34 protein-coding genes and 1 pseudogene are annotated in these 41,713 nt (G+C 34.5%); 14 read left to right on the top strand and 21 right to left on the bottom strand.

Going from position 1 to position 41,713, the window contains the following annotated elements:
• From AB8B65_RS18830 to AB8B65_RS18840, 3 genes and pseudogenes are all read left to right on the top strand, one after another.
• Window positions 1-131, top strand: a pseudogene (locus AB8B65_RS18830) (IS1595 family transposase); the annotation flags it as partial.
• An 89-nt stretch (window positions 132-220) separates the two neighbouring features.
• On the top strand, window positions 221-1,063 hold the full coding sequence (locus AB8B65_RS18835) for a DNA/RNA non-specific endonuclease (protein ID WP_405302862.1): 843 nt from the start codon (window positions 221-223) through the stop codon (window positions 1,061-1,063).
• Between the two features lie 37 nt (window positions 1,064-1,100).
• Window positions 1,101-1,628: an SPFH domain-containing protein gene (locus tag AB8B65_RS18840; protein ID WP_405302829.1), complete on the top strand. Its 528-nt coding sequence runs from the start codon at window positions 1,101-1,103 to the stop codon at window positions 1,626-1,628.
• 38 nt (window positions 1,629-1,666) lie between these two features.
• Here the strand turns inward: AB8B65_RS18840 and AB8B65_RS18845 are convergent, their stop codons facing one another.
• The 9 genes from AB8B65_RS18845 to AB8B65_RS18885 form a co-directional block, all read right to left on the bottom strand.
• On the bottom strand, window positions 1,667-3,226 hold the full coding sequence (locus tag AB8B65_RS18845; RefSeq protein WP_405302830.1) for a vitamin K epoxide reductase family protein: 1,560 nt from the start codon (window positions 3,224-3,226) through the stop codon (window positions 1,667-1,669).
• Window positions 3,227-3,430: 204 nt separating this feature from the next.
• The gene (rodA, locus tag AB8B65_RS18850; protein ID WP_405302831.1) at window positions 3,431-4,723 is read right to left on the bottom strand and encodes a rod shape-determining protein RodA; all 1,293 of its coding nucleotides are present in this window, start codon (window positions 4,721-4,723) and stop codon (window positions 3,431-3,433) included.
• Window positions 4,716-6,599, bottom strand: coding sequence for a penicillin-binding protein 2 (mrdA, locus tag AB8B65_RS18855; RefSeq protein WP_405302832.1), 1,884 nt, complete (start codon window positions 6,597-6,599; stop codon window positions 4,716-4,718). The genes rodA and mrdA overlap by 8 nt, the downstream gene beginning before the upstream one ends.
• A complete protein-coding gene (locus tag AB8B65_RS18860) occupies window positions 6,596-7,102 on the bottom strand; it encodes a rod shape-determining protein MreD (RefSeq protein WP_405302833.1) in 507 nt (168 codons plus the stop codon). The genes mrdA and AB8B65_RS18860 overlap by 4 nt, the downstream gene beginning before the upstream one ends.
• Window positions 7,103-7,924 (bottom strand): rod shape-determining protein MreC, encoded by an 822-nt coding sequence (mreC, locus tag AB8B65_RS18865; protein ID WP_405302834.1) that lies wholly within the window; start codon window positions 7,922-7,924, stop codon window positions 7,103-7,105.
• 7 nt (window positions 7,925-7,931) lie between these two features.
• A complete protein-coding gene (locus AB8B65_RS18870; protein ID WP_405302835.1) occupies window positions 7,932-8,969 on the bottom strand; it encodes a rod shape-determining protein in 1,038 nt (345 codons plus the stop codon).
• A gap of 67 nt (window positions 8,970-9,036) precedes the next feature.
• Window positions 9,037-10,569, bottom strand: a complete 1,533-nt coding sequence (gene purH / locus AB8B65_RS18875) for a bifunctional phosphoribosylaminoimidazolecarboxamide formyltransferase/IMP cyclohydrolase (protein WP_405302836.1) — start codon at window positions 10,567-10,569, stop codon at window positions 9,037-9,039.
• 103 nt (window positions 10,570-10,672) lie between these two features.
• Window positions 10,673-11,407 (bottom strand): hypothetical protein, encoded by a 735-nt coding sequence (locus AB8B65_RS18880; protein WP_405302837.1) that lies wholly within the window; start codon window positions 11,405-11,407, stop codon window positions 10,673-10,675.
• 263 nt (window positions 11,408-11,670) lie between these two features.
• Complete coding sequence (locus AB8B65_RS18885; RefSeq protein WP_405302838.1) at window positions 11,671-12,126, bottom strand: GAF domain-containing protein; 456 nt, start codon at window positions 12,124-12,126, stop codon at window positions 11,671-11,673.
• 170 nt (window positions 12,127-12,296) lie between these two features.
• On the opposite strand from AB8B65_RS18885, the gene xrtF reads away from it, so the two are divergent.
• Window positions 12,297-12,824, top strand: coding sequence for an exosortase family protein XrtF (xrtF, locus tag AB8B65_RS18890; protein WP_405302839.1), 528 nt, complete (start codon window positions 12,297-12,299; stop codon window positions 12,822-12,824).
• Complete coding sequence (locus AB8B65_RS18895) at window positions 12,825-13,265, top strand: exosortase F system-associated membrane protein (protein ID WP_405302840.1); 441 nt, start codon at window positions 12,825-12,827, stop codon at window positions 13,263-13,265.
• 61 nt (window positions 13,266-13,326) lie between these two features.
• On the opposite strand, the gene AB8B65_RS18900 is transcribed toward AB8B65_RS18895, so the two are convergent.
• The 12 genes from AB8B65_RS18900 to miaB all read right to left on the bottom strand — a co-directional run bounded on the left by AB8B65_RS18900 (window position 13,327) and on the right by miaB (window position 30,127).
• Complete coding sequence (locus AB8B65_RS18900; protein ID WP_405302841.1) at window positions 13,327-15,720, bottom strand: hypothetical protein; 2,394 nt, start codon at window positions 15,718-15,720, stop codon at window positions 13,327-13,329.
• 251 nt (window positions 15,721-15,971) lie between these two features.
• Window positions 15,972-18,311, bottom strand: a complete 2,340-nt coding sequence (locus tag AB8B65_RS18905; protein ID WP_405302842.1) for a hypothetical protein — start codon at window positions 18,309-18,311, stop codon at window positions 15,972-15,974.
• Window positions 18,312-18,749: 438 nt separating this feature from the next.
• On the bottom strand, window positions 18,750-21,092 hold the full coding sequence (locus AB8B65_RS18910; protein WP_405302843.1) for a hypothetical protein: 2,343 nt from the start codon (window positions 21,090-21,092) through the stop codon (window positions 18,750-18,752).
• 126 nt (window positions 21,093-21,218) lie between these two features.
• Window positions 21,219-22,856: a chaperonin GroEL gene (gene groL, locus AB8B65_RS18915; protein ID WP_405302844.1), complete on the bottom strand. Its 1,638-nt coding sequence runs from the start codon at window positions 22,854-22,856 to the stop codon at window positions 21,219-21,221.
• A gap of 58 nt (window positions 22,857-22,914) precedes the next feature.
• Complete coding sequence (gene groES / locus AB8B65_RS18920; RefSeq protein ID WP_405302845.1) at window positions 22,915-23,193, bottom strand: co-chaperone GroES; 279 nt, start codon at window positions 23,191-23,193, stop codon at window positions 22,915-22,917.
• Between the two features lie 152 nt (window positions 23,194-23,345).
• Window positions 23,346-23,720, bottom strand: a complete 375-nt coding sequence (gene secG / locus AB8B65_RS18925) for a preprotein translocase subunit SecG (protein WP_405302846.1) — start codon at window positions 23,718-23,720, stop codon at window positions 23,346-23,348.
• 6 nt (window positions 23,721-23,726) lie between these two features.
• Window positions 23,727-24,773, bottom strand: a complete 1,047-nt coding sequence (locus AB8B65_RS18930) for a hypothetical protein (RefSeq protein ID WP_405302847.1) — start codon at window positions 24,771-24,773, stop codon at window positions 23,727-23,729.
• A gap of 1 nt (window position 24,774) precedes the next feature.
• Window positions 24,775-25,275 (bottom strand): LptE family protein, encoded by a 501-nt coding sequence (locus tag AB8B65_RS18935; RefSeq protein WP_405302848.1) that lies wholly within the window; start codon window positions 25,273-25,275, stop codon window positions 24,775-24,777.
• Between the two features lie 18 nt (window positions 25,276-25,293).
• Window positions 25,294-26,553, bottom strand: a complete 1,260-nt coding sequence (locus AB8B65_RS18940; protein WP_405302849.1) for a sigma-54 interaction domain-containing protein — start codon at window positions 26,551-26,553, stop codon at window positions 25,294-25,296.
• 19 nt (window positions 26,554-26,572) lie between these two features.
• On the bottom strand, window positions 26,573-27,550 hold the full coding sequence (locus AB8B65_RS18945; protein ID WP_405302850.1) for a hypothetical protein: 978 nt from the start codon (window positions 27,548-27,550) through the stop codon (window positions 26,573-26,575).
• A gap of 40 nt (window positions 27,551-27,590) precedes the next feature.
• A complete protein-coding gene (locus AB8B65_RS18950; protein ID WP_405302851.1) occupies window positions 27,591-28,550 on the bottom strand; it encodes a hypothetical protein in 960 nt (319 codons plus the stop codon).
• Window positions 28,551-28,681: 131 nt separating this feature from the next.
• A complete protein-coding gene (miaB, locus tag AB8B65_RS18955; protein WP_405302852.1) occupies window positions 28,682-30,127 on the bottom strand; it encodes a tRNA (N6-isopentenyl adenosine(37)-C2)-methylthiotransferase MiaB in 1,446 nt (481 codons plus the stop codon).
• A gap of 162 nt (window positions 30,128-30,289) precedes the next feature.
• On the opposite strand from miaB, the gene AB8B65_RS18960 reads away from it, so the two are divergent.
• From AB8B65_RS18960 to gldM, 9 genes are all read left to right on the top strand, one after another.
• Window positions 30,290-31,522 carry an LVIVD repeat-containing protein gene (locus AB8B65_RS18960; protein WP_405302853.1) on the top strand — a complete coding sequence of 411 codons (1,233 nt, stop codon included), beginning with the start codon at window positions 30,290-30,292 and terminating at the stop codon, window positions 31,520-31,522.
• A gap of 137 nt (window positions 31,523-31,659) precedes the next feature.
• A complete protein-coding gene (locus tag AB8B65_RS18965) occupies window positions 31,660-32,721 on the top strand; it encodes a hypothetical protein (RefSeq protein WP_405302854.1) in 1,062 nt (353 codons plus the stop codon).
• A complete protein-coding gene (locus AB8B65_RS18970; RefSeq protein ID WP_405302855.1) occupies window positions 32,715-33,311 on the top strand; it encodes an RNA polymerase sigma factor in 597 nt (198 codons plus the stop codon). Before AB8B65_RS18965 ends, AB8B65_RS18970 begins: the two co-directional genes overlap by 7 nt.
• Window positions 33,298-34,515, top strand: coding sequence for a hypothetical protein (locus AB8B65_RS18975; protein WP_405302856.1), 1,218 nt, complete (start codon window positions 33,298-33,300; stop codon window positions 34,513-34,515). Before AB8B65_RS18970 ends, AB8B65_RS18975 begins: the two co-directional genes overlap by 14 nt.
• Before the next feature lie 105 nt (window positions 34,516-34,620).
• Complete coding sequence (gene topA, locus AB8B65_RS18980; RefSeq protein ID WP_405302857.1) at window positions 34,621-37,116, top strand: type I DNA topoisomerase; 2,496 nt, start codon at window positions 34,621-34,623, stop codon at window positions 37,114-37,116.
• Entirely contained in the window at window positions 37,116-38,285 is a 1,170-nt protein-coding gene (locus AB8B65_RS18985) for a formimidoylglutamase (protein ID WP_405302858.1), read from the top strand. Before topA ends, AB8B65_RS18985 begins: the two co-directional genes overlap by 1 nt.
• A 151-nt stretch (window positions 38,286-38,436) precedes the next feature.
• Window positions 38,437-39,801, top strand: coding sequence for a gliding motility lipoprotein GldK (gldK, locus tag AB8B65_RS18990; RefSeq protein ID WP_405302859.1), 1,365 nt, complete (start codon window positions 38,437-38,439; stop codon window positions 39,799-39,801).
• A gap of 94 nt (window positions 39,802-39,895) precedes the next feature.
• Complete coding sequence (gldL, locus tag AB8B65_RS18995) at window positions 39,896-40,528, top strand: gliding motility protein GldL (RefSeq protein ID WP_405302860.1); 633 nt, start codon at window positions 39,896-39,898, stop codon at window positions 40,526-40,528.
• Between the two features lie 52 nt (window positions 40,529-40,580).
• On the top strand, window positions 40,581-41,713 hold a 1,133-nt coding region (gene gldM / locus AB8B65_RS19000; protein WP_405302861.1), incomplete at its 3' end, for a gliding motility protein GldM.

Raw genomic sequence — 41,713 nt, forward strand, 5'->3', positions numbered from 1 at the left:
ACTTTGATGAGTTTTGTTTTAGAATAAATCGTTCTCAATTTAAAGATACTATTTTTCATAAAACTATTGAAAGAATGGTTTTTGCGAAACCAATTTATCATAAGAATATTAAACAGACACTAAGTGTGTAACTCAATAAAATTAAAAAGCATTTTTCAAATCAATAACTTAAATATACTAGAAATAAAACCCAAAAATCGCCACATTGAGCGAAGTCGAAATGAAAAGAAACAAAATATATCCGTTACTAGCGTTGCTAATTGGAGCTATATTTATTGTGTATGAAAAATACAATGAAGCTCCAAAAGTCACGACTACGAATCCGAAAATAAAAGTACACGGAACCAAGAAGCAAACAACAGATAGTAAACCAAAACCCTTAACAAACAACTATTATTTGCCGAGTTCAACAACGGGACAAATTGTACATCATGAAGGATATTCGTTGTCGTACCATGAAGCTTTTGAGCAAGCAGAATGGGTTGCATATGAGTTGAAAAAAAATCAAGTTGTATATACAGATTTCAAACGTCCATATTTTGAACAAGATAATGCTGTAAAAACAGAATCGGCACATTGGAGAAACTATAAAAAGTCTGGATACGATCGCGGGCATTTGTGTCCTGCCGCCGATCGAAAATATACCAAAGCTGCGTTTACGGAGACTTTCTTAACGAGTAATATATCGCCGCAAGAACACGAATTTAATGCAGGTGTTTGGAACCGATTGGAGCAAAAAGTACGCTATTGGGCAAAAAAATATAATGGTGTATATGTGGTGACAGGCGGAATTTTAGAAAACAATCTCAAAACCATTGGAAGTGAAGCTGTGGCAGTTCCGAAGTATTTCTATAAAATTTTGTTAGATAATTCTGGCGGAAACACAAAAATCATTGCCTTTCTTGTGCCGCATAAAGCTTCTAAGAAACCTTTATACGAATATGTAGTTTCGGTGGACGAACTAGAAAAACGCACAGGAATTGATTTCTTTCCAGGTTTAGATGATGTAAAAGAAAACAAACTAGAAGCCATGACTACTTATAAGCAATGGAGTTTTCGATAGTATTTTATGTAAAATATAATTTATAATAATTTGACGAATGAATAAAAAGAAAATAGTTCCAATACTGTCAGCATTTCTAATGTTATTATGTATTTCATGTGATTTGAAATCAAAAAAAGAAGTCTTTATAAAACCATCTGAAATTGGAGTTTATTATGACAAATCGGAAGCTAAGATTTCTGTTTTAAATTCTGGAAAACAGCAAATTCCAAACAATGTTATCCTATATCTATATTCGCTTGAAGCCGAAAATATAAAAGATGTTATTTCGCTAGTGACCAAAGATGGAGAATCAATTGTTTGTAACGTAAGTTATTGGTTCAGTTTAAAGACAAAAAATATTGCAAGATTACATCTTGAAGTTGGCGAAGACTTTAAAGAAAGAATTGTTTTCCCAAAAATACGTTCAGCATTACGCACGTCATTTAACAACTATAATTTAGTAGATGTAAAACCATCTGAACTAGAAAAAGTAATTACATCTGAATTGAGAAATGACACTAAGTTTTCTGAATATATTAAAACGAAATCATTCAAATTAAAGATTGAATCTGAAAAAGAATAATGCGAAAAATAGTTACTTCTTAGCAATTAAGAAACAATCTAGTTTTCCTCAGTTTCACCTTGTTGCGTCTCCAAAATCATGTCCTGAATAAACAATGGTAAATCCTTGATTTCATAGGTTTTTGGGAAAAATTGATCATTCAAAATGCTCGCAGGCGTGTAATGTACGTCGTTGATATCGCACCATTTTTTATGTGCTTCCAAGACTTCTAAAACCATGGTGTTTTCTGAAACTCCAAATTTTTGTTGCCAACTATCAACATCTCTATTAGAAAACCATGCTTTCAATGCAGTGTATGATTTTGCAGGATCTTGCATATACAAATCAATCAATTTTGAAGCAATTTGTGTGCTTTTATTTTTTTCGTCAGGCGGAACGTTGAAAATAAACTCCAACTGAATATCATTTCCGTATGCACTCAATAACTTATCATACGATTCAAACGCTGCTGTACAATAGCCGCATAACGGATTGGTAACTCCTTGCAGTTTTATGGCGCCATTCGGGTTTCCAAAAACAACACGTAATTGTTCTGAAATTACTTTCGGATTTATAACTCTTTGTTCCTGAAGCATCGTTTTAAACAATTCAGGGTTTCGTTTAAACTTTAAAAAGTCCGTTTCGGTAGTTGCCAATTTTTCGTGACTTTCCCAATACGATTTGCAATATGTCCACGCAATATAAACTAGCGCAAAAACACTGATGAGTTTTACAATATAAGGTGTAAATAAAGACCAAGAATAATTATATGTAGCAAGCAATAAAGCTGTTTGTAAAACTAAAATTCCAGCAATTAGCAAACACAATGCACACCATTGCTTTAGTACAATACCTTGTCGGTAAATTGCATACGCAACAACAGGAAGTCCTAGTAACGACATCATTAATAATGTGCCTGTATGAAATCCGAAAGAAGATAAAATCAAAAATAATCCTGCAAAAAACACAAACGATGCATCGCTCAGCGAAATAATTCCGAAAATTTTATTTCCTTTCGTTGTAATAACTTCTCCACACGTACTCGTTTTTGAAATAGCACCACAAACTTTGGCAACGGCTTTACTTTTAATACCTAAATCTTCTCGAATAATTAAAATGCTAATGTATAAACCTACCAAGGTCATTGCTGTATATAACAAATACGGGAAACTAAATTCTAACATTACATTTGCAGAAGCAACTGCAGCCACCACAAAATAGGGAAGTGCTTGTTGAATAGATTGTATGCCACTCGCTTTTTCTTGTTCTTCTACGGCGACAATTGTTCCTGTCCAACGTTCGGAAAATGCTGCTTCAGAAAGTTTCTCCTTCTTCTCGTCTGCATTTACAATTTGAATGCCGTTTCGTTTCTTTGCTACCAATACAACTTCTTCGCCACGTTCGCCACCAACTAAAGCTAAAAAGCAAGCAGGCATTTGTTCCAACGCTTCTTTTGGAACGGTTGCAGCTAAATTTTCAATTTCAAAATAATCGAGTGTATCTGTAATTGATTTTAAACTTGGATATTCAGGATGCGATAATAATTGTAAGTTCAATAACTCACGATTCACATCCAAATAACTATTATTCGTTAATAGCGAAAGTATAATATGTTCCATCTAATTCATTTCAATTTTTGGAGGGGAAATTAAAACTAATACAGTCAAGCTAAAGATAGAAAGTATTTTTGAAGTATGAAGTATGAATGCAGGTTTTTAAGAGTTCACTTTGTTTAATTTATAAAATAGAAAATTTAGCGTGCTGATTTTTATGTGATTACTTTTTATACGTGAATCTTTCTAAAAGATAAGTAAATAAATAAATTACCACTCATTAATACGATTTGCGTCAAGCTTAATAAAAATAAAAAGTAAAATAGTGAATCCCCAAAGTCCCGAACCACCGTAACTAAAGAAAGGCAGTGGAATTCCAACCGTAGGAAATAAACCTATCACCATGCCTATATTAATAGCAAAGTGGAAAAACAGAATGGCGGCGACACTATAACCATACACGCGACTGAACTTATTTTTCTGTTGTTCGGCTCGGTGTAATATGCGCAAAATTAAGATTACAAATAAAAAGATAACAAGCGTACTACCCACAAATCCCCATTCTTCACCAACGGTTGTAAAAATATAATCAGTGTCTTGCTCAGGAACAAAATCTCCTTTGGTACGCGTTCCTTTTTGCCAACCTTTTCCCCAAAAACCACCAGAACTAATGGCAATTTCCGATTGATCGCTGTTGAAACCAAAGGTTTTCCTAATTTTTTCAAGCTTTACAGGATCTTTCTCAAGTCCTAAAACCAACGTAAAACGATCACGCTGATGTTGCTTAAAAACATTGTAAAAGATATAATTTACAGCTAAAATAAATCCGATGGCAGCAACTAATGAAGTCAATGCCAATGTAGTTTTTCGCTGCTGTTTTAACTTCTTTCGGAAGAAAACAAAAATACAGGCAAGTCCTAATATCGCAGTTGCAATAATGGTATATACATAACCAACTTTCAGCGTAATGACAAATAGTAGCACGAGCAAAAATCCAATCCATAAGTAAATAGGCGGCAAGCCTTCGCGATACAACACAAAAAAGAACGCCATATACACCATAGCACTTCCCGCGTCGGGTTGAAGCATGATAAACAATGGCGGTACCAATATAATTGCAAAAGAAATTAATTGATGATTAAAAATGTTGATATTCGTTTGTATGTCACTTAGAAACTTTGCCAATGCAAGCACGGTGGCGACTTTGGCAAATTCAGAAGGTTGCAGTGTAAAACTTCCAATAGCATACCATGATTTGGCGCCATTTATCTCTTTTCCAAAAACCATTAAACCTAGCAAACTCAGCAGTGCAATAATGTAAAAAACACTAGAAAAACGTTCGTAAAATTTGGCTTCTATCGAAAGAATAAGAACAATTAAAATGATGCTAGTTGTAATAAAAAATAGTTGTTTTCCGTACAACTGATTCATGTCTAAAAGACCTGCGGCACTTTCTGTAACGGAAGCCGAATAAATATTGATCCAACCAATTCCTACCAATAAAAAGTACAGCAATATGGAAAGCCAATCTATTTTTTTGACAAATTTTACTTCTCTACTCATTTATTGTAAATGGTTCTCCACTTAGTGGTTTTGCATATTCTTCTTCCAAACTCTTTTCCAACACTAACTTCTCCATATATTCCAAAGTAATATCTCCTTTCAAATATTTTTCAATCATTAAGCTAGAAATTTTCCCTGCCCAACGCGCTCCGTAATAACCGTTTTCTACAAATACGGCAATGGCAATTTTAGGATTTTCTTTTGGAGCAAAGGCTATAAAAATAGAATGATCTGTAAGTTGTGTGCGTTCGCCATCAATTTTTACAAAATTTTCAGCAGTTCCTGTTTTTCCACAAATTTCAATGCCTTCTACATTCAAGTTTCGTGCAGTTCCACCTTTTTTCTTGCTAAATACTTCGTGCATTCCTTCAATTACAGGTTCAAAATGTCGCTTATCAATAGTCGTATGTTTTGGTTCTGTAAAATGCGGATTGTCAATTGGGTTTCCATCAATCTGTTTGATGATGTGTGGCGTAAAATAGTGACCTCTGTTGGCAATTGCAGCGGTCATATTTGCCAATTGAATTGGTGTCAATTCCACTTGTCCTTGTCCAATAGCATTTGAAATCGTATTCAATACATGCCATTTATTATGCTTAAAATAATTGTTGGTATAGTAATCTCCTGTCGGAATGCGTCCTTTACGACCTGTAGATAAGTCATTTCCGAAATAATCGCCCAAACCAAAACTTTTAATATGATCGCTCCATACATTCATACCTTCTCGTGGCGAATCGTATTTACTAATAATTTGACGATACGCGTTGGCAAAGTATGCATTACACGATTTTGCCACACCATTAATGACGTTTCGTTTTCCGCTTCCGCAGTGACAACCCATTTTTCGTCCGCTACGTCCGTAAATATATCCATGATGACAGGTATACGTAGTTTGAGGTGTAATTACACCTTCTTGCAAAGCCACCAAAGCGTTCAAGGTTTTAAAAGGTGAGCCAGGTGCATATTGTGCTAATAAACCTCTGTCGTACATGGGTTTTCGGATAGAATCTTTATGCATAATATTGAAATTCTTGGAACGTTTACGGCCTACCAATAAACTTGGATCATAAGTTGGTGCAGAAATCAATGCTAAAATTTCTCCTGTAGCTGGTTCTATAGCAACAATTCCACCACGTTTATTTACCATTAACTTTTCACCGTATGCTTGTAATTTGGCGTCAATAGTAATTTGAATATCTTTTCCATTTACGGGAAGTTTATCATGTATTCCGTTTTCAAACGAACCTAGTACTTTATTGCGAATGTCTTTTTGAATGTGTTTTATACCTTTGGTTCCGCGCAATTCGTTTTCATACGATTTTTCAATTCCGGTACGACCAATTAATTCTCCTGATTGGTATTCGGGATTCTTTTTTAAATCGCGATTGTCTACTTCACTAATAAAACCTAATACATTTGCACCGTGATTGGTTTGGTAGTTACGAATGGAGCGTTTTTGAATGTAAAATCCTTTGTAACGATGCATTTTCTCTTGAAGAAACGCATAGTCTTTCTTTGCCATTTGCGCTACAAATACCGATGGTACTTGCCAAGAGAAACCTATTGCTTTGTCGTACCGCTTTTTAAAATCTTCTTTGGTAATGCGTAAAAATTTACAAAACTCTAAGGTGTCTAATGCTTTCACTTCGCGTGGAATAACCATGACATCATACGAAGGTTGGTTGGCTACAAGTAGCGTTCCGTTTCGGTCATACACATAGCCGCGTTGCGGATACGAATATTCCTTTTTGATGGCGCTATCATTCAAATAATTAGTGGCCTTTTTTTCTTCATTAAATATTTGAAGATAGGAGAGACGTCCTGTGTAAATGGCTCCAACAGAAACAACGACAAGGTATAACAAAAGTTTCCTCATGAATTTTTTCGACTAAATAAAGTTATTGATAATGTGATGATTAGAATTGTAAAGATACTAAAGTATGCTGTATTTCTCAGGATAATCAGGATAGAAGAAATGTTAAATATTTCTAATAGAAAAAAGAAGAAATGATGTATTACGGTCAAAATTACAATATAGACCATTCGTTGTCCAAGTGCCGTATTTTCTAGTTTTACCGATTGATGCTCGTAACTAATTCCAAAAGCAAATCGCGATACAAACGGTCGTAGATACGCAATAATTAAGCAAGCTGCAGCGTTGGCACCGCCAGTATCGGAAAACATATCTACGGTAAGTCCTAGTAAAAAAGCAATGACTAAAAATAAACTTCTATTCGCGTTTAGCGGAAATAGAAAGATAAAGTAAATGTATACCAACGGATTTATGTAGCCCAAGAAATCAATATGATTGCATATCAATACTTGCACTAATACAGCGACTACAAATCGGACACTATTCCAAAATACAACAGAACCCATCTAGTTTTCAGGAGCTAATAAGTTATCAATTTCTTCTCTGTGTAAGTTTTCAATGATGTATACATGCTCTAAATTGGTCATGTCATTGAATAATTGCACGTTTATATTATATAGGTTTTCAGTGGTGTTTAACTGAAAGTCTTTTATGATTCCAATAGGAATACCTTTGGGAAATAAGGTAGAATTTCCACCCGTGATAATGGTGTCATTTTCGGTAAATTTTACCAATTTCTCTATATCTTCCAATTGTACAATGTTTGGATTTTTTCCGTCCCAAGTAAGCGTTCCAAAGTGATTGGTGTTTTTTAGTTGCGCGTTTATTTTAGAGATGGAACTCAGAATACTAATCACAGTTGCATGACTTCCACTCACTTGATCTATTTTTCCAATAACTCCTGTAGCATTTACTACGCCCATATCTTTTGCTATGCTATCATAACTTCCTTTGTTAATGAGTAAAGTATTGTTGCGACTTGCATAACTGTTTTTGGTAATTTTTGCAGAACGAAACAAATAATCGGTTGGAAAGGAAGTGCTATCCACAAACTGAATTGTGCTAAGACTGTCCTTTTTGTTGTATAGAATGTTTTTGAGTCGTCTATTTTCCTCTAGCAATCGATCGTTTTCAGATGCGAGATTGAAGTATGAAGAAATTCCGTTTGCTTTTTCGTAAATACCGCCCGAAAGCCAATTGGCAGAGTTGATAAATTTACTTTTGTGATAGGAATGCGATTGAATCGTAAAGAGCAAAGAGATACATAACAACACTAAAAACAGAATAAAATTTTTATTCTTGATTAGAAAATTAATGATATGTTGCATCTGCTACTTAGTTCTTCTTCCCTATTAATACACTTTTAAATTTGCTTAAATTTTTCAGGGTAATTCCTGTTCCACGTACTACGGCACGCAACGGATCTTCTGCAATGTATACAGGTAAATCTGTTTTTTGAGACAAACGTTTGTCCAATCCGCGTAACATAGATCCACCACCTGCAAGATAAATTCCTGTATTGTAGATATCGGCAGCCAATTCTGGAGGCGTTTGTGATAAGGTTTCCATCACAGCATCTTCAATTCGTAAAATAGATTTGTCTAATGCTTTGGCAACTTCTCTATAAGAGATTTGTACTTGTTTAGGTTTCCCTGTTAATAAATCACGTCCTTGAACCGACATTTCTTCTGGCGGAACTTCTAAATCTTCCGTAGCAGCTCCAATTTGAATCTTAATTTTTTCAGCAGTACGTTCTCCCACATATAAGTTGTGTTGCGTACGCATGTAGTAAACAATATCGTTGGTAAACACATCACCGGCAACTTTCACAGATTTGTCACAGACAATTCCGCCCAAAGCGATTACGGCAATTTCAGTAGTTCCTCCACCAATATCAACAATCATGTTTCCTTTTGGTTGCATGATATCGACACCGATACCAATAGCCGCAGCCATTGGTTCGTGTATCAAATAAACTTCTTTTCCATTAACACGTTCTGCCGATTCTTTTACGGCGCGCATTTCCACTTCTGTAATTCCTGATGGAATACAAATAACCATACGCAATGATGGCGGAAATAACTTCTTTTTAAGTGCTGGAATATTTTTTATGAACAGGCTGATCATTTTTTCAGAAGCATCAAAATCAGCAATTACACCATCTTTCAATGGACGAATCGTTTTGATGTTTTCATGGGTTTTTCCTTGCATACGTGCAGCTTCCTGTCCGACAGCAATGATTTTGTTCGACATTCGATCCCTGGCGACAATAGATGGACTGTCAACAACCACTTTATCATTATGAATGATTAACGTGTTTGCAGTTCCTAAATCTATCGCTATTTCCTCTGTTAAGAAATCAAAAAATCCCATGTCTTATGTCTGCTATTAATGTGTGTTTTGTAAGTCGCTAAAAATGAATTACAAAGGTATAAAAATTTTAATGTTTAAAGTGTCTTGTGCCTGTAAATACCATTGCAATATCCGTTGAATTGCAATAATCGATGCTCAATTGATCTTTTATTGATCCTCCAGGCTGAATTACCGCTTTAATTCCTGCATTTCCTGCAATTTCTACACAATCCGGAAACGGGAAAAATGCGTCACTTGCCATGACAGCTCCGTCCAAATCAAATTTGAAAGCATTGGCTTTTACAATTGATTGATTTAATGCATCAACTCTACTTGTTTGTCCTGTTCCGCTTGCACATAATTGTTTGTTTTTTACCAAAACAATCGTATTTGACTTTGTGTGCTTGCATAATTTGGAAGCAAATAGTAAATCTTCTAACTGTGCTTCTGTTGGTTTATTGCTCGTTGCGTATGTTAAATCTTCTAACACATCCGTTTTTGCATCTTTATCTTGAAGCAATACTCCATTTAAACAGGTGCGAACTTGCATTTCTGGTAAGGCAACTTCATTTTGAATTAAGATGATTCTGTTTTTCTTTCCTTTCAACGCTTTTAAAGCAGCTTCCGTATATGAAGGCGCAATAACTACTTCACAGAATAGTTTGTGAATTTCGTCAGCCGTTGCTTTGTCAATTTCGGTATTTGCAATTAATATTCCACCAAAAGCAGAAACCGGATCACCCGCTAATGCATCTATGTATGCTTGGTGAATTGTTGAACGCGTTGCAAAACCACAAGCGTTGTTATGTTTTAAGATGGCAAATGTTGGATCGTTGCCTACAAACTCGTTCATTAAGTTTACGGCTGCATCTACATCTAATAGATTGTTATAACTTAATTCCTTCCCGTGAAGCTTTTGGAACATTTCATCAAAGTTTCCGAAGAAGAATCCTCTTTGGTGTGGATTTTCTCCATAACGCAATACTTTTCCTTCTGTTTCACTTACTTTCAAGGCTGCAATTTCGTGATCTTGATTGAAATAGTTAAAAATTGCAGTATCATAATGAGAAGATACATTGAATGCTTTGGCAGCAAATGTTTTTCTGTCTGCTATTGAAAAGTTTCCTTCTTGTGTTTCTAATAAGTTTAAAAAACCAGCATAATCGTTTACTGAAGATACACAAAGTACGTCAGCAAAGTTTTTTGCAGCAGCTCTGATTAAAGAAATTCCTCCAATATCAATTTTTTCAATAATATCTTGTTCGCTTGCACCTGAAGCAACTGTTTTTTCAAACGGATATAAATCTACAATGACAATGTCGATTTGTGGAATTTCATATTCCGCCAATTCAGCAACATCGCTTTCATTGTTTTGACGATTTAAGATGCCTCCAAATACTTTTGGATGCAATGTTTTTACACGTCCGCCTAATATAGAAGGATATGAAGTTACATCTTCTACAGGAACGACAGGAATACCAAGATCTTTGATAAATTTTTCTGTTCCTCCAGTAGAGTAAATTGTAATGTCTAATGCATGCAGTTTTTCTACGATTGGCGCTAAACCGTCTTTGCTAAAAACCGAAATTAAAGCTGATTTTGCTTGTTTTTGGGAATTCATTCGAGTTGTGTTGTTTAAATGTGTTGTTGTGAAGCCGCAAAAGTAATAATTAACACGTAAAAACAATCTTTTATTGGTATAAAATAGTCCTCAAAAACAATTTTTATTTCTGTCTAGTATAATCTTCATTGTAGTAATATGTAGTATCGGTTATTTTAAATGCTAATTTGTCATTAAAGAAATCATCAGAACTTATAAGCACATACCAATCAATACGATATAAATCACAGAGGTAACGACGATCGTATATTTTATTTCTTTTCTTTTCATAGATAGGAAGATAGTCTCCTGAAGTCTTAATTCTATATTCCGCAATTTCTTCTAGTAGTTTTCCATTGGCTGGACGGATATAATAGTAGATTTTTTTACCATCTATTTCAATTAAGCGCTTGAAAAAAGTATTTAGAAATAGTTTATTATAAATCTTTTGCCCTTGCTTTATTTTAGAGTTTGAATAATATTCCGACGGCTTTTCTAATGTTAACATGTTTGTTGTATCGAGCATAAAATCTCCTTTCATTTTTTTAGAAGATCCAATAAAAACGTAGTCACGGAGCCAATTTGAAATATCTTCGTTTACCAATGTTCGGATATCTTCATTTTGAAATATTTCAGCATTCACTTTACTAATAGTATCTGTAAGGCGCTCCAAATCAAAATTCGTCATTCGATAGTAAGCCAATCCAGTTGAAAGATTGTGATCTGCCTTTTTATAATATTCAACATACATTTTTTGAAAATGCATTAAATTTTTACTAGGCACTACTTTTTTTTCGTCAGAAGAATTTGCGCACGAAAAAAGAAGCGCAATGATTGGTAAAAAGATAATTTTTTTCATTTTGGTAACATTTTGATTAAAAGAATTTTCGGCTATTTCTCTTAATATGTATCGGTTTCAGTATTCTGAAGGTTATCAAAAGTAAGGATAATAACATTAAATGTATTAAATGTATGAAAAAAACTGACAAACACTTTATAAAATAGTGTTTGTCAGTTCAATATTTTGAGATGCTGAATCAAGTTCAGCATGACGTTTTTTATAAACGAAAAAATTTCTCTTGAAGGTATCTCAATTCTCAATACTAAAAACTCAATACTCACTTAAAGTATCTCCGCAACTTTCGCATTCACAAACTCCAAAAATTCTTCATCTTCCTTAGTAAATGGATCTGGTGTGTTTGAATCAATATCAATCTGTCCAATATTTTCGCCATTTACGAATAACGGAATTACAATTTCTGCTTTTACGTGAATGCTACAGGCAATATAATTGTCTTGCGCTTGTACATCTGGAACCAAAAAGTTTTCATTAGAAACGGCAACTTGTCCACAAATTCCTTTCCCGAAAGGAATAATGGTATGATCTGTTGGTTCGCCTGCAAAAGCACGTAGTTTTAATTCAGGTTTGTCTCCGTTTTTAAAGTAAAAACCAACCCAATCGTAATAATCAATATTTTCTTGTAATAATTGACACACTTTTGTCATGCGATCATCTACAGAAAGTGATTCATTTGAGAGAATAGTTACGATTTCGGGTTTGTATGTTGTAAATGCCATGTTTCTTTTTAACTTAAATTTTCACAAAAATAGTCGAAAAAAATCTAAAAAACTTTCTCCAAATAGAGAATAAAGTGACTTCAAAAATGAATTCGACAAATTTTATGGAAAATGTGATATTTTCAATGGTTTTAGAGTAAGTTTGTAACACTCAGAATCATTTATTAATTGTGTTGGAAAGCATTAAAAAATACAAATCGGCTTTAGGATTTATTGTTAAATTCTTTATTACGTATGCAGTATTGACGTATGTATATAGTTTGTATTTGTCAAATTTTGAAGGTGAACCTGATGGCGTTACGCGTATTGTAGCCAATCAGACAGAAAGTGTTATCAATGCACTTGGATATACGGCAAATGTTGAGGTTCATGAATCGGAACCTACAATGAAATTGCTAGTTCATGGCAATTATGTTGGTCGTATTGTAGAAGGTTGCAATTCGGTAAGTGTGCTTATTTTGTTTATTACATTTGTGATTGCCTTTACAGGAAATTTGAAAAATACAGTATTGTTTATTCTTGTCGGAAGCGTCTTAGTATATGTAGCAAATTTGTTGCGAATTGTAGTGTTGGGAATTGGATTGTACAGCTTTCCAGATCAAGAATATTTGTTGCATCAAATTGTATTTCCGACCATTATTTACGGAATGGTGTTTTTATTGTGGATGTTTTGGGTGAAAAAGTTTTCGAATAAGTAGATGGGAAAAATTTGGAAATATATTGGTATTGGATTTCTTTTCGGATTGCTCGTTTTGATACGTGCTTTCGAGAACGAACTGTTTTACGATCCATTTTTAAATTTCTTTAAGAACGATTATTTACAAGCTGCAATTCCAGATTATGAAGCTTGGGCACTCTTTTTTAATCATGTATTTCGATATGTGTTGAACATGGTTGTTTCTTTAGTAATTATTTATATCGCTTTTGAAAATATTCATGTAATTAAGTTTTCTGTCGGTTTGTATATCGTCGCTTTTGTGATTTTGGTTTCGTTGTATTTTTATCTCATTCAGCACGATTTAACAGAAGATTATTTGCTCACTTTTTACGTGCGTCGTTTTTTAATTCAACCACTTTTTGTATTGATTTTGTTGCCAGCATTTTACTATCAACGTAAAATAAAACATGAGGAAGTTTAGGTTAGACGCGCATGCAGATAGAAATACTTCACTTTAGACTTATTCTCAAATTGACAAACAACTATTCATCTTCTTCAAGAGCAATCGTTCGTTTTTCAGAAATTAGGCTTCCATCTTTAGAAATTCCTTCAATAAACATCGTAATTCCTTTTACATGTTTGTGTTTTACGAAAAAATTGAAAGCGCCTCTTCTTGGAATATTGTTCATTGGTCGCCAATCAATTGCGGCATATTTTTGATAGGTTTCACCTGTAAATGATTGGTATTTTGGTTCGTAATATTGTTTGGCTACACTAAAACCAACAGGCGGTAGATGCTTTGCAAACGTTTCTTTTTGAGCATTTGTTCTTTGATGTAAAGGTGTTTTTCTCGAATATATTTTAATAACACCACCAATACCACGTACACCATATCCTTGTCCCGTTTTGTTGATGACAACTCTTTCTACATTCGCAGTTGAAAAGTTACGTAGAATGCTAAAATCACTCAGTGGCGCACCATCTAAAAATATTAATGGCGACACAAAACCAGGTGGGTTTCCTGCTTGTAATGTGAGTCTTTTTCTAGTGAAGATTCGTAGGTTTTGCATGTCGAAAGGATCATCAGACACATCGTAACCACTATTTTCGATAATGTTTTTAACTTCCGGATATTGCATATATTCTTTCATGCCAATTTTAATTTCTTTGGCATTTACCATCATTGGGTCAATATTTTCTTTTTCTTTTTTACCTTTCCCTTCTAATAGTACTGCATCTAAGGCTTCAGCATCTTTTGGAAAAAATCCGTTTGGAAGTATAAAAATGTTAGTTTCGTTTAGAAAAGAACGATCAACAATAGCATTTTTCAAGATAGCATCTTCTTGGCTGTTCACGCTGTAGCGCAAATATAGTTTTGGTTTTAAAAATTCCTGCTTGTTGTTTATGTACGAAAAGCGTAATTCTTCATCCGCCTCAGGGTATAAATTGTTGATGACAAATTTTCGATCTTTGTCAATTGTAACGTATTGCGAAGGCAATTGTTTGGTGTCATGCAAAAAGATACCTGTAATGTCTTTTGTTGGAAAGTTTACCGTTCCGTTGATGGTAATTCCTTGTTGAACGTCTAGTTTTTTAGCTGTATTTTGAAAAATAGTTGTCCAATCGTATTTGCTCCAACCTTGTGTAATAAGCAAAGCATCTAACGCCTTTCTTTTGGTTTTTGTATTGTTTGGAAAGTAGTATTTCGGATTTTCAACAGCGCCATGCACATACGGTTTTAGATAAAAACTTGAAAAAATACTATTTGCAGGATTGTAAGCTTCGGTGGTTTCTGGCAGTATAGAAATACTCACATTTGCTTCTAATAATCCCGATTTCCTTTTGATTAGATATAAAGAGAATTCAGATTCGTCATTTTTAGTTTGCAGCTTTTTAAGCAATATAGAAGCATTTTTTTCTACTTTGTTATTGAAAAACATACGTTCTAAAACAGGTGTTTTTCCATCAAATAAAGTAATTGTGTTGACACCATTAAAAAGACCACTTCGCGCAATTGTTAAGTCTACTGTTTCCGTATTTTTAAAAGAAAACGGCATGGAACGCGTTAAACCATCTTTATGAATTAACAGTGTATAATCTTTGGAAACAATGCTACGTAATGTTTCAGCATTCGTGTTTAGTGCAATTTTTACACTGTCTTTTTCAATGTTATTTACTCGAACTGTGATTCCTGTGTTTTCAATTTTCGGCAACGTTTGTTCGCTTGTTTTCTCTTCTTCAAAAGTAGTGGAAGCTTTGTAAACTTGGTTTGCTTTTGGAGTGAGTTGCACTGTGCCAATTCCGTAGTTATTACTTTCAAACGTAGTAATTTCGTCATTGTTTTCATCATAAATAATTCCGCGAGCATACACGCCTTTTCCTTCTTGGTTTATCGCTTTAAAAGCAACCGTATTTTCAATATTTTTTACAAGATGTCCGCCTTCTGGCAAAAACTGAATGTCGTATTTTTTTGCTGTTGTATTGTTTTGTTGTGGCTCATAATTTTTCCCGTAAATGGTGATTTTTTCAATAAAAACTTCGTCGGATGCTTCATCGATCATTTTTTGCGTAGCACCTTTTATATAGTACGTTCCAGAATTGAGCTCTTTTTTTAGTTCAAGGTTTCCGTGCGTAAGTCCATTGCGAATGAGAAATAGTTTTTTGGAAATTTGCTTGCCATTTACATCGTAAAGTCCAACATATAAATTGGTAGAAGTGACTGATTTTTTTTCGTTTCGCTTGTCAAAAACATATCCTTTAAACCAGATTTCTTCGCCAACCAAATAGCTAGTTTTGTTAAGATGAATAAAGATGGCTTCATTCCCTGAAAATTTAAAGTAATTTTTATAGGAGTCTTTGATGGAAGTAGTCGTTTGCGCGAGTGCATACAGCGAAATGCAAAGTAAGAGGTAAAAACAATAGTATTTCTTTTTCATAGTTAAAAAGTTTGTCAGTTTCAATTCGTTTTAAAATTACCATGAAGCAATAACTTCATTAGTTAATTTGTTTTGAAAAATGAATTTTACTGGGAACAATTCACTTCTGAATGGGTGTTTTTAGAAATTCTGTATGTGTGGGATTCTTATTCAGAAAACTATCGGCTACTAATTACATTTCTAATATAGCAGTTTGAATTTTAGTATTCTTAAATATACTGATTTTTTTTGAATTTTGTAGTGCGTGTAAGCTATCGTACTTGAATGGTGCGTTTTTCTGAAATTAACTCACCAGTCGCAGAAATACCTTCAATGAATAGCGTCACACTTTTGGTACGTGTATCATAGATTTTAAAAGTAGTTGTTTCCGATTTGTTCAGTTTTACTTCTGGAATCCAAGAAATAACGCCATATTGCTCAAATGTGTTACTTAGATACGAAGTATATTTTGGTGCATAGTATTTTTTGGTTGGCGTAAACGCTTTTGGTGCTTTAGCACTTGCATACATAATTTCGCTGGCTCCTTTTTTAAATAAAGACGTACGGCGTGTAAATATTCTGATAACACCACCAAAACCGGCATTCATTCCTTGCCCTTGTCCCGTTTTGTCAATTACTATTTTTTCTACATTTGCAGTCGATAAACCATATAAAATAGTCAAATTTGTCAACTGTGCGCCATCAAAAAACACCAAAGGTGTTGCTCTTGGTCTTCGGCGTGTAAAGATGGAAACTTGTCCTAAATTTTCATATACATCATATCCGTTATCTTGGATGAAATCGGTGATGTTAAAATAGCGTTCGTATTCAAGTTGCGTGATTTTAGTCACTTTTGCATTCATTAAAATAGGATCTTTTTCTTCTTTCTTTTTCTTAGCTTTGATGACTACTTTGTCTAATTGTTCTGCTTCTTTGTAGAAGAAGTTTTTAGGCACTTTAAAATCGCTTGTGTTTGATGAAATGTCAGACGCTTTTTTTAGTGCAGTCATTGTCATATTGTCTTTTCCATCGGCTAGAATGAATCGGATATATATAGATGGTTTTTTAAAAACGCCTTTTTTATTCATGTATGAGAATTGAACTTCTTCACCTTCTTCCAAAAATAAGTTTGACAGTGTAAATTTTTGATCTTTGTCTAATTTAATAAATTGGGCAGCATGATTTTTTGTTGCATACATAAACAAGCGATCAATACCCATTGTTGGTCGGTTTACTTTCCCAGAAATGGTAAGTCCTGTTTCAAAACTTTTTAAACCGTTTGGCTTTTCTTCAAAAATAGTATCCCAATTATAACGACTCCAACCTTGCGTTACTAACAAAATATCAAGCTCGTATTTTTTCTTTCGATTCATGTCTCTGAAATAGTATTGCGGATTTTCTACCGTACCTTTTAGATGTGGTTTTAGATAGAAATTTGACACGATATTGTGATTTGGATTGTAACTTTTTGTCGATTCCGGCAAGACCGAAATACTCATGTTTATCGTGTCTTTTAATTGTGTTTCATTTATAGAAAATACAATAGAATCGTTGCTAGTGTTTGCTTTAGAAACGCTTAAAGCTGTTTTTTTAACGAAGTAATCGTTGAAGAATAAACGTTCTAAAATTGGCGTGTTGTTGTCTGTAAAAACGGTAATGGTATTGATGCCTTTGAATACATCTTTTTTAAGAATGCTGATTGCTTTTTCTTGCCCTGCATCAAATGAAAATTCAATTGTTTTTTGCTTTCCATTTTGATGGATGAGCACTTTGTATTTTTTTGTTGGATTTATGGCTAATGTTGCAGCATTTGTATTGAAATTGAGCAATACTTTGTCTGCAAACGGATTGTTGACAATAATAGCAATTCCTTTTTCTTTTGCCTTTGGCAACTTTTGTGTGAGTATTTTTCCGCTTTCAAATTCAATTTTAGCAGTATATTCTTGATTTGCTTCTGGATAGAATAAAAACTTCCCCAAACCTCTTGCATTTCCTTTAAATGAAGTAATTTCTTGTTGGTTTTCATCATAGATAATTCCGTTTGCAATGACACCTTTTCCTTGAGTGTTAACGACTTTAAAGCCAATATTGTTTTTGGTGTTTTCGATCATATAACCACCTTCTGGAAGAAATTGAAAATCGTAGTTTTCTGCTACGTCTGAGTCGCCTTTTAATGAAGGTTTTTCTGTAATAATTTCAATTTTTTGAACAAACGCATTGCTTTCCTTGAAGTTTTTCATCCAATTGGTTTCTGCTTTCAAATAATACGTTCCAGCTGTGTAGGTAGAATCGATTAAAATATTCCCTTTGGCAACGCCGTTTTCAGCTCTAAACAATTCTTTTTGCACCTGGTTTCCTTGCGCGTCATAAATACCAACGTGAATGTTTGTTGTTACTTTGGAAGTAAGCTGATTTTTTTGATCATACGCATAACCTTTGAGCCAAATTTCTTCGCCTTTAAAGAACGTTGTTTTGTTTACATGTACATATAATGCTTCTCTTGGAAGTGTAAAATAGGCTGCATATTCGTCTTCCACTTTTTTTTCTTGTCCGTACGTACTAAACATAGAAAATGTGGTGATTAGTGCTAAAAATAGGTAACTTTTTTTCATAATATTTGGATGTTAATGTTTGGTTAATATCTTACAAAAAGAATACCAGTTCGATTTAATTTTGACCAAAATCATTGAAATTATGGTTTCAGTTTCTAAATGTTGCTTTTGCTTTTTTTGGAAATCTGATGTTTCGATATTTTACTAAAATTAACATAGTTGTTTTTGATATAAAATAACGCTCAAACTGCAATTTATTGAGTGTTTTTTTAATCGTTTTTACAGATGGTTGCTGTTTACGTTATATATTTCTCTTGTACGAAAGTGTACACGTTCATAATTGAATGCGAAAAGAGCGAATAGTGTATTTGTATTTCATTTGTTTTTGTTTGGAATTGTAAAAGTATGAAAGCATTTGTAGTTATATTCTTAAATATTTCTCAATATTTTATAAAGGATGCGTTTATATTAATTTTTACACATGCTTTTTATAGGTTTTTAGCGAATTTTAATTGTTTTTCGTTCAGATATTAAATCGCCATTTTCGGAAATTCCTTCAATAAATAAAGTGACGTTTTTGGTATACGTATCGTATATTTTAAAACTTGTTGGTTGCTCTTTACTCAATTCCATTGTCGGAATCCATGAGATGGTTCCGTATTTTTGAAATATTGGATTTAGATATGATGCATAATTTGGCGCATAATATTCCTTTCCTGCTGTAAATGCTTTGGGCGATTTTGAAGCTAGATACACAGTACCTTTTCCGCCTTTTTTAAATAAAGGAGTTGTACGTGTGTAAATTTTTATAACTCCAGTTGATCGTCCACGCATACCAGGAACAACACTGTACTTGTCTGTAACAATACGTTCTATGTTAGCCAATGACATATTGGATAAAATACTTAAATCTTGTAAACGAACATTGTTAAAAAATATAGCAGGTGATCCGCCTCTTGCAATTCTCGAGCTAATGGAAACCCTTCCCATATTTTCGCTGGCATTGAAACCATTAAAGTTAAGAAACTGTATTAGGTCGAGGTAACGCGTATATTCTTCCATGGTAATTTCGGTAACCTCTGGGTTCATCATAAAAGCATTATCGTAATTTCTCTTTCTTTTTTCGGCTTCTAACGTCACTGTATCTAATGCTTCTGCTTCTTCGTAAAAGAAATTTTCTGGCATAGTAAAGTCAGCGGTAGTGGTTGCTATTTTTTTTGTTTCTTCTAAAAACACTTCCGAAATTTTATCTTTCTTATTGTCAATTATATACCGAAGATACATGCTAGGCCTTTCAAAAGTTCCTTTTTTGGTAATGTATGAAAAACGTACTTCTTCGCCTTCTTCCAAGATGAAACCAGCCAACTGAAATTTTTGGTCTTTGTCTAATTCGATAAACTTAGCCGCATGGTTTTTTGTGGTGTATAAAAAGATGCGTTCTACACCTGAAGCAGGTCTGTTTACACGTCCCGAAATGGTAATTCCGTTTTCGAATTTGTGTGTTGCTATTGGTTTTTTGCCAAAAATATTGTCCCAGTTATAGCGACTCCAACCTTGTGTTAGTAACAAAATATCGAGTTCGTACTTTTTCTTTCGGTCCATTTTGAGGAAATAGTATGGTGCGTTTTCTACAAATCCTTGTACGTGTGGTTTTAGATAGAAATTTGAAATGATATTATTTTGCGGATTGTAACTTTCTGTCGTTTCTGGTAAAATAGAAACACTTACGTTCGCATTGTTGTTTAGGTTTAATTCTTTGATAGAAAGTACAATAGAATCTTCTATCGTATTTAATTTAGAAACATTAATCTTTGCTTGTTTGATGCCGAACTCGTTAAAAAATAAACGTTCTAGTATCGGATTTCTATCATTGTCAAAAACAGTAACCGTATTGACACCTTTAAATAATTCGTCTTTTTGAATGCTCACAGCTTTTGTTGTCCCCGTAAATTTTAAAGCGGCCTTTTTTAGCTTTCCATTTTGATGAATTAGTATTTTGTATTCTTTTGTCGGATTGTTTTTGAGTGTTTCTTCATTTGTACTGAAATCAAGGATAATTTTATCTTCAGAAAAACTTTGCACGGCTAATGAAACACCTTGCGCTTTTGCTTTTGGCAATTCTTTTGTAATAACGGTTCCGTTTTCAAGTGTAATTTGAGCAGTATACAGTACATCTTTTTTAGATTGAATTAGAAATTTCCCCATTCCAAGTGTATTGCTTTCAAAAGAAGCTACTTGTTTTTTGTTTTCATCATAAATAATTCCTGATGCAGACACGCCTTTTCCGTTATTATCAATGACTTTAAAACCAATATTGCTCATTGTATTTGCTACAATATGTCCGCCTTCTGGCAGAAACTGAAAGTCAAAACGAGCTTCTTCGGTTGTGGTATTTTTTACAACTTCTTGATCACTGATGATTTCAATTTTTTGAATAAAAGCATTGTCTTCCTTGAAGTTTTTCATCCAATTGGTGCCTCCTTTAATGTAATACGTTCCTGCGGTAAAAGTAGAATCGACCGCAAAATTTCCTTGTGTAACGCCGTTTAAAGCTTCAAACAATTCTTTTTTGACTTGATTTCCTTTGGCATCATAAATACCAACATTGATATTGGTGGTTGCTTTTGAAATTAACTGATTTCTTTGGTCGTAGGCATATCCTTTAAACCAAATTTCTTCTCCCACAAAATAGCTTGTTTTGTTTAAGTGTAGATACAAGTTTTCGCGAGGAAGCTTAAAATAAGCATAGTACTCGTCTTCAATAGTGGTTTGTTTCTCTTGTGCGCTACTATTGAAAACGGAGAAGAGTATAATAACTAAAAACAGGTAATTCTTTTTCATAGCATTTCAGTTTTTGTCAATTTTTAAACGATATCACAAAAACTATGCTAAAAGATTAAAATCAAAAAAAAACTCCGAAAAACTTTAAGTTTTCGGAGTCTCTTATTATATATTCTTTACATTTAATTACATCATTCCTGGCATTCCTCCGCCCATTGGTGGCATTCCACCGCCAGCAGGAGCATCTTCTTTGATGTCGATCAATGCGCATTCTGTAGTTAAAATCATTCCAGATACAGAAGCTGCATTTTCCAATGCAATACGTGTTACTTTCTTCGGATCAATGATTCCAGCTTTAAGCATGTCTACATATTCGTCTGTTTTTGCATTGTAACCAAAGTCTTTTTTACCTTCCATTACTTTTGAAACAACAACACTTCCTTCGCCACCAGCGTTTGAAACAATGGTACGCAAAGGTTCTTCAATAGCACGTGCAATAATTTTTATACCTGTTACTTCGTCCAAATTATCAGTTGTAATATTTTCTAAAACACCTTTGGCACGAACTAATGCAACTCCACCACCAGCAACAATTCCTTCTTCAACGGCTGCTCTTGTAGCGTGTAACGCATCATCAACTCTGTCTTTTTTCTCCTTCATTTCTACTTCAGAAGCAGCTCCAACATATAAAACAGCAACTCCACCAGCTAATTTAGCCAAACGTTCTTGTAGTTTTTCTTTGTCATAGTCAGAAGTTGTCGATTCAATCTGTGCTTTTATTTGTCCAACACGCGTTTTGATCATATCTGGATCTCCAGCACCATTTACAATGGTTGTATTGTCTTTGTCAATTGTAATTTTTTCAGCAGAACCAAGTAAGTCAATTGTCGCGTTTTCTAAGGTGAAACCTCTTTCTTCCGAAATTACAGTTCCTCCTGTTAAAATAGCGATGTCTTCTAACATTGCTTTTCTACGGTCACCAAATCCTGGTGCTTTTACCGCGGCAATTTTTAAAGCGCCTCTTAATTTGTTTACTACTAAAGTTGCTAATGCTTCACCATCTACATCTTCAGCAATAATTAATAACGGTTTTCCTGTTTGTGCAACTGGTTCTAAAACGGGCATTAAGTCCTTCATTGAAGAAATTTTCTTATCAAATAATAAGATGTATGGACTTTCCAATTCAGCCTCCATTTTTTCAGAGTTCGTTACAAAATACGGAGATAAATATCCTCTGTCAAACTGCATTCCTTCTACTACATCTACAGTAGTATCGGTTCCTTTTGCTTCTTCAACAGTGATCACACCTTCTTTTCCAACTTTTCCGAATGCTTTTGCAATTAAATCTCCAACAACTTCGTCGTTATTTGCAGAAATAGATGCAATTTGTTTTATTTTTTCAGAAGAATCACCTACTTTTTTTGCTTGCTTGTTTAAGTCATCCACAATAGCAGCAACGGCTTTGTCAATTCCTCTTTTTAAATCCATTGGATTTGCACCAGCGGCAACATTTTTCAATCCTTCTTTTACAATTGCTTGCGCTAATACGGTTGCAGTTGTGGTTCCGTCACCAGCCAAATCATTTGTTCTGGAAGCAACTTCTTTTACCATTTGCGCTCCCATGTTTTCTAGTGCATCTTCAAGCTCAATTTCTTTTGCTACCGAAACACCATCTTTTGTTACTGATGGCGCACCAAATGATTTGCTAATGATTACGTTTCTTCCTTTTGGTCCTAAAGTTACTTTTACTGCATTTGCTAAAGCATCCACACCACGTTTTAGTCCGTCGCGTGCTTCAATATCAAATTTTATATCTTTTGCCATAATTTTTTAGTTGTTAGCTATTTGCAAGTGCATTTAGCTAGTTTGTTATGCTTTTTAATTAAATAATTGCTAAAATGTCATCTTCTCGCATGATGATGTAGTCTGCTCCTTCAAATTTAATTTCAGTTCCAGAGAACTTTCCATAAAGAACAGTGTCACCAACTTTTACCGTTAACGGTTCGTCTTTTTTACCTGATCCAATGGCAACTACAGTTCCTCGTTGTTGCTTTTCTTGTGCTGAATCTGGAATGTAAAGCCCTGAAGCAGTTTTTGTTGCTGCCGGCAATGGGGCAATCAAAACTCTATCTGCTAGTGGTTTGATATTAACTTTGCTCATTTTGTTGAATATTTAATATTTAATTGTTCGATTATTTACGGATAGCAAAGAGTCAGAAATTGTGCCATTGTACAAATGCTGACAAATTGAAATAAAAAAAATGCCAGCTTCTGACAAGCTGGCATTTTTTTATATGTTTTCACAATTAATCCTTACGGCGTACCACCATCTTCAGTTTTCGCTGGAGTGTTTGTTCCGTCTGTAGTATTTGTGTTTGTTTCTGTATTGTTTTCAACTGGTTGTGTTGTTTTTACATCTTCGCCAGAAAACTTTGAACGTTGTTCTGAAGCGCTTAAGTTTGTAAAGTTTGTTACAAGGATTAATACGATTAATATCGTTCCTAATGCCCACGTACTTTTATCTAAAAAGTCTGTCGTTTTCTGCACACCACCAATTTGTTGGTTTCCGCCACCGCCAAAAGAAGAAGATAATCCACCACCTTTTGGATTCTGTACCATTATTACTAGCATTAATAAGAATGCTACAATAAGGATTAAGACTATAAAAATGTAATAAGTTGAACTCATTGTATGTTAATTATTTTGTTGTAATTTTTTTATTGCTCGAATTTGGTCTGCAAAGAAACCACTTTTTTCTGGATATTTCAAAATTAAAATATTATAAGCTTTAATTGCTTTTTTATATTTCTTTTGTTCTAAATAAACTTTCGCCAAAGTTTCGGTCATAAGCATCGATTGATCGATAGTTACTTCGCTGGCAAGGTTGATTGTTTTTTCTAGTGTTGGCTTGGGTTTTATCTTCGGATTTGTGTCTATAAACTTGTCTATCAACTCAAATCTTTTTTCTTTTTCTTCTGTCGAAAGCGTGGTTTCAACTGGGCTTTCAATTGGCTTTTTAGCTGCAATTTTTTCTGCTGTTGGCTGTTTTTGACTTTCGTCAGAACGATCAATAGGTTGTAAATTGGTTAGTTGAAGCCATTCAGAAAAGGAATGTTTTTCTTTATTATTGAATGTTAACGGCTTTCCTAGTTGCAGGATTTCTTCTGGACTAGCTGTTGTCGCTTCTGCTGATTTTTTAGCTTTTTTGTCTTTCGATTTCTTCTTTTTCTTGTCCTTTTTAGATTTCTTTTGCTGTTTTTCTTCCGTAGCTTCAGTCTCAATTTCGATTTTATTCTCAACTTCCGCAGCTATTGGAATTGGAGTTTGCGTATGTTTCGGCAGAAATAAATCGGGATCGAGAATGGCATTTGCTTCTTGAAGCTTCGTTTTGATCGCTTCTTCCATACGAAGATTTTTATCAACCGTAACTTCTTCCACAGCAACTTCAATATCATTAATATTGTTGTGCGTTTCTTTGATAGCACTCGAAATTACATGTTGTTCAAAAGTTTTTGAAGTAATGAAATCAAATAGAATACTACGATCTGTCGTGTATGCCGCTGTAATTTTAAGATGTTGATTGTACTGAAAGCTATCTTGATTTTTTAATCCTTTTAAGTGTACTACACGCGCAGCCTGAAAGTACGGAAACTCTTTGGCGATCGCAGCAATGGCTTCTGTTTGTGAAGCATTGATGTGAATTGGATTTTGGAGTATGTATGTAAAATCAGAAATATTCATGTTACCAATTTGCTAAACTTGCGTTGAAAATATCTAGGTTTAAGCGTTCAAATATTTCTTGATGAGCCGTAGCCTTTACAGATGGTAATTGTGTAGTTGAAGGATAATCAAAAAAGAACGAAAAACGCTTATCAAAATCATCTTCTGGTCTGTTTTTGTGCGTAAAACGAATTTGTACACCTATTGTTAAACGGTTTTGTGCCGCGGTATTGTTGGCAGTTGCACTCATTGGAGATACACGATATTCTACAATTTCGCCTTCATATATCAAATCGCCATTAGCTCTTACCAAATCTAGACTTGTTTGGTTTTGAATAAAATCTTGTAAACCTTGTGTAAAATCTCTGTCGAGTCCAGGTTCAATAATTGGTGCATTGTTTTGGAAAAAGTTGACTTGATATGTTTTTGCATTCAAATCTCCTGTTCCTGTAAAGTTATAGCCGCAACTTACTACCGCAATAGTAACTATAAGTGTTGTGATGATGATTTTTATCTTTTTCATTGTACTGTTTTCTTGAATTTATAAATCAAATTGCTTGATTTTTCTGTATAAAGTTCGTTCAGAGATGCCTAATTCTTTGGCAGCAGCTTTTCGTTTTCCTTTGTTGCGTTCTAGTGCTTTTTTGATGAGTTCTAATTCTTTATCATGTAAGGAAAGCGTTTCTTCTTCTTCCACATCTTCTGCAAAATGATATTTGTCTGTTTCGGAAACGACTGTAACTTCGGGTGATATTGATAATAGTTTTACAGGAGCATTTGTTTCTTCTTCATGGAAAACTTCATCGTTTTCATCTTCGCCATATATTTTTTGGATAAGACTTTCATTGTCTTCTTTTACTTTTTGCGAAACGCCATTCTGCATTAATTCCATGGTGAGTTTCTTGAGATCGTTTAAATCACTTTTCATATCAAAAAGCACTTTGTACAGTATTTCACGTTCCGAACTAAAGTCACTTTCACTTTTTTCACTTTCAATCACAGCAGGTAAGTTTCCTGACGGATTTGGCAAATACTGACGTAACATTTCGGGCGTAATAGCTCTGTTTTTTTCCAATACAGAAATTTGCTCTGCTACATTTCGCAACTGACGAATGTTTCCATTCCAACGATATTTTGTCAGCATTTCCGTAGCATTTTCATCCAAACGAATGGAAGGCATTTTATACTTTAGGGCAAAGTCAGAAGCAAATTTTCTAAACAACAAGTGTATATCATCTTTTCGCGCACGCAATGGCGGAAGCAGAATTTCAACCGTACTTAAACGATAGTATAAATCTTCTCTGAATTTTCCTTTTTTGATCGCTTCAAACATGTTTACATTGGTTGCTGCGACAATACGTACGTTTGTTTTTTGCACTTTTGATGAACCTACTTTGATGAATTCACCATTTTCTAAGACTCTTAATAAACGGACTTGTGTTGTGAGTGGCAATTCGCCAACTTCATCCAAAAAAATGGTTCCGTTATCGGCAACTTCAAAATAACCGTTTCGAGTTTGTGTTGCACCTGTAAACGCACCTTTTTCGTGTCCAAAAAGTTCACTATCGATTGTGCCTTCTGGAATGGCTCCACAGTTTACAGCAATGTATTTTCCGTGTTTTCGATGCGAAAGTGAATGAATTATTTTAGGAATACTTTCCTTTCCAACTCCACTTTCACCTGTAACCAACACAGAAATATCGGTTGGCGAAACTTGCAAGGCTTTTTCTATAGCACGATTAAGCGCGGCATTGTTTCCAATGATTCCAAAACGTTGTTTGATCGCTTGTATGGATTCCATGTATTTTGAGGTTCTTTTTTTAGTTTATGTATTCAAATGTTTCGTCAATCGTAATCATTGTTCCATCAGAAATGGAAGGCACAGATGTAAATATAGTTCCGTTTCTACTTAAAATTCGCTCACCTGCATCATCATATTGAATGTCTAAAGTGGAACTTCCTTGTTGTGTAGTTACGCTTGTTACATTGTTTGTGCTGTAAATCATGGCTTGCCAATGCTCGTATTGATCATCGTATTCATCATTTAAAATAGAATAGATATACATGTCATTTAACGATAAACGCAACGGATTGGTGGTGTTGTCATGCATATATGTGTATGTGTTTGCATCTTGTCCAGTAATCACAACCGACGTTAAGTTTGTGTTGGCATCGTAGGAAATGTTTTCTGTTTTAATGACGGTTCCGCTTTCCATAGTTTCTCTTTTTATTAGCCTACTTGTGGTTTCATTAAAAGTGAATTTGGTGGTGGAATTGGTTCCCATTCTCATGCGCGTTATTTCGTTGTTTGCATGCGTAAATACGAATGTAAAATTTTCAGAAGCATCTTCTAAATCTTCGTAACGAATTTCATTTATTTTGTTGAGATTGTATTCTACAATCGTTCTATTGATAAGTACGCCATCAACCGAAGTTCGTACTTGTGTTACTCTACTATTTTCATCTCTGATAATGTTACCAACACCATTCACTGTAATTCCTAAAAAGGTAAACATGGTGTTTTGCGATAAAAATTGATTGTTCGCATTAATTACAAAATCGCTTATAAAAGTAGTTTCATCACCTAATCCTGACGAAAAGTTTTTTATATAGTCATAATCAGAAAGCTGCAAAGATCCAGTTGGTTCAGGAGTCGGATCTACAGGTTCCGGATCTACAGGATCGGTTGGTTCTTCTGATGTTGGTTCTGTGTAAATTCCGCCATCATAGGGTTCGTTATCACAAGAGAAACAACAAAAAGCCAGTATAATTGTGGTAAGCAAAACTGTTTTTTTCATTGGTATCGGTTTTAATGTTTTTGCGGTTTATGCTTTCAATTTAATATTGAAATGCTTCTGATTGTGTAATTACTACACCATCACCAAGATCAAAGTTTCCGTCTCTGCTTGTAATATCATCGTTGGCATTGTAGGTTACTGTTAAGTCTACATTGCCATCATTTGTTTCAATTCGAATCCAGTTATTGGTTCCGTGAAAAGTTGCCAACACACTTCCAACTTCACTATCATTTTCGCTATCAAACATTGAGAATAGAAATTGATCGTTGAAAACTGAATTTAACGGATTTGTAAAAGAATCGTATACAAACGTGTTATTTCCTGTATTTGCGCCTGTTACTGTAGAGTTTGTACAGTTTCCATTTACATACGTCAATACTTCTAGTTGTGTGCTTGTAGTTCCATCAAATGATTCTTTAGAAATTAACTGACTGTTAGAGTTGAACGTAAATACTGCCGATTGATTCGCAGCTGCATTTGTGCGTGTTACTGTAGTTCCGCTATATGCAAACGTGTACGTGTAATTTTCAGTACTATCGCCTAAATCTTCGTACGCTATTTGGGTAATATTGTCACCTGTGTACGTAATAGTAGTTCTGCTAGTTACACTTCCACTTTCCATACCTTCTACTTGAACTACTTTTCCATTTCCATCTCTAGTCAATGTGCTTATTGCATTTGTAGTAAAACCTAAAGCAGTTGCTTGAATATTTGCAGATACCACAAGGCCATTATTTACAACAAAGTCTGTATTTGTAATAATTTCTCCAAAAATGGGAACGTTTGAGTTTGTATCTAATGAATAGGCAGAAAGTGCTGAGCCGTTATTGCCGCCATTGTTGTTTCCACCGTTATTATTTCCGCCGTTGTTACCGCCACCAGTATTTCCGCCATTGCTGGAAGATTCTTCTATAACGACATTTGGATCTAAAAGTTCATCATCACAAGAAAAGCAGAAAAAAGCAAAGATTGCTGACGTGATTAATAATGTTTTTTTCATCTGTTTGTTTTTTATTTTTAGTAATTAGGTCAGATGGAATTCACCAATACAAGTTTCGTTTGTTATTGAAAGCTTGTTATGGTTCATTTCATAAGTTGAGTTTTTTTGATTGCTGCAAAACGCGTTTGCAATTAATTATTTACTGATAGTTCAATGGCTTCTCCAATAAGAGTTGCCGAAGTACAATCGGTTATTTTTACATTTACAAAGTCACCTGGTTTGTAGTTTTCTTTAGGAAAAACAACCACCGTATTTTCTGAAGATCTTCCTTTCCAATGTGCATCAGATTTTTTGGAAGTTCCTTCAATAAGCACTTCTTTTATTTTATGCAGTTGCGCTTTTGTATTGTGCGCACTGTGTTTTCGCTGCATTGCAATGATTTCTGCAAGCCTACGTTGTTTTACATCTTCGGGAATATCATCTTCCATTTTTCGGGCAGCCATCGTTCCTGGTCGTTCCGAATATGAAAACATATAACCAAATCCGTATTTTACATATTCCATTAATGATAAGGTGTCTTGGTGATCTTCTTCCGTTTCTGTTGGAAAACCAGCAATCATATCTTGCGAAATTCCACATTCTGGTAGTATTTCACGAATTTTATCAATTAATTGAAAATATTCTTCACGCGTATGCAAACGGTTCATTTCTTTTAAAATACGATTGCTTCCACTTTGTACAGGCAAGTGAATGTGATTGCAAATGTTTTGATGTTTTGCCATGACAAGAAATACATTTTCATGCATGTCTTGCGGATTTGATGTAGAAAATCGAATGCGTAATTTCGGAAATTTTACAGCTACCATATCGAGCAATTTTGCAAAATCGACTGCGGTTGCTTTTTGCATTTCAGACGCTTTTTCAAAATCTTTCTTCAAACCGCCACCGTACCATAAAAAACTGTCTACGTTTTGACCAAGAAGTGTTACTTCTTTGTAATTTTTATCGACTAATTCTTGAATTTCTTCTAAAATCGATTGCGGATCACGGCTTCGTTCACGTCCACGTGTAAAAGGAACCACACAAAACGTACACATATTATCGCAACCTCTAGTGATGGAAACCAATGCGTTAATTCCGTTTGAGTTTAAACGAACAGGTGAAATGTCTCCATAGGTTTCATCTTTCGAAAGCACTACATTTACGGCATTTCGCCCTTCATCAATTTCTTGTACTAAATTTGGTAAATCTTTGTAGGCATCTGGTCCAACAACCATATCTACAATTTTTTCTTCCTCCAAAAATTTGCTTTTTAAGCGTTCTGCCATGCAGCCCAAAACTCCTACTTTCATTTTAGGATTAAGTCTTTTTACTGCATTGTATTTTTCAAGACGTTTGCGCACAGTTTGTTCTGCTTTATCCCGAATAGAACAGGTGTTTACCAATACCAAATCGGCTTCTTCCAAACGATTTGTAGTATTGAATCCTTCTTTTGCTAAAATAGAAGCAACAACTTCGCTATCAGCAAAATTCATCTGACAGCCGTAACTTTCTATATATAACTTTCGTGTATTCTTTGGGTTTTCTGCTAAAACAATACGTTCTCCTTGCTTGCTTTCGTCAATAATCTTCTCCATGTAAATGTAATCTGAACCGTAATTTTTTTATCGAATAAGGTACAAAGATAGAATTATTTCAAAGATAGTGACATAATGACATGTTAAATACGTGCTTTTTCAACGCAACCTTTTTTAGATATCAGTATCTATCGTATATACCAATCACCAAAACAACACATCATGAAACTTAATTATATCTTTTTATGCATTGTAGGTTGTCTGTTTATTTCCTGTTCGGATGATACAGAATATGAATATATAAATATTGCAACGCCAATTACGATTAGTGTAGCAGAAATGCGTGCTTCGGTCGAAGTATTGCCGCCACAAAATATAGTAGAATCTGGAAAAATATATGCATACGAACAATACATTTTTGTCAATGATGTCGATAAAGGTGTGCATGTAATTGATAATAGAAATCCGTTGCAACCAAATATTATAAACTTTATAAAAATTCCATTAAATAGAGATGTTTCTGTAAAAGGAAATTATTTATATGCTGATAGCGGATTGGATGTTGTCGTTTTTGACATCAGTCAGATAGAAAGCATACAACAAGTGGAGCGTTTGGAAAATGTGATTGAAAACCATAGAGATACAGAATATCCTGAGAATGTTAGCTTTTTTAATTGGCCTTCAGATTTGCAAAGTGATGATATTATTATTGGTTGGGATATTACGGTAGAGCGCAGAGAAATTTTGGATGTTGAAACATTTGAAATATCGAATGCTTCAGATGGTTCTACAGGTTCTGGCGGATCGTTGGCACGTTTTAAAATTGTAGACGACTATCTATATGTAGTTGACAGTTACAAAATAAATGTGTTTGATATTCAAAACCTTGATGCGCCAATAAAAGTTAATGAAGAAGGAGTGACTTGGCAAGCAGAAACGATTTTTTATCAAGAAGATAAATTATTTATAGGAACACGAACAGGAATGTATATTTACGACATTACGCAGCCAAGTACACCGCAATATATTTCTGATTTTGATCATGCACGGTTTTGCGATCCTGTAGTAGTTGATGGCGATTATGCGTATGTAACACTTCGTGCAGGCGCAAGTTGTATGGACGGAGACACGCAAATGCTAGACAGCCGATTGGAAATTATCAACATTTCAGACATATACAATCCGCAATTAGAAGAAACATATATTATGGACGAACCCTATGGTTTGGGCGTAAAAGGTGAAAAATTATTCATCTGTGATGGCGCTTCTGGATTAAAAGTCTATAACAAGTCAGATATTTCAAATTTAGAATTATTACAAAACTACAACACAAACACTGCGTATGACGTCATTCCTTTACAGAACAAATTGTTGCTGATTGGCGGCAATACGCTCACACAATATAATTATACAAATACGGGAATTGAATTGATTAGTGAATTTACAATTCAATAATCACACTACTACAACAACTTTTTTACCCTGTATAGTAAAGAGTCTATTTTGAAAAAAATAGGCTCTTTTTTTATTTCTCGGGAACCTTTTTAAAATGGAGCGCGTCTATATAAATAGAACACAAATACAATTACACTATGAAAAAACAATTTGTAAAAATAGCGCTCATAATTTTTGTCGGACTCGTCACTTTTTCGTGTTCCGATTTAGATGATAACGAAGTAATAGGGACTGTAGCATTGGAAAATGTAATTCAAAAAGAATCAGAATTATTTGGTTTAATTGAACGCGTAGCCGAAACAGAAGACGAAGATGAAATTACTTGTATAAAATTTATCTACGCATTTACGATGCTAGAATTTAACGCCGATTTAATGGTGGTAAATGAATATATAGTTTCAAGTGATGCTAACTTTAGTTTTATACTTGAAAACATATCTGAAGGAAATAGTATCGGGATCAACTTTCCTATTCAAAGTATCTTAGAAAGTGGTGAAGAATTCCTAATTCAAAATAAAGATGAACTCAAACAAGCCATTGACGATTGTATAGATGTGCAGCAACAAGAAATTATTGGGCAATGCAATTTATTAGTGCAAGAATGTGTGTGGGTTGTAAGTCATGACGATGAAACCGAAGATGCGTATGAAAATTCCGTATTTGATGTCGCTGACAGCGGAACGTTTCAATTTTACAACAATGGCGAACTGCATGAAGGAACTTGGATTTTTTACTTTATAGAATACGAATTACACGCAAATGTTACGTTTGAAGAAGAAGGAACAACCGCAGATGACTGGAATTTTGATTGGAAGGTTGAAAATTTTTCCAGCGAAATGATGCAATTCACCAACGATGATATTAGTTTTACATTAACAAACGAATGCGAAGAAGAAAATTACTGTACACAACTCATCTTCTCGGAATGTGAAGGTGTTGATGGTTCGGAAATTTCAGAATTTATATTCGAAAATTACATACCTTGTATTTTGCAAATTGAAGATTTAGAAGCATTAACAGACGACGACAGCATTGCATTCTATGAAACACAAATGGACGCAGATGCTGAGGTTAATCCGCTTTCGCAAACATCCTATCAAAATACAACACAAGACCAAACCATTTTTGTGCGTATATATTATGGAACAAGTGACGAATTTTTCATCATTCCGATAACAATCAGATCGACAACTTGCTAAAAACAATTCAAATACAAAACAACCAAATAGGGCAAACGTTTTTGGAAAACGCAAACGAAGCAACATATAACATTAGGGCATTAACCAAAGGCGATGAGCGTGCGCAAAAAGCAGTTTATGAAACCTTTGCGCCCAAAATGTTAGCGGCGTGCTGCAACTTTATTTCCGATAAAACTTTGGCGGAAGAAGTAATGCACAATGGTTTTGTAAAAGTGTTTTTCAACATAAAAAAATATAAAAACGAAGGAAGTTTTGAAGGTTGGATCCGTAAAATCATGATCCGAGAAAGCTTATCATTTCTGCGGAAGAAAAAATTTATCATCGCATCGCAAAGTGACGTGATCTTAGAAAAACAAAAAACCTATCAAAAACCAGTAGAAGAAGTTTCGGAAATTCAACGACTCATTGAGCAACTTCCAATAGAATTTAAGTTAGTATTCAATCTATATGCAATAGAAGGATATTCGCACAAAGAAATATCTGAACTATTAAAAATACCAGAAACAACTTCAAAAACACGCTTATTTAGAGCGCGAAAACTGTTAAAAGAACAATTGCAAACCATAAAAAAGGCTCATGGAAGATTTTGATTACATAGATGCGCTTGCTAAAACAGCGCTTTCCGATCGTACAGCGAAACCTTCTGCGGATGGCTGGAATGTGGTGCAACAAAAAATGAAGCGTAAAAAACGCAAACGACTCATTATATATATTGTCTTACTGGCGCTATTTTGCTCGTTAGGAATATATGTTGGCGTAAATTCTGAAACAACTATTGATGCAAATGCAATTTCAAATTCGAACAAAAATATAGAGCAATTAAATTCAACCAAAAATAAAAATACAGAAACCAACGCAAATTCAGTTTCGAGTTTAAACTCAAACTCAAACTCAAACTCAAACTCAAACTCAACTTCAAGTTCAAGTTCAAGTTCAACTTCAATCGTGAATGATGCCAGTCAAGCTGGAACGAACACTTCAGTGATGCAATCGGAATCGCAAACAAAAAATCAGCGCCAAACTACTAACAACATGCGTGGAGCTAAAAATGGTATTGTACAAACGCAGACTGGTGTCAATTCACGATTTAATAGTACAAAAAGAAAGGCTTCAGTGAATGTTTTAAATATGTCGACAAAATCCAATAAGGAAAATAAATTTGGAAGTAAAAGGGATGTGATATATGCAGAAGGAGAAGAAATATTCTACTTAAACGCAGCAGGATTAAAAATAAATCCTTGGAAATTGGTAACGCCAGACAGGCTTAAAAAGAAGCGAAAAAAGAAGAAACAATCTAAAAAAGTAAAGGAAGCCTATGGCAACCTTGATCTCATGGTAGGTTTCAATGGTTTTGTAAAGTCAAACGATTATAAATTAGTTGGCTCCTATGTATTTGAGTTGTCATATGCGAAAGAAAAAAAGTTAAAAAACAACTATGAGTTTAACTACGGAGGAGCATTGCAATTCAGAAATTTACGTTTCAAAAAGGATTCATTAAGCTTCAATAGAGGGGAATTAAGTTTAAACGCGCACTCGAGCCTCGAAAAACGCTATGGAAACTTTGGAGTAGAAGCTGGAGTATATACTGGATATGAGTTGTATTCGCCCAACAATGACTTTTTTAGTGAAAAAAACATCAATTTATTTGAGCGAAAAATTAATTATGGTCTTTTCTCTATTTTACACTATAAAAAAGTTGGATTGGTTTTCAAATATGAATTCTCACCATACATAAATTACCTCGGAGAAAAGAAATTTGGAGCATTTACTATAGGTGTAAAATATGATTTTTGAAGTAGCAAAAAGTAAAATAGTACAGATGTTAAAAAACTGGAAACATAAAAAAAAGTGCCCGTTTTTAAAAAATCTACCTACTTTTGTACTTTGAAAAAATAATATATGGCAAAGAATCTGGTAATTGTTGAGTCACCTGCAAAGGCAAAAACGATTGAAAAATTTCTTGGAAAAGATTACAAAGTAGAATCAAGTTTTGGTCACATTGCGGATTTACCTTCCAAAGAATTAGGTGTAAATGTTGATGGCGATTTTGAGCCTGAATATATTGTCTCTGACGATAAAAAAGCAGTAGTAAAAAAATTAAAAGACTTAGCGAAGAAAGCAGAAATTGTTTGGCTCGCTAGTGATGAGGATCGCGAAGGAGAAGCAATTGCATGGCATTTAGCAGAAACATTAAAGCTTACGCCAGAACGTACAAAACGAATTGTATTTCACGAAATTACCAAAACGGCAATCTTAAAAGCTATTGACAATCCAAGAGATATAGATTACAACTTAGTAAACGCACAACAAGCACGTAGAATCTTAGACAGATTGGTAGGATACGAGTTGTCGCCAGTACTTTGGAGAAAAGTAAAAGGCGGATTGTCTGCCGGACGTGTACAATCGGTTTCAGTACGTTTAATCGTAGAACGCGAACGTAGCATTCAAGACTTTAAACCACAAGTATCTTTCAAAGTTGCAGCTGAATTCTTAAACTCAAAAGGGAAAAAATTCAAAGCAAGACTCAATAAAACATTTCCAACGCATCAAGAAGCAAAAGATTTCTTAGCTAAAAATGTAGGTGCCGATTTTAAAATTGCAAACTTAGAAACCAAGCCAGCAAAAAAATCGCCAGCCGCACCATTTACCACATCAACACTACAACAAGAAGCATCGCGAAAGCTATATTTCTCAGTAAGTAAAACAATGACCTTAGCGCAACGCTTGTACGAAGCAGGTTATATTACGTATATGAGAACGGATAGTGTGAATCTTTCTAACGACGCAAAAACTGCGGCGCAGGAAGAAATCATTCGTTCGTACGGTGAAGAATACAGTCACCCAAGAAACTACAAAAGCAAAGCAAAAGGTGCACAAGAAGCGCATGAGGCTATTCGTCCGACCAACATGGAAAACCATTCGGTTGATGCAGAATACGATCAAGTGCGTTTATATGAATTAATTTGGAAACGTACACTAGCTTCACAAATGAGTGATGCAAAACTAGAACGTACCAATGTAAAAATAGAAGCCAATACACATGGCGAACGTTTTACAGCAAACGGAGAAGTATTAAAGTTTGAAGGTTTCCTAAAAGTATACCTTGAAGGAAAAGATGATGACGATGAAGAACAAGATGGAATGTTGCCAGCATTATTTGTGGGAGAACAACTTGCAAACGAATTCATCTCCGCAACACAACGGTATACAAAAGCACCATACCGATTTACGGAAGCTTCTTTAGTAAAACAATTGGAAGAGTTAGGAATTGGACGACCATCTACATATGCGCCAACAATTTCTACCATTCAAAACAGAGGATACGTCGAAAAAGGTACGGTTGAAGGTGTAGAAAGACAATACGAGCAACTTACCTTAAAAGGAGATAAAATCATAGAAAAAGAACTCACTGAAAAAGTAGGTTCGGACAAAGGGAAATTAGTGCCAACCGATATTGGAATGATTGTAAATGATTTCTTGGTGAAAAATTTCGCTTCAATTCTTGATTATAACTTTACTGCAAAAGTAGAGCAAGACTTTGATGACATTGCTTCTGGAAACGAAGAATGGAAAGTAATGATGAAAAGTTTCTACAAGGACTTTCATCCAAAAGTAGAAGATGTAAAAGAAAATGCTGAACGTGAATCTGGCGAACGTATCTTAGGAAAAGATCCGGAAACGGGAAAACAAGTCAGCGTGCGTTTAGGAAAGTTTGGGCCAATGGTGCAAATTGGAACGGTAGACGATGAAGAAAAGCCTAAATTTGCTAGTTTAAGCCCAGATCAGCAATTAAATACCATTACCTACGAACAAGCTATGGATTTATTCCAATTGCCAAAAGCACTTGGAGAATACAAAGGTGAAACTGTTGAGGTAAATAACGGTCGTTACGGTCCGTATGTGAAATTTGGTAAAAAATTCATTTCCTTAGACAAAGGAGAAGATCCGCTAAGTGTGGAAATGGACAGAGCAATGGAGTTAATTGTAGCACGTGAAAAAGCAGATGCGCCAATTGCACAATACGAAACACATAATGTTACCAAAGGAGTTGGGCGTTTTGGTCCTTTCTTAAAATGGAACGGAATCTTTATCAATGTCAATAAAAAATATGATTTTGATAATCTTTCTCAGGCAGATATTGAAGAACTCATCGAAGACAAAAAACAAAAAGAACGCGATAAAGTAATTCATAACTGGGAAGAAGAAGGTATTCGTGTCGAAAAAGCACGATGGGGAAGAAGTAACATTCTCAAAGGAAAAATAAAAATAGAACTTCCAAAAACGGTCGATGCAACAAAATTGACTTTAGAAGAAGTTCAAAAAATGATTGAAGCAAAAGCTCCAAAGAAAAAAACCAAAGCAAAGGCAAAAGCGAAACCAAAAGCTAAAAAATAATGGAGTTTGAGTTTTTATCGCCTGTCAATGATTTATTGGTGGCGCATACTGAATTATTATCGCCACATGCATTGGGAAACCAAATAGACATTCACACGTCCAAAAAAGGGCTTCCAGAATCGATTGCAGTAGCAAAATTTGCAATTATCGCAGTGCTTGAAAATCGAAGCGATATCAATTATTTGGGCGAAAGTTTAGATTTGTTAGAAATTCGAAAAGCGTTATACAGTCTCTATCCAGGAAACTGGAGTCATAAAATGGTAGACTTAGGAAATCTTCAAAAAGGAGATACCGTTGAGGATACCTATGCGGCACTCAAAAGAATCATGGAGTCGTTAATAAAAAAAGACATCATTCCTGTTATTTTAGGAGGAAGTCAAGATTTAATGTATGCCATGTACCGTGCGTACGACAATTTAGAGCAAACGGTTAATATTGTAAATGTAGATAGTAAATTTGATTTTGGTGCCATAACAAACTCGATGAGTAACCATTCGTATATGGGAAAAATAATCACCGAGGCGCCACATAATTTATTTAATTATAGTAATATTGGATACCAAACCTATTTCAATTCGCAAGAAGAAATAGACTTAATGCAAAAACTATTCTTTGATGCATATCGTTTAGGGAATGTTTCAAATGACATAAGCATTGTAGAACCGATTACACGTGATGCCGATATTGTCGGAATTGATTTATCTGCGGTAAAAGCCTCAGAAGTAAGTGGAAATCAAAATACGTCGCCAAATGGTTTGGATGGAAAAGAAATATGTGCAATTAGCCGTTACGCGGGAATAAGTGATAAAGTATCTTCGTTTGGAGTTTTTGAATACCGAAATTCCAAAGATGAAGAAATTACCGCGATGTTAGTAGCGCAAATGATTTGGTATTTCATTGAAGGAGTCAATTATCGTGTAAAAGACTATCCATTTACATCAAAAGACGACTATTTAAAGTATATAGTGCCAAATGATGTAGAAGAAATGATTTTTTACAAGAGTAATAAAACTGAAAGATGGTGGATAGAAATACCATTTATTTCAAGTTTGAATAATAAATTAAAAAGACATACGTTATTACCTTGCACACACCAAGATTATTTGAATGCATGCAATCAAATTATCCCTGAAAGATGGTGGATGGCGTATAAAAAGAGTATAAATTAATTAAGCGTGTTAACAAAACCTTAAATTGATATTTAAAAAAAGCGATTTAAAACCATTAGTTTTTAGAATAAAAAATTGTTTTTTTAAAAATAAATAGATAGGTTTACGCCCTTAAAATCTATAAAAAACGTATTAACCTCAATAATTCCGTATGAAAAAGATTGTTGTATTAACAGCCGTTTTAGCATTTCTTTATAGCTGTGGTTCTAAAGACAGAGGTGAGCTAGTCGGTGTCAAAGGTAAAAAATGGCACCCTGAAAAACCTTATGGTATGTCGCTAGTTCCCGGTGGTTCCTTTATTATGGGTAAGTCAGATGATGACATTGCTCAGACTAAAAACGCACCAACTAAAACAGTAACAGTTCCATCGTTCTATATGGATGAAACTGAAATTACGAATAGTGAATATAGAGAATTTGTGTACTGGGTTCGTGATTCTACCATTAGAACTAAACTGGCAATTCTTGCCGATGAAGAAGGTAAAACTGATCCTGACGAAGATGGAATTGCAAAATACATTTTTAAAGATGCCGACACAACGGACATGACTGCTTGGCAAAAGTATAACATAGATAACTATGCAGGAATGGGACCTACTGGATACGAAGGTAGACGCCTAAACCAAGATGTAGATTTAATTTGGGATTACTCTGAAATTCCAGATGAATTCTATGCGGAAGTAATGGACTCTATGTTAATTCCTGAAGCAGAATCATACAATGGACAGCGTACAATCGATTGGACAAAAGTGCGTTTCCAATATACATGGATGGATATTCAAGCTGCAGCCAAGAACAAAGGGATGAAGCGTACAAAATTCATCAAAAGAGAAAACTTAGAAATCTATCCAGATACTACAGTATGGATTAGAGACTTTGAATACTCATACAATGAGCCAATGCATAACGATTACTTTTGGCACGATGCATACAATCAATATCCAGTAGTAGGAGTTACTTGGAAACAAGCAAAAGCATTTTGTGAGTGGAGAACACTTAAAAAGAATATCTACAGAAAAGAAAGAAAGCGTCACCAAATCAATAAATTCAGATTACCATCTGAAGCAGAGTGGGAATACGCAGCAAGAGGTGGACTCGAAGGAGCAACGTATCCTTGGGGAGGACCTTACACAATGAACGACAGAGGTTGTTTCTTGGCAAACTTCAAGCCATTACGAGGGAACTATGCAGCAGATCAAGCGTTATATACGGTTGAAGGAGATGCATTTGAACCAAACGACTTCAATCTTTACAACATGGCAGGAAATGTAGCAGAATGGACGGCGTCATCGTATGACCCAAGTTCATACGAATACATGTCTACAATGAGTCCAAATGTAAATGATACACTAAACACACGTAAAGTTATTCGTGGAGGATCATGGAAAGATGTTGAGTACTTCTTACAAGTAAGTACAAGAGACTACGAGTACAAAGATTCAGCAAGAAGTTACATTGGTTTCAGAACGGTACAAAGCTACATGGGAACTGACGTAATTGGAACAGGCAAACAATAAAAAAAACAATCCTAATACTAAAAATAAACCTTACCAAGGTTAACCCGAACACTTAAATTTATTAACTAAACACTAAACTAAAAATTAGATTATTATGGCAAAGAATGGCAAGATCACGCTTACGAACATGGTATATGGACTTGGAGCGGCAATTGTAATTGTAGGAGCATTATTTAAAATTCAACACTGGCCTTACGCAAGTGAAATCCTAACACTTGGAATGATTGTAGAAGCACTAGTATTTACATATTCAGCCTTTGAAAGACAAACATCTGAACTAGATTGGTCATTAGTATATCCTGAATTATCAGGAGGATCTGCTAAGGCGAAAGCTAAAAAACAAGAAGCAACAGATGCAGAAGGATTATTAACAAAAAAAATAGATATCCTATTAAAAGACGCAAGAAGAGATGGCGAATTAATGAGTAGCTTAGGAGAAAGTATTCGTAGTTTCGAAGGAGCTGCAAAAGGAATCTCTCCAACAGTTGATGCAATTTCTTCTACTAAAAAGTACGGAGAACAAATGTCTTTAGCTGCAGCACAAATGGAATCTTTAAATAGCCTTTATAAAGTACAGATGGATAGCGCAAATCGTCAAGCAGCAATCAACGAAGAAGCTGTAGAGAACGCTGCGAAGTTAAAAGATCAAATGCAATCATTAGCATCTAACTTATCATCATTAAATGGTGTATATGGAGGAATGTTATCTGCAATGAACAAAAACTAATTAGTATTTATTACTTAATTCAACAAAAATTAACAAAAAAAACTAATTAGAAATGGCAGGAGGAAAAGCATCTGCAAGGCAGAAAATGATTAACCTGATGTACTTAGTATTTATTGCAATGATGGCAATGAATATGTCAAAAGAAGTACTATCAGCTTTCGGATTAATGGATACTAAGTTTGAAAGAGCAAACTTAGCAACAAGTGAAAGAAACACAGCACTATTAGATGACTTACAGAAAAAAGGTGACGAAAAGCCAGAGGAATTTATGATTCCAGCGGCAAAAGCCAAAGAAGTAAGTATAGCATCTGAAGAATTCTACAATTATTTAGCAGGATTAAAGAAAAAGTTATTAGAAAAAGGAAAGTATGAAGTAGATAAAGAAACTAATTTGCTTCCTTTTGAAGAAATGGATAAAACCGATATCTTAGATGTAGCTTGGTTTACAGGTGACGGACTTACCAAAGAAGGTAAAGAAGTAATGGCTAAAGTTGAAGCATACAAAACTAGAGTTAGAGAAATTTTAGGAGCAGATATCAAGTATACAAAAGCTTTAGAAAGCTTTGAAGAATTATTCAGTACAGGTAAAGTAACTAATAAAGATGGTAAAGAAATCGATTGGTTAAATTATAACTTCCAAGGTTTTCCAGCAATTGCATCATATACAAAGTTAACAGCTATGCAAAATGATGTAAAAGTAACGGAAGCTAATATGATGAACTTATTCTTAGGAAACGTACTAACAGACGCAGTATCACTAAACAAATACCAAGCAATTATACTTTCTGAAAAATCAGCTTTTTTCGCGGGTGAAAAATTCCAAGGAAAAGTAGTTATAGGAAAATATGCGAAAGTACCACCAACAAAATTAGTAGTTCAAGGAAAAGAAATCAACTTGAGTGAAGCTATTGATCCAACTGGAGCAGCAACACTAGACTTCAATGTTGGAAATGTTGGAGAACATGATATTGAAGGTAAATTTACTTTCACAGAAGATGGTAAGCCACTTGAAATTCCAATCAAAGGAAACTATGTAGTAGTACCACGTCCAAACTCAGCTACAATTTCTGCTGATAAAATGAACGTAGTATACCGTGGTGTTGTAAACCCAATGACAATTTCTTTTGCAGGTGTATCTGATAACAAAGTTGTTGCCAATGCGCCAGGATTAAGCAAAGTTGGAAA

Origin of the sequence: Kordia sp., assembly GCF_045105435.1 — a bacterium.
Classification (GTDB): Bacteria; Bacteroidota; Bacteroidia; order Flavobacteriales; family Flavobacteriaceae; genus Kordia.

Bases quoted from the DNA above. Each gene is read 5' to 3' on its own strand.
- AB8B65_RS18880 (WP_405302837.1), bottom strand. From the start codon at position 11,407: ATGAAAAAAATTATCTTTTTACCAATCATTGCGCTTCTTTTTTCGTGC.
- AB8B65_RS18835 (WP_405302862.1), top strand. From the start codon at position 221: ATGAAAAGAAACAAAATATATCCGTTACTAGCGTTGCTAATTGGAGCT.
- mreC (WP_405302834.1), bottom strand. From the start codon at position 7,924: ATGCAACATATCATTAATTTTCTAATCAAGAATAAAAATTTTATTCTG.
- groES (WP_405302845.1), bottom strand. From the start codon at position 23,193: ATGAGCAAAGTTAATATCAAACCACTAGCAGATAGAGTTTTGATTGCC.
- AB8B65_RS18895 (WP_405302840.1), top strand. From the start codon at position 12,825: ATGGGAAAAATTTGGAAATATATTGGTATTGGATTTCTTTTCGGATTG.
- AB8B65_RS18985 (WP_405302858.1), top strand. From the start codon at position 37,116: ATGGAGTTTGAGTTTTTATCGCCTGTCAATGATTTATTGGTGGCGCAT.
- topA (WP_405302857.1), top strand. From the start codon at position 34,621: ATGGCAAAGAATCTGGTAATTGTTGAGTCACCTGCAAAGGCAAAAACG.
- AB8B65_RS18860 (WP_405302833.1), bottom strand. From the start codon at position 7,102: ATGGGTTCTGTTGTATTTTGGAATAGTGTCCGATTTGTAGTCGCTGTA.
- AB8B65_RS18975 (WP_405302856.1), top strand. From the start codon at position 33,298: ATGGAAGATTTTGATTACATAGATGCGCTTGCTAAAACAGCGCTTTCC.
- AB8B65_RS18965 (WP_405302854.1), top strand. From the start codon at position 31,660: ATGAAAAAACAATTTGTAAAAATAGCGCTCATAATTTTTGTCGGACTC.
- AB8B65_RS18885 (WP_405302838.1), bottom strand. From the start codon at position 12,126: ATGGCATTTACAACATACAAACCCGAAATCGTAACTATTCTCTCAAAT.
- AB8B65_RS18960 (WP_405302853.1), top strand. From the start codon at position 30,290: ATGAAACTTAATTATATCTTTTTATGCATTGTAGGTTGTCTGTTTATT.
- AB8B65_RS18840 (WP_405302829.1), top strand. From the start codon at position 1,101: ATGAATAAAAAGAAAATAGTTCCAATACTGTCAGCATTTCTAATGTTA.
- purH (WP_405302836.1), bottom strand. From the start codon at position 10,569: ATGAATTCCCAAAAACAAGCAAAATCAGCTTTAATTTCGGTTTTTAGC.
- AB8B65_RS18900 (WP_405302841.1), bottom strand. From the start codon at position 15,720: ATGAAAAAGAAATACTATTGTTTTTACCTCTTACTTTGCATTTCGCTG.
- AB8B65_RS18845 (WP_405302830.1), bottom strand. From the start codon at position 3,226: ATGGAACATATTATACTTTCGCTATTAACGAATAATAGTTATTTGGAT.
- rodA (WP_405302831.1), bottom strand. From the start codon at position 4,723: ATGAGTAGAGAAGTAAAATTTGTCAAAAAAATAGATTGGCTTTCCATA.
- mrdA (WP_405302832.1), bottom strand. From the start codon at position 6,599: ATGAGGAAACTTTTGTTATACCTTGTCGTTGTTTCTGTTGGAGCCATT.
- AB8B65_RS18930 (WP_405302847.1), bottom strand. From the start codon at position 24,773: ATGAATATTTCTGATTTTACATACATACTCCAAAATCCAATTCACATC.
- AB8B65_RS18935 (WP_405302848.1), bottom strand. From the start codon at position 25,275: ATGAAAAAGATAAAAATCATCATCACAACACTTATAGTTACTATTGCG.
- miaB (WP_405302852.1), bottom strand. From the start codon at position 30,127: ATGGAGAAGATTATTGACGAAAGCAAGCAAGGAGAACGTATTGTTTTA.
- gldK (WP_405302859.1), top strand. From the start codon at position 38,437: ATGAAAAAGATTGTTGTATTAACAGCCGTTTTAGCATTTCTTTATAGC.
- AB8B65_RS18910 (WP_405302843.1), bottom strand. From the start codon at position 21,092: ATGAAAAAGAATTACCTGTTTTTAGTTATTATACTCTTCTCCGTTTTC.
- AB8B65_RS18870 (WP_405302835.1), bottom strand. From the start codon at position 8,969: ATGGGATTTTTTGATTTCTTAACAGAGGAAATAGCGATAGATTTAGGA.
- AB8B65_RS18950 (WP_405302851.1), bottom strand. From the start codon at position 28,550: ATGAAAAAAACATTATTAATCACGTCAGCAATCTTTGCTTTTTTCTGC.
- secG (WP_405302846.1), bottom strand. From the start codon at position 23,720: ATGAGTTCAACTTATTACATTTTTATAGTCTTAATCCTTATTGTAGCA.
- AB8B65_RS18905 (WP_405302842.1), bottom strand. From the start codon at position 18,311: ATGAAAAAAAGTTACCTATTTTTAGCACTAATCACCACATTTTCTATG.
- gldL (WP_405302860.1), top strand. From the start codon at position 39,896: ATGGCAAAGAATGGCAAGATCACGCTTACGAACATGGTATATGGACTT.
- AB8B65_RS18945 (WP_405302850.1), bottom strand. From the start codon at position 27,550: ATGAAAAAAACAGTTTTGCTTACCACAATTATACTGGCTTTTTGTTGT.
- AB8B65_RS18940 (WP_405302849.1), bottom strand. From the start codon at position 26,553: ATGGAATCCATACAAGCGATCAAACAACGTTTTGGAATCATTGGAAAC.
- groL (WP_405302844.1), bottom strand. From the start codon at position 22,856: ATGGCAAAAGATATAAAATTTGATATTGAAGCACGCGACGGACTAAAA.